We start from the raw sequence: 57,241 nt of genomic DNA on the forward strand, positions 1-57,241 counted from the left end.
ATGCCGGGGGACTTCACGCTCTCGAAGATCCTCACGATCACCGTCCCGGCCTCGATCGTGGCATGCCTCGCGACGTCGCTCGTACAGAACCGGATCGGCAAGAACCTCGCGGACGACGAGGAGTACCAGGCCCGGCTTCGGGCGGGCCAGGTCCCGGAGCCGGCCGACGTGGGCGACGACCAGCATGCAGCACTTCCGAAGACTGCCGCCCGCAGCGCGTACGTCTTCCTCGCCGCGGTTGTGGTGATCGTCGTTCTCGGTCTGTTCGACGAGCTCCGGCCGACCGTGACCGTGAACAAGGTGTCCGGACCGCTCAGCATGACCACCGTGATCGAGCTGGTCATGTTCACCACGGCCCTGGTGAACCTGCTGTGGAACCGGGTCAAGCCGGCCGACGTGGTCAACGAACCGCTGATGGGATCCGGTCTCGTCGCGGCGATTGCACTGTTCGGCATCGCCTGGATGGCCGACACGTTCCTGGTGAACAACCAGGCCACCGTGGTCGATCCGCTCGCCGACGTCGTCAAGCATCACTCCTGGTTCCTGGCGGTGGCGCTGTTCCTGGTCGCGGGGTTGACCACGAGTCAGTCGGCCGCGACCCGGACGATCGTCCCGATCGCGCTCGCCTCGTTGTCACCGGCAACAATCACCGCGATGTGGCCGTCGCTGATCGGTGTCTGGCTGTTCCCCGCGAACGGTTCCCAGATCGCCGCGGTGAACATCGACAAGACCGGTACGACGAGGTTGTCCAAGGTCCCGATCTGGCACTCCTTCACGATTCCGATGCTGGTCTCGTGGCTCGCCGTCGTACTCGTCGGCCTGCTGATCGCAAGCCTTGCGTACTAAGGAGAATCACTCATGAATCGCGACGAAGCGCGGGCCAAGGTCGCCAAGCTGATGCCGGACCTGCTCGCCGAGCTCGAGGAACTCACCAAGCTGCCGTCGATCGCGTTCCCCGGCTACCCGCCGGAGCCGGTCCACCAGATGGCGGAGAAGACGCGCAGCGTGTTGCGCGAGGCCGGGTTCGAGAACGCGGAACTGCAGGACGTTCCCGACGGCTACCCGCCGATCTATGCGACGGTGCCCGGTCCCGAAGGCTCACCAACGGTGCTGCTGTACGCGCATTACGACGTACAGCCTGCTCCGCCCGAACAGAACTGGGCCTCGGACCCGTGGACTCCGACGCGCAAGGCCGACGGACGGATCTACGGGCGGGGGATCGCCGACGACAAGTCCGGCCTGGTGATCCATGCCGGCACGATGAGGGCCTTCGACGGTACGCCGCCCTGTCACGTCAAGCTGATCGTGGAGGGGATGGAGGAGACGAACTCGAATCTCGAGGCCTTCGTCGAGGCACACCCCGAGCTGTTCCAGTGCGATGTCTTCGTGGTGGCCGACATGGGCAACCTGAAGGTGGGGGAGCCGACCCTGACCACCACCCTGCGCGGCGACGTGGCCTGTGTGGTGACGGTCCGGACCCTCGAGCACTCCCTCCACTCGGGCGTCTTCGGCGGACCCGTCCCGGACGCCATGATGGCGCTGGCCCAACTGCTGGCCAGCCTCCACGACGCCGACGGGAACGTCGCGATCGAAGGGGTGTCCCGGTTCGATTGGGAGGGCCTGGACTTCTCCGAGGCGGACCTGCGCGCCGGTGCCGACCTCGTCGACGGGGTCGGTGTGATCGGGACGGGGACGATCGGTTCGCGGTTGTGGTCGAAGCCGTCGATCAACGCGATCGGCGTCGACATGACCTCGGTCGACGGGTCGTCCAACGTCCTGATCCCCGAAGTCAGAGCCAAACTGTCGATGCGGATCGTGCCTGGGTCCGACCCGAACGCCGAGCTGGACGCCCTGGTACGACATCTCGAATCGCATGCGCCGTGGGGCGCCAGGGTCACGGTGGAACGCACCAAGGCGGCTGCAGCCTTCCGCGCCGCGACCGACGGACCGGGGTACGCCGCAGCTCGCCGGGCACTGGCCGACGCCTACGGATCGCCGGCAGGGGAGGCCGGATCGGGCGGCTCGATCCCGCTCCTGAGTTCTTTGCACCAGGCTGCTCCGCAGGCCGAGTTCATCCTCTGGGGCGCCGAAGACACCGCCAAGGCTCGTATCCACGCCTCCGACGAGAGCGTCGACCCGGCCGAGATCGAAGCCATGACCCTGGCCCAGGTCCTGCTCGTCCAGGACCTGGCCGAACCGATACCGCAGAACCATCTGGAACAGGGAGGTCAAGCATGAACACGAACGACGCAACGAAGGGCAGTCTGATCGGAACCTTCTCCAAGACGTTCACGGGAGCGCTCATCTGGCGCGGTCTGCTGGCGATCGCAGTCGGCCTCGTCTCCGTCATCTGGCCCGATATCACCGTCGGCGCCTTCGTCATCGTCTTCGCGGTCTACGCCTTCATTGCGGCGGCTCTCGATGCGGTCCGCGCCTTCAGCGGCGCTCGGGCCGGCTCGGTCGTCGGGTTTCTGCTGCTCTCGGTGCTGTCGCTGGCGGCCGGAGTCGTTGCCCTGGTCTGGCCAGGGCCGACGGCAACGGTCCTGACCCTGATCGTGGGCTGGTGGGCGCTGTTCACCGGGCTGGTCGAGATCGCGATGGTGTTCACCAGCGGCCGTCGGGCCGGCGACCGTGCCTGGCTGATCCTGAGCGGCCTGGTCTCGATCGCCCTCGCCGCTGCGTTGTTCGTCCGGCCCGATCTCGGCGCGCTGTCCCTGGCGACCGTCTTCGGCCTCTACAGCATCTTCTACGGCGTCAGCATGCTCGTCGTCGCCCGCGAGGGTCGCCAGCTGCAACACACGACCCGGCACGCCGCCGAGGCCGTTTCCTGATCCACACCCATCCCCAGCAAGGAGCAAACCGATGAACTACACCCAGCAGCTCGAAGAACTCCAGAAGCGCGTCGACGAGACCGTCGCGGAGGTCCGTCAGGCCGCGACCGAGGACCACGAACAACTCGAGGCCCGCATCGACAAGAACCAGCTGAACCTGCAGTCAGCGGCCCAGAAGGGCCAGCAGCGGTTGGACCAGGCCGCGAAGAAGGTCGACAGCAAGTGGACCGAGGTCAAGTCCGATGCGTCCGGAAAGGTCGCCGACCTGAAGGCCAAGATGGCGCAACGCCGTCGGGAGCGGGATGCCGACGCAGCCACGACCGACGCCGACTGGGCCGAGTCGGATGCCGAGGCAGCCATCGACCTGGCCTCCTGGGCCGCGGACAACGCCCGGCTCGCGGTCCTCGACGCCCTCGACGCCCGCGGGTACGCCGACGACCTCACCAAGGCGGCCGCCGAACACCGATAATCACAACCTATGAGCCAGCAGCCCCACCGCGGAGGCCGTCGTGCGTGACGACGGCCTCCTGCGTGGGCGTGCGCGCGAGCGCGAACAGATCGACCGTGCGCTCGGTGCTGTGCGCAGTGGCGAAAGCGCGGTGCTGGTTCTCAGGGGTGAGGCCGGGATCGGGAAGACCGCGCTGCTGCGGTACTGCATGAGCCAAGCCTCGGATTGCCAGGTCGCGCAGCTCGCCGGTGTCGAGTCCGAGGTCGAGTTGCCGTTCGCGGCCCTGCATCAGCTGTGTGCCCCGCTGCTGGAGGAGATTCCGCCGCTGCCCGAGCCGCAGGAGCGGGCGCTCAAGGTCGCCCTCGGCCTTGCCGACGGCAGCACTCCCGGTCTCTTCCTGGTGGGTCTCGCCGTCCTGAGTTCACTGGCCGAGGTTGCCGCCAAGCGGCCGTTGGTCTGTCTGATCGACGATGCCCAGTGGCTTGACGAAGCCAGCTCCCAGGTGCTCTCGTTCGTCGGCCGGCGGCTGATGGCCGAGTCGGTGCTGCTGGTGTTCGCGGTCCGCGAGGGCCCCGGCGTACGGCTGTTCGAGGGGATGCCGACCCTGGCGCTCGAAGGGCTGAACGACGACGACGCCGGCGAGCTCCTCGCGTCGACCGTTGCCGGTCACCTGGACGAGCAGGTCCGGGACCGCATCATCGCCGACACCGGCGGAAACCCATTGGGCCTGCTGGAGCTGCCGAGAGCGATGAGCGCCGCCGAGCTGGCCGGCGGTTTCGCCGCCGCACCAACGGCCATGCCTCCAGGGCAGGCGCAAGATCTCTACGTACGACGGGTGCTCGCCCTGCCGGAGTCGACCCGGCAACTGATGCTCCTGGCGGCCACCGATCCCACCGGAGACGCGACGTTGTTGTGGCGAGCGGCGCAAACGCTCGGAATCACCCGTGATGCTGCGGTGGCAGCCGAGGCGGAGCAGTTGCTGGACATCAGGTCCCGGGTGAGGTTCCGGCATCCGTTGGTGCGGTCCGCCGTCCAAGTGGTCGCCTCGCCGGCGGAGCGACGCGCGGCGCACTTGGCGATCGCCTCGGTGATCGATGCCGCGCAGGATCCGGACCGTCGGGTGTGGCATCTGGCGGCCGCGGCGACGGGTCCGGACGAGGACTTGGCCGCCGAGCTCGAACGTTCGGCGGCGCGAGCCCAGGATCGTGCTGGGCTTGCGGCTGCGGCCGTGTTCCTGCAGCGGTCAGCCGTGTTGACCCCGAGTTCGAAGCTTCGCGCAGATCGGATCATCGCAGCCGCCCATGCACACCTGCACGCCGGCGCAATCGACCAGTCGCTCGGCCTGCTGGCCGAAGCCGAGGCATCCGTGGTCGATGAGCTGCAGAGCGCCCAGGTGGACTTGCTGCGCGGTCAGGTCGACCGCGTCGCGAATACCGGCCGGGACGCTCCGGCGCGACTGGTCCAGGCTGCCAAGAAGCTCGTGCCACTCGATCTCCGGCTGGCGCTGAACACTTACCTCGATGCCGCAGGCGCTTCGGTGGCGGCGGGCGCGTTGGCGGGCCCCGGCGGAATGCTGATCGATGTCGTGACGGCCGCGCGGGCGGCACCTCCGCCACCCTCGGGTTTGCAGGCGGGTGACTACCTCCTCGAAGGCCTGGCGGAGTCCATCACCACCGGCCCTGCGGCTGCGGCACCCGCGTTGCGTCGGGCCGTGGACGGATTCGTGCGCGATCCACTGTCGGCGGACCAGTGGTTCCACTGGGGGATTCTCGCCTCGATGGCCGCGCTGACTTTGTGGGACTACGAGGCCTGGACCAAGTTGAGCGCCCGGCAGACCGAGGCAGCCAGGTCGTCCGGTGCACTGCCGCCGTTGGCGACCGCGCTGAGTCTCCAACGGCTGATGGCGGCCCTGTCCGGCGACTTGGCGCTGGCCGCCTCCCTCGGGATCGAGGAGGAGGCGCTGAGGAAGGCGACCGGGACCAGCAGGACGTCGTACGGCGCTGTCGTTCTGGCCGCCTACCGTGGGCGTCCCGAGGAGGCGACCCGGTTCCTCACCGCGATCGGCGAGGACGCGGTCGCGCGTGGCGAAGGGCTCGGCGAACAGGGCACCTTCTACGGGACCGCGCTCCTCAACAACGGGCTCGGCCGGTACACGGCGGCCTTGCACGCGGCGCAGCGCAGTGTGCAGGAGCACTACGTTCCGTTCACGATGTGGGGCTTCGCGGAGGTGGTCGAGTCCGCGGTGCGCTGTGGCAAACCCGAGCTCGCGGCCGACGCGCTCGAACGGCTGACGGCGGTCACCGTGGACGGTTCCGATTGGGCGGCGGGTCTTGAGGCGCGTTCGCGGGCGCTGCTCAGCAACGCGATGACGGCGGACGGCTACTACCGGGAGGCAGTCGAGAGGTTTGCTCGTACGCCGCTGCGCCCGGACCTCGCCCGATCACACCTGCTGTACGGCGAGTGGCTGCGTCGCGTGGAAAGACGCTTGGACGCGCGAGCACAACTGCGAACCGCACACAGCATGTTCACCGAGATGGGCGCCGAGGCCTTCGCCGAACGTGCGCGCAGGGAACTGCTCGCCGTCGGCGACTCGGTCCGCCGACGCAAACCCGACGCACCGGACGACCTCACCGCACAGGAGCTCCACATCGCCCGTCTAGCCCGCGACGGACGCACCAACGGCGAGATCGGCGAAGAGCTCTTCATCAGCGCCCGAACCGTCGAATGGCACCTGCGCAAGGTCTTCGCCAAGCTACAGATCACCTCCCGCCGAGGCCTCCAAACAGCCCTACCGGCCCGCGGTCACTACACCGCGCAGGGCGTCTAGGAACGCTGGTTAATCGGTTGACGGTAGGGGAGGTGGGTTGGTTTGCTCGGGGTGGTGCGCCGGAGGAGCTGGTGCGGAGCGGAAGGAGAGTCTGATGTTTGTTCTGTCCAGCTGCTTTGTACTGAAAGGTTCTTTGGTTTGGCATTCGCACGTTCGTTCAGCTGTGAGCATTGCGGCGTAGAGGTCTCCCTCGACGCCCCTGGAACTACCCATCGCAACCACTGCCCTGGTTGTCTGTGGTCGCGTCATCTCGACCGCAACGTCCCCGGCGATCGCAAGGCCGACTGCGCCGGCGGCATGGAGCCGATCGCGGTCACCGTTCGCGGTGAGGGCCGGTGGGTCCTCATCCATCGGTGCACCAACTGCGGTCGCCTGCGACTCAACAAGACGGCCGGTGACGACAACGTCCTCCTCCTGATGCGGCTGGCGGCGCTCCCGCTCACCATGCCGTTCATCCCGTTCGCGGCCGAGCCTGAGCCCGAGAGCAACGGCACCCAGCCGGTCGCCCGCAAGCCGAGAGCACGCAAGGCCAAGGCAGCTATTCGCCCGGCGGGCGAATAGCTGCCCTGCAATGTGCAGTCGGTCAGGAGAGGGTGATCAGGCGCGAGCCGTGGGCTGGGACGGACTTGGCGGTCCAGGACTTGTTGGTGTGGCCGAGGTTCTGGCGGGCCGCCAGGTCACGGACCCAGTGGTTGCCGTGCAGGCCCAGCTGCTGCCAGGTGGCGGTGATGTCGGCCGGGGTGTCGCCGAGGTTGTACACGGCGACGGCGAGCCGGCCACCGGGCAGCCGCTTCTTCCAGATCTGCAGCGTTCCGCCGGCCACCTGCGCCGGGATCACCCCGGCCTGGTCGACGGCCACGACCTCGGGATTGGTGAGGATCGAGATCGCCTTCTTGTCGATGTTCGCCAGGTCACCACCGACGTAGAGAGGCGACGACGCCATCGACCAGAACGTCATCACGCTCTGCCGTTCGGTGTCGTTGATCCCGTCCTGGATGCCGACACCGGTGTTGTTGTTGATCGGCATCGAGTCCAGGTCCGGCCAGTAGTTCGGGCGGACGACCTTCAGCCAGTTCGGCAGGTCCTCCCACCTGTTGTCGACCGAGCTCGTCCAGGTGGAGACGGTGTCGCAGTAGCACTCCACGTCGGTGTCGACGCGGACGCTGTTCGCCCACGGTTGCAGGCCTTCGCCGGCGTCGCGCGGGATCGGCCAGGCGCTGGCCGTCAACCACATCTTGCGGCCGCTCTGGTCGATCGCCTGCGACCACGCCTTGACGTCCGGGATGTTGTCGGTCGTGACGCCGTCGACCTTGACGAAGTCGACGCCCCAGGACGCGAACCGGTTGGCGATCGAGTTGAAGTACGCCTGCGCGCAGGGCTTGGTGAAGTCGATCTTCCAGTCGCCGCCCCACATGTTCGTCTTGGTCAGCGGGTAGACCGTGATGTCCTGCGTCGTGCAGTTGGTCCCGAGGATCGGGGCCTTCTTGTCGTAGATCGCCGTCTGCAGGCCGGCACCGCCGTACACGCCGATCTTGAGGCCCTTGCTGTGGACGTAGCGGGCCAGGCTGGCGATCCCGTTCGGGAAGCGTTCCGGGTCGGGCTCGGGGATGCCGTTGGCGTCGGTGCGGAACTCCCAGTTCCAGTTCGCGTTCCAGCCGGCGTCGAGGTTGGTGTTGACGTACCCGGAGTGGCGCAGGTTCTTGGCCATCGAGTCGGCGGCGGACTTCACGTTCGCCTCGGTCAACCACTTGGTGCCGTACGCGGGGTTGCTGGACGACTGCACACTCCAGCTGCTCCAGCCCATGAACGGCTTGATGCTGAAGTCGCTCTTGGCCTGGGCGGAGCCGGTCGACACGAGCGTCGACGCCAGGACGACGGGGACGGCGGTCGCGATCGCGAGGACGCGACGAAGGATGCGGGCGGGGTCGGTGGCCATGGGCAGGCCGCCTTTCGGTGGGGGACCACGGGCGCCCGGTACGCTACGTCGAGTTAATTCACTTCGTCAAGAATCAAGGTGCCGCCGCCACGATCGCCCGAATTACGTGAGGATGGGTGCGTGGATGCGATCGCGATGACGTCAGGCGGACAGGTCAGGGGACGCACGGACGGCGGGGTGACCGCCTATCTCGGCATTCCGTACGCGGCGGCGTCGATAGGGGAGCTGGCGTTCCAAGCGCCCGCACCGATCAGCTGGGACGGCGTGCGCGACGCGACCGAGCTCGGACCCACTGCGCCGCAGCCACCGTACGAGCCGCCGTACGACGGACTCCTCACGAACCCGTTGATCCCCGGCGACGACTTCCTGAACGTGAACGTTTGGACCCCGGGCGGCAGCGGGTTGCCCGTGCTCGTGTGGTTCCACGGCGGTTCGTTCCGCAACGGATCGAACGCGGTCCCGGAGTACGACGGTACGGCGTTCGCCCGCGACGGAGTCGTGGTCGTCGGCGTGAACTACCGGCTCGGGATCCAGGGGTTCGGCGTGATCCCCGGCGGACCGAACAACCGCGGTCTGCTCGATCAGGTCGCGGCCCTGCAGTGGGTTCGGTCGAACATCGCCGCGTTCGGCGGCGACCCGGATCAGGTGACCATCGCCGGTGAGTCGGCCGGTGGGATGAGCGTCGCGACATTGATGTCGGTGCCGGCGACGAAAGGCCTGTTCCGGCGGGTGATCATGCAGAGCGGGTCGCCGTTGGTGGCCGCCTTGGCCGAGGATGCCGGGTCGGTGTCCGCCGAGGTCGCGCGGCGACTCGACGTCGAATGGTCGGCCGCGGGCCTGGCCTCCGTGTCGATCGAAGAGCTGCTCGCTGCGCAGCGGGCGGTCGCGATGGAGTTGCGGGCCAACCCCGACCCGGCTCGATGGGGTGTGACCACGATCGGTGTGGGCGGCGGCATCATGCCGTTCGTGCCGGTGATCGACAACGAGCTGATCTTCGAGATCCCGGTCGACGCGGTCGCTGCCGGCGCCGCCGCGGGCGTGGAATTGTTGGCCGGGGCAACGAGTGAGGAGTTCCGGTTCTTCACCGTTCCGTCCGGTCTCGCGGCCGCGCTGACCGACGACTCGTTGCCGAGGGCACTCGTCGGGATGGGGATCCCGGTGCGTCTCGGCGCCGCGTACGGCGCGAACCGGCCCGGCCAGTCGGCCGGCGACGTCCTCGCGGCGGTGCTGACCGACGCGACCTTCACGATCCCGACGATTCGGCTGGCGAATGCTCAGCGCGAGCATGGGACGGTGTACCTGTACGAGTTCGCGTGGCAGTCGCCGCTCCCGGGGCTCGGCGCGTGTCACTCGCTCGAGCTCGGGTTCATGTTCGACACGCTCGCCGCCGCCAGTCGCCCTTGTACGGCGGCGCTGCGCCGCAGGAGCTGGCTGATCGCATGCACGCCGCGTGGGTTGCGTTTGCCACGACCGGCGATCCGGGGTGGCCGGCGTACGACGCAGTGGACCGGCCGGTGATGACGTTCGACCATCCGGCTTCCGGCGTACGGAATGCTCCTCGAGCCGCTGAGTTGGCCCTGTGGGGCGTCTAGACGCGGAGATCGACTTTCGGCAGATTCGGGCCTACGGGTCGCCGGCGGCTCGGTCTGCTGGGTTCGAGGAGCTTGCCTCGCTCATCGTGAAGGACGGTATTCCTGGGCTGATCGATTGGCCTGACGGCGTTACGTTTCAGCGGTTCGGGAATCCTGACGGTGGGCGCGAGGGTAGTGGGATCCTGCCGGGTGGTGACGTGTGGGCTTGGCAGGCGAAGTACCTGTTCGCGTTGGGGGACAGCGAGCTTGCGCAGGTGGACGGCTCGGTTCGTCGTGCGCTGGCAACCGAACCTCGATTGACGCGGTACTTCGTCGTGCTTCCGTACGACCGGCCGGCCGGCGACACCCGGCGTCGTGGCCGTCCGGTGAAGTCGGCGTACACGAAATGGCTTGAGAAGAAGGCCGTCTGGGAGGCCGATCGGAACGTCGAGATCGTCTACGTCGGCGCGAGCGAGCTGCTGACCGAGCTGACCAGGGTGGCGAACGCCGGGCGGATTCGGTACTGGTTCGGCGCCTCGGTGCTCGCACTGAACGAGCAGCGGGATCGGCTCGCGGATGTCGTGAACAAGGTCGGTCGCCGGTACACGCCGCAGCTGCATGTCGAGGTGGAGGCGGTCCGGGCCCTGGACGCGCTGGGCCGATCCGAGTCGTATGTGCGCCGCATCCAGGTCGTGCTGGCGGCGCTCCGGCGTACCCGCGGGGCGCCGCGGGATGATTGCCGCAGGCAACTGATCGCGGCCGAGGTCGCGCTCGACGGCTTCCTGGCCGCAGCGCGAGGAGTCGGGCGGTTGCCGCGGATCTCGGATGAGCTCGAGGGCGCGGAGGCGGCGCTCGAGGTCGCCTTGCCGACCTCGGTGAGTCTGGTCAGGTCAGACGCGATCCGGAGTGCGCTGACGCTGGTCCGCAGTACGGATACGGCCGCCGCCGATCGGGGTCTGCTCCTGATGACCGGACGGGCCGGGGTCGGGAAGACCCACCTCTTCTGCGACGTCGCAGTACGCCGGATCGAGGCCGGTCGTCCGACGATCGTGCTTCTGGGACAGGACTTCGACGACACGACGCTGCTCCCGCAGGTCGGGAGACTCGCGGGCATCGGCGGCTCGCTCGACGACGTACTCGGCGTTCTGGATGCTGCCGGCGAAGCTGCTGGATATCCGGCCATGCTGCTGATCGACGCGATCAACGAAAGTGCTCGGGCCGATCGATGGGCCGATGAGCTGCGCGTCCTGGCGGGTGCGGTCGATCGGCATCCGAACGTCGTACTCGCGGTCTCGTGCCGGACCGAGTTCGTCGCGGCGGTGGTGGGGGAGACCGAGCTGCCGCAGGTCGAGCACGTGGGCTTCGCGGAGTCGACTGCCGAGGCGGTCGACCGGTACACGACCGAGTACGGGCTCCAACGGGTCACCCTCCCGGTCCTGGATCCTGAGTTCGGCAATCCGCTGTTTCTGAAGCTGGCCTGCGAGGGGCTGAGCACGCTCGGACCCGACCGCTACAGCTTGGGTAAGGCCGGGCTCACGACGGTTTGCGATGCGTTCCTCGAGGCAGTGAACGAACGGCTGGCCCGACCGGGGCGCTGCGACTACGACAAGGCGTCGCGCTTGGTGCAATCCGTCGTACGCCGGCTTGCGCAGCTCGGTCCTGGACCGTACGAACGGGCGGACGTTGTCGAGATAACCTCCACCGCGTTACCGAATCGCCCGTGGTCGCAGAGTTTGTTCGTCGGTTTGCTGCGTGAAGGCGTGCTGCTCGAGACGCATGCGGACAAGGTCGTCTTCAGCTACCAACGGCTGGGCGATGTGCAGCGGGCGATGTTGTTGGCGGAGTCGACCGACCTGGCGGGCTGGTATCGAGCGCTGGATTCCACGACCAGTTGGCGGGAGAACGGCGTACTCGGGGCGCTTGGCGTGATTCTGCCGGAAACGCGCGGCATCGAGATTGTCGACCTGTTCGGGGACGGGTCGGTTGATCGGCAGATCGTCGACGCGTTCCTCGAGAGCCTGACGCTGCGGTCGGCGGAGCACACGACCGCCAGGACTGCATCGCTGGTCGAGGAGTTGCTGGGCTCGGCAGACGTGTGGCTTGCGCTGGTTCGGGTTGCCTGTGTTCCCGGTCATGCGGTGAACGCCGAGTTTCTCCATCGGGTCCTGTCGGATCTAGCACTTCCGGATCGCGATCGGTCCTGGTCCGAGTGGCTTGTGGACGACGGCTCGGACCAGGTCGTCAGGGTGTTGCTCGACTGGGCCTGGCCCGACGTACGGGAGTCTGAGCACAGGCCCGACGACGTGGCCGGGCTGGCCGCGCTGGTGATCGGATGGTTGCTCACGTCAACGGTCCGCGGGCTCCGCGACCGGGCTACCAAGGCGCTTGTGTCTCTGGGCGAACGGAATCCCCGCGCGGTGGCCGATGCGGTCCGGAGGTTCCGCGGGTGCAACGATCCGTACGTCGTCGAGCGGCTGGCCGGTGCTGTTTGTGCGATCGCGCTGCGAGCTGAGTCGGCCGAGGTGATCACGACAGTTGCTGACAGCGCGGCGGAGCTGGTCGCGGACGGGGTGCCGGTGCACCTGATGACCCGCGACTATTTGTGGCGTACCGCCGGCGCTGCTCGGCTGCGTGGATGGTCCGGCCCGGACTGGCAACCGCCGTACGGCGCTGTATGGCCAGTCGATGAGCTCGGTGAGCCGCCGGGCGATCCCTACTCGTCGGTCGGGGATTCGTTGGAATCGGGCGACTTCGGCCGTCACATCCTGGAACCGGCCTTGGACGAGTTTGCGGTCGACGATCCGGCGAGTCTGGTCGGCGAGGCCGAGCGGTTCATCCTCGCCCGGGTTCTCCAGCTGGGGTGGACACCTGAGCTGTTCGCCGAGCTGGACGGTCATCGGCGCGGCGGAGTCGAGCGGTACGGCAAGAAGTATCAGTGGATCGGCCTGTACGACGTCCTGGCCCGGCTCGCCGACAACCTTCGGCTTCAGGTCCGGTGGGACAACCAAGCGGTTCCGTTCCACTCCGCTGTCGAGGTCATCGGCCGGGACATCGATCCGACCGTGCTGGTCCGTGAGGGTCGGGACGCGCTCGACCAGCCGACCTGGTTCGCGCCAGTCGCGGCCGTCATGGACGGTCTGCCGGATCCGCTGGAGCTGATCAGCCTGACCGGTCCCGATGGGGATCGCTGGCTCTCGCTCGTTCGGTATGACAACTGGACCCAAGAACTGCCGCCTGAGGTCGCCGCGTCCGGCGTACCGGCGGTCAACGTGACGATGCAACTCCGCTCGTATCTCGTCGCCGTCGGGGACATTCCCGCCGTTCGCGCGTGGGCCGAGGGGCAGGACTATGACGGCGGCCGGATGCCTGAGCACACCACCATCGTCAACCGCCTCCTCGCGACCCACCCGGCTTCGCCGGACTGGGACCTCGCCAGCGGCCAGTCCAACGAGCCCTACGAGCTCCCGTTCACCGTCGAACTCCCTTACAGCCACTACACCGGCACCGGAACAACCCGAGACAACACCGACAACGTCTCCGGCTACGTTCCCACTCAACTCCTCTTCAATGTGCTGAACCTGAACCGCGGTCAGGACTTCACCTGGACAGACCCTTCAGGCCCAGCCGTGCTGGACCCAACCGCCGGCATCACCACCGTCGGCGCTCTGGTCATGCGCAGAGAGCTGGCCCAGACCCTGTCCGACGCCGGCTACGCACTCTTGTGGACCGCCCAAGTCACCAGGCGAAACCTCACCGACGACTTCGAGGCCGACAACGCTTCACTGACTACGAGCGCCTCGTACCTCCTCGTCGACGACACCCTCGAAGCGCTTTCCTGAGCTATGCCTTGACCTCGTCGAGGGCTCCGGTGGTGACGTCGTAGATGAAGCCTCGGACCGAGGACTTGTTGGGGATGAACGGGTCGGTCGTGATCCGGCGGATGGACTGGCGGACGTCGGCTTCCAGGTCGGGGAAGGCTTCGGCGGCCCAGTCCGGCTTCTGCCCGACCTCGGATTCGATCGACGCCTTGAACTCGTCGTCGGTGAACGTGAGCATCCCGCAGTCGGTGTGGTGGATCAGGATGATCTCCTGGGTGCCCAGCAGGCGCTGGCTGATGGCCAGGCTGCGGCGTTCGTCGGCGGTGACGACGCCACCGGCGTTCCGGATGACGTGGGCGTCGCCCTCGGACAGGCCCAGGAGACCGTAGGGGTTGAGGCGCGCATCCATGCACGCGAGGACGGCCACGTGCTTGGCCGGGGGGAGTGGCAGGGATCCCTTGTCGAAGCTCTCGGCGTACCGTGCGGCGTTCTCGAGCAACTCGTCTGTGACGCTCATCGGGTCCTCCTGATAGAGAAGTAAGTCGATCAACACGGTAGCTTTTCCGCGCGATGTCGCGGCGGAGTCTCACTGAGTGATCACCTGGAGGTGTGACGCGGTCCGGCGTGTCGCCTGATTGACGTGTCCGGACCGCTTCCGTACTCTCCGGAGGTAGTGACGGCGTGAGGAAGCCGATGAGAATTCGGCACGGTCGCGCCACTGTGTGCCGGTCGCAGCATGCTGCCGGTGAGTCAGATACTTGGCCGTCACGACGCTCCATTGGTTGCGGGACGCACGATCCCCTAGAAGGAGGCTCTGCTCGTGAGCAATCTGTCTGCTCCCACCACGGTGTCGACCCCGGTCGTCGTACCGATCTCGAAGGCTGTGGTGTGGCTGGTCAGCACCGCGGTCCTGGCGCTGCTCGTCTACTACTTCATCGGTGTGGACCAGGGCGCGTACTCGATCTTCGGCAAGGACATGCACATCCACGAGTTCGTCCACGACGGTCGGCACTTCCTCGGCTTCCCCTGCCACTGATGGAAAAGAAACTGATCCTGCGCGGCGTGATCGCCGGCGCAGTGGGCGGGCTGCTCGCGTTCGTGTTCGCGCGGATCTTCGCTGAGCCGCAGATCCAGGCCGCGATCGACTACGAGAGCGGGCGCGACGCTGCCCAAGAGGCACTGGACAAGGCGGCCGGGCTCCCGGTCGAGGCCGCCGGTCCGGAGATCTTCAGCCGTACCCTCCAGGCGAACATCGGCATCGGCGTGGGCATCGTGCTGTTCGGTATCGCCATGGGTGCGCTGTTCGCGGTGGCGTACGCCATTTGCCTGGGCCGGGTCGGGAACCTCCGGCCGCGCACGCTCGCGATGCTGGTCGCGCTGGCCGGGTTCCTCGGGATCTACTTCGTGCCGTTCCTGAAGTATCCGGCCAATCCGCCCTCGATCGGCCACGAGGACACGATCCACGACCGCGGCAACCTGTACCTGGCGATGGTCGCGTGCTCGATTGTGCTGCTGGTCGGCGCGGTGATCCTCGGCAAGTACCTGAAGCCGCGGTTCGGGAACTGGAACGCGACACTCCTCGCCATCGCGGCCTACGCGGTGATCATCGGCGTTCTGATGGCGGTGCTGCCCTCGGTCGGGCACTTGGCCGCGAACGTCGAGGAGTACGGCAAGCACGCCACCGAGACTCCGCTGCCGCTGACCGACCCCAAGGGCACGATCGTCTACCCGGGATTCGATGCGGACAGCCTGTACTCGTTCCGCTTGTACTCGGTCGGCGCCCAGCTCATCCTGTGGGCGGCCATCGGCCTGGTCTTCGGCCCGCTGGCCGACCGCCTGCTCCACCCGGGCTCGCAGCGCTCTGCTGATGAGGCGCAGCCCGTCAGTACCGTATGACCAACACGCCACCGAAGGCCGCGCTGCTGAACCAGCTCGCGGCCCTCGGTCCGTTCTTCGCGATCGAAGAACACGCACCCGGATCGGCGCCGGTCCCGCCTTGGCGAAGCATGATCGAGCTGGTCGACGATCCCGCCGTACTGCAGGACCGCGTCACGGCCACCCGCGAGTACCTCGCTGCCGTGAGCGGTCAGTTGCCTGCGGCAATCGAAGTACGCGTGGCCGCGTCGATCACGCACCTGGGCCTGGTCGCGCGCCTCATCTCACCGGCGTTTGGCACCGCGGTCCTCGACGGGGGAGTCCGATCCGTCACCTTGGAAACGGCGTGGTGGCAACCCGTCCTCGGAGGAGCGTTTCCCCTGTCACTGCCAAGTCTGACGAGCGATCGCGACCTCAGCAGCGAGCTGATCGACGGCCCGATCCCGGCCTTGGCCGAGGCGACCAAGCCGTACGGCGTCTCCGAACCCATCCTGTGGGGGAACGTCGCCTCGGCCATCAACGGCGCCGCGACAGCGCTCACGAATGCGGCGCCTCACCTCTCCGAACGAGCCCACACCCTCGCCGCCCAGCTCCTGACCCACCCCGCTCTGCGCGAGGCCTACACCGCCGAAGCCGGTCACTTCCGCCGCCGCAGCTGCTGCCTGATCTACCGAGCCGCGCCCGACCACGCCGGCCCGGTCTGCGGCGACTGCGTCCTGGACCGCGCCGGCTGACTAGTCGGAATCGAGATCGGCGCCGAACTCGCGCAGCCGGAGGCTGTTGAACGTGACGAACAGCGATGAGAGCGACATCGCCGCGGCCGCGATCAATGGGTTGAGCAGACCCGCGGCGGCGATCGGAACGGCGGCGAGGTTGTAAGCGAAGGCCCAGATCAGATTGCGGTGGATCGTACGACGGGTGCGGCGGGCCAACCCGATTGCGGTGGGAACCACGCGGAGATCCTCGCGGACCAAGATGATGTCGGCGGACTTGAGCGCGATGTCCGTACCGGTCACGACCGCCAGGCCGAGGTCGGCCGTGGCCAACGCGGCCGCATCGTTGATACCGTCACCGACCATCGCAACGCGATGCCCATCGGCCTGCAGTTTCGCGATCACGGCCGCCTTGTCCGCAGGCAGGACACCAGCACGGACATCGGCGATACCGAGCGATTCGGCGATCTCCCGCGCGACCTGCTCGCCGTCTCCGGTGAGCAAAATCGTGCGCAACCCCTGCTGGTGCAGGGATTCCACTGCGGCCATCGCACTCGGCCGCAGGGTGTCGGCCACCGTCAACGTCCCAACCAGTCGGCCGTCGACAGCCACCTGAATCCCGGAACCGCTGACCGTCACACCCAGGGACTCGAGCAGCGCCGCGTTACCAACGACGACCTCATGACCGTCGACGCAGCCAGTCGCGCCGAGACCCGGCCGGACCTGGAACGACGTGACCGGCAAAGCCTCGACACCGTCGGCCTCCGCCCGTCGTTCCACCCCGCGCGCGATCGGATGCTCCGATCCCTGCTCGACCGACAGCGCATACCGAAGTACGTCGGGAGCCGTGAGCGACCCGGTCGTCGCTACGTGAGCGATCGTCAGTTCGCCGGTGGTCAGCGTGCCGGTCTTGTCCAGGACGATCGTGTCGATCACGCCGCTGGCCTCGAGCGCATCCTGACCTTTGATCAGGATCCCGAGCGAAGCGCCACGGCCGATCCCAACCATCAGGGCCGTCGGGGTGGCCAGTCCGAGTGCGCACGGGCACGCGATGACGAGTACGGAGATGCCGGTGCCGACAGCTTGCTGGAGCGGTGCGCCGGACAAGTACCAGCCGACCGTGACGACAACCGCGAGGGCGATCACCGCCGGGACGAACCAGACGATGATTCTGTCCACCGTGTGCTGGATCCGCGCCTTCCGTTCCTGCGCCTGCTCGGCGACAGCAGCCATCTGGGCGAGCTGGGTGTTGGCCCCCACGGCAGTCGCAGTCAGAACCAACCGTCCATCGGTACTGATCGTGCCCGCCACCACGGGGTCGCCGGCGCCCACACTGCGCGGCAGCGGCTCGCCCGTGACCACGCTGGTGTCGACCGCCGCCGTTCCTTCGGTCACAGTCCCGTCGACCGGGACGATCTCACCGGCCCGCACGATGACGACCTCGCCCTTGACCACCTGCCCGGTCGGTACGTCGATCTCCGCGCCGCCACGTCGGACCCGCGCGATCGGCGTCGCCAGCCGACTGAGCGCGCCGAAGACATCCGCCGCGCGACGGCGTGACCGGGTCTCGAAGTATCGGCCGGCCAGCTGGAAGACCGTCATACCGGCTGCGACGTCGAGATACAGGCCACCGGTGTCGAGACGTAGCCAGTGCTGGCTGGACGTACTCGGCCAGATGACCGAAACCATCGCCCAACCGAACGACACCGCGATGCCGAGGGAGACCAGCGTGTCCATGCTCACCGCGCCATGCCTCAGGTTGCGGAGCGTCGCCCGGTGGAACGGGTACGCAGCCCAGGTCACGATCGGCAGCGCGACGAGCAGACAGGCCAGACTCCAGCCGGGGAAGCGCAACGACGGAACCGCGGCCAGGATGATGGTCGCGTCCATCAACGGAATCGCCAGCAGCGTCGCGACGACCAGCCGCCGACGCAGACCAGTGATGCGCCGAGCCGACATCTGATCCGCGAGGTCGTCACCGGATTCTGGATCGCGGATGGTCGCCTCGTACCCGGCCTTGTCGACCGAGGCCGTGGCCCGCTCGGCGAGATCGGCTCCGGACCCGGTGACGATGGCCCGCTCGGTCGCGTAGTTCACGCTGGCCGTGACGCCGTCGAGCTTGTTCAGCGCGCGCTCGACCCGGTTGGCGCAGGCGGCACATGTCATCCCGCCGATGATCAGCTCAACGCTGTCCGGACGCTCCACCGGCGCGGTCACCGTCATCGGCGGACCTGCGATTCATCCGTACGCCGGGAGAGCCGCTCGAGCATCTCGTTGTAGGCGTCGTACGAATCATCCAGGCCGGCATCGAGATGACGATCGATCCGGCGGGCGTCCTTGCCGTCCTGGATCGCCCACTGCAACGCGAGCACCACCACGACGATCACGAGCGGGATCTCGCCGCCGGCCCAGGCGATACCGCCGGCGGTGTGCTGGATGTCGGCGAGATCGCGCGGCCAGGCGAGCTCGAGGTGCTGGTAGAACGAGTTGCCGATGACATCGCCACCGGACATCAGAATCACGCCGAAGAACGCGTGGAACGGCATCGCCGCCATCAGGAAGCCGAACTTGGCCAGCGACGGCAGTTTGCGCGGCGTCGGATCGACCCCGATCACCAGGCCGAAGTACAGGCACCCGATCAGCAGGAAATGCACGTTCATCAGCTGATGCGCCCAGTGGAACCTCATCAAGGTCCCGAAGGCGCCCGTCAGGTACAAGGCGTAGTACGAACCGATGTAGACGCCGAACACGAACAGCGGGTGGTACAGCGCCCGGAGCGGACGTGAATGCAGCGCCGCCACGATCCACTCGTGCGGCCCTGGCTGCGCGTCCTTCGCGGCCGACGGCAGCGCCTTGAGTGCAAGTGTCAGCGGACCGCCCAGGACCAGCGGGAGCGGAATCAGCATGCTCAACGCCATATGCACAGCCATATGTACGGCGAAGTCCGCACCCGAATACTTGCCGAGCCCCGAGCTGGTCACCACGACGATCAGCAGCCACCCGAGCGACCACGCGATCGTCCGACCGACCGGCCACTCCTCGCCGCGCCGCCGGATCCGTCGTACCCCGGCCAGATAGGCGGCGACGGCGACCACGGCAGCGGTGACGAACAACAGGTTCGGACGCCATTGGCCGACCAGCGACGCGAACGACGGGGGATCGGCGAGGTCGAATCCGAAGAAGGTCTGGCTGATCGACGTCGGCACGAAGAACTGTGGCGGCGGGATCCGCGTCATCGCGGTACCGCTGGCAACAAACACCGCGACGCCGCCGACCAACGGGAGGGCGGCCATTGTGCGCCGGCCATGCGCGGCCAGCAAAAGCCCGAGCCCGATGACGACCAACGCCGCAAGCCGCACCAACTCGAACCAACCGGTGGCCGACGCGAACGGCGACGACCCAGCCAGCTTGAACCACACCAGAACGCCCTCGGTCACCACGAGAACGCCCAGCAGCAGTACGGCGGTCGCCCGCCAGTGCACCCGATCGAGCGCGCGAAGCCGGCGATCCGTCCCGATCCGCAGCACCTGGATGACGATCACACCGAGCAGCACCTGCGAGGCCACCGTCTGGTAGATGGCGGCATCACTGCCGAAGTCGTGCCTCGGACCGACCAGCACCTGGCCGACCACGACCGGGGCCAGCGACCCGACCAGGGCAGCGCCGAGCGCGATCAGGTAGGTGACCCACCGCACGGCGGCCAGGCTCGTGACGAAGGCGACGAGCGCGCAGAGCAGGGTCACCATCCAGGCCCAGCCGAAGTCGCCGGAGAACATCGCGAACCAGAGCGCCCGCGGATCCGCGATCCGGCCGAGCGAGAGCCCGTTCGAGTTGGCCGAGTCGACCGCGATCAGCAGCCCGGAGCTCACCGCCCACACCCCGGCGGCTCGCCGCAGGACGGCCGGTTCGAACCACTCGGCGATCTCCAGTTGACGCTTGGCGCCGGCCTCCCGCACCGGCCGCAGCTTGCCCGCGACGAGCGCCGCAGCCAGCGCGCCGACCGTCACCATCGACGAGAGATCGGCCACCGCGCGGATCAGGGTCGCGACGAATCCGGTCAGCCGGCCCGGATCGTCGCGGGCGATCCGCAGGTAGCTATCGGGTCCCATCGCCCCGGTGGCGACGAGGGGAACGGCGATCGCGAGTGCGCCGAGCAGAACGACGTACCCGATCAGCCACCGCCGGTGGCGCGTCGAACTCACAGCACTCCTGACCGATTGGTTGCCACGTACCCCCAACCGGTGACTACGAACGAGTGCCGACACCAGTTCCCGGTTGGCGGAACTTCGCGAACCCGGTCAGAGTTAGACCGACGGCACGGTCGGTATGCCTCATCTCTGCAGGTCGTCAGGAAGGATCTTCGCTGCGATGTCCGTTGCGCTGACTGTGGTCTTCTCGGCAACGGGACTGTATTGCCTGTGGCGGCTGATGACGGTACGGCGGCCGCCCATGGAGACCCTGGTCGACGTGAGCCACGTCGTGATGGGCCCGGCGATGGTCGTGATGCTGTGGTGGCCGTCGGCCGGTCAGGCGCGCTGGATCCAGATGGCGATCTTCGGTGGGTTCGCGGTGGTTTTCCTCTACCACCTGGCCGGTTCGGTCACCGTGACGGCCCGCGCGGGAGCGCTCGTGCATGGCGCGATGAACCTGGGCATGGTGTGGATGCTCGCCGCGATGCCGATCCTGATGTCGTCCGGCGGGGGGATGGCGGGCATGGAGATGGATATGGCGGGCATGGACCACGGCGCTGTGTCGCTCAGCGATCTGGTCGGCATCCAGGCGTGGACCGCGATGCTGAGCTGGGTGGCGGTCGGCCTGCTGATCATCTCGGCCGGGTGGTGGCTGGTCCGACTGATCCAGACCCCCGGCCACCGAATCCTCGGCGGCTGCCACTGCCTGACCTGCGCCGGGATGGCCACGATGCTCGCCCTTATGACCCCAGCCCTCTGATCGCCCGGCCGGCCAGCTGCTCCAGCTGGGCGATCGCGAGGAGTTCGCCGTTCGCGGGGCCGAAGTGGGCGAGGGCGGCCCGGTGCTGGGCAGTCACTTGGGCGATCAGGTCCGCCGGCGTGTGCTGATGGCGGGCAAAGGACTCCATTGATTCGAGTTCCTCGACGATGCGATCCAGGCCGAACGTCGGCAGGTAGTCGCCGGCCAGCAGGCTCGGAACGGTGTCGGCGATGAAGGCCGATGCCGCCGGACCGTCCAGCAGGACTTCGCGCAGGTACGATGGATCCAGGCCGGCGGACTGCCCGAGCAACAGGGCCTCGCCCACCGCGGTCGCCTGCGTGAACCACAGCAGGTTGACGAGCAGCTTGGTCAGATAGCCAGTCCCGGACGGACCGGTGCGATGGAGCTTCGCGGTGAACGCCTCGAGCACGGGTTGGACTCGTTCGATCGCGGCCGGCTCGCCGCCGACGTACAGCGTGAGCTGGCCCGCCTCAGCGGCCGGCACCCCGCCGCCGACTGGTGCTTCGACGTACGCGACTTGGCTGCGACGTGCTGCCTCCGCGAGCTCTTCGCCAAGTGCAGGCGAGGCGCTGGTCAGATCGACCCAGGTGGTCCCGGATTCGAGCCGTTCGAGCAGGCCGTCCGGCGACAGCATCACCGACCGCAACTCCGGACTTCCGGGCAGGACGGTGAAGACCACCTCGGCGCTACCCGGCTTGTCGGTCCAGGTCGCACCGGTAGCGAGGACGGCGGCCTGGAGCTCGGGGCGAGCGTCGTACACGCGGACTGTGTGCCCGGCGCGGACGAGACGCCGAACGATCGGCATGCCGATCCGCCCGGCCCCGATCAGGAGGATGTCAGTCACTCTGCAGGTCCAGGCGCATCAGGATCCGGGGGAGGTTGGCGAGCCTGGAGGTGGTGTCGGCGGCCTTGGTGAAGCCGGCGCGCTCGAAGTTCTTGCGGATCCCGGCGTACGCCATGGTGAGATCGACCTTCGTGTCACCGTTGTCGATCGGATAGGCCTCGACGACCGGGGCGCCGTTCACGCGGGCGAACTCGACGGCACCGGTGATGAGCGTCTGCGAAATCCCCTGACCGCGGTGGCCCGGCCGCACCCGGATGCACCACAGGGACCACACCGGCAGGTCGTCGAGGTGTGGGATCTGCCGGCTGCGCTCGTACGTCGTCGCCGATCGTGGCGCGATCCCCGCCCACCCAACCGGTGTGTCGCCGTCGTACGCGAGGACCCCGGGCGCCGGGACACCACGACACAACTCGGCCACGTACTCACCCCGAGCGGTTCCGTGCAGGGCGTTGTTCTCCTTCGACGGAATCCGGTGACTCAGGCACCAGCACACCGTCGCCGTCGGCGCCTTCGGCCCGATCACCGCCCGAACATCCTCAAACACCGCCGCCGGACGAACGTCGATGGTCATGGCCTCAACATCTCACACCGAGACGACCCGAACCCCCCGAAGCCGCAGCCCGTCGCGATGCAACCGCGAGCGTGCATAGGTCCGCTGAAAGACGACGAGCGCCACGAGCGTGACAACGAGCAGAACGTCATCGAGAAGCGGTACGACGTCGATCGGCAGGGTTGCGGCCATCACCACCCGGACCGCCGCGTCGACGAGGAACGCAACGCCCCAGACCGCGGTGCAGGTCCGGAGAACGTTGCGGAAGACCTCGTGGGATTCCCAGTTCTGCGCCCACTGCTCTGCCTTCTCCGGCGGGAGGATCAACCGGCCGCCCTCGTAAAGGAACGGCCTGCGGGCCGCGAGACTGAGCAGACACCAGATGCCCAGCGCGGCCGTTCCCCAGCCGTTGCGGATCAGCAGCACGCGAGGGTTGCCGCTGATGAACGAGACGGCGACCGTCACGACCATCGTGCCGAGGACGAACAACTGGATGCCGCCGACGCGGCGCTCGCGGATCACGTGAACCACAGTGGCTGCGGCGGTCACGAGCGCGCCCGCGAGGAGAGCCACGAACTGGCTGGTGCCGGCCAGGCGCAGGCCGTAGAAGACGATCAGGGGGAGTAGGAGCTCGAGGAACAGCGGGCGGCGCGTCATCTCTCCTCCGTGCAGATTCGGGTTGTGAACAGGGCAACGAGTTCTTGCGTGTAGGTGTCGAGGCCCAGGGGTGATGAGCCGTGGAACTGGGCGGGCGCGGCGTCGACCGCACCACGGATGGCGATGGCCATCGAGCGGACGTCGAAGTCGCGGAAGTCACCGGATTCCTGGCCCGCGGCCAGGGTGCGCTCGAGGTCGCTCACGCTGACTTCGCGCGACGATTGCTGGTCGTACTGCTCACCGGTCGGTCTCCGCATGTACGGCCCGATCGCCGTCAGGGCCGCGACCTCCTGGGGATGGTCGTACAGGAAGCGCAGGTTGGCCTCGAGGTAACCGACGAGCTTGCCGCGGGGTGTGGTCTCCTGGTCGAGCCGTGACTGGATCGCCTGCGCACCAGCGGTGAACACCTCGATCAGCACCTGCTGGAAGAGTTCGTCCTTGTCCCGGAAGTGGTACGACACCATCCGCGGACTGCTCAGCCCGGCGTGCTGCGTGATCCGAGCGAACGACGCCCCGGCGTACCCGGACTCCGCCAGCACCTCGATCGCGGCCCGCACGATCTGCGCCCGCCGAGCCAGGTTGGTCACGGTTCGTTGCTCGGTCATCCGATCCTCCGCCACAGGTCGCAATGATGTTCGGCCGAGGTGTCGGCAGGTCCGACCCGACCAGGTGCCAGCACCTGCGGCGTCGAGCCCCTCGGCCAGTACGGCGTCGTGAAGCCATTCGGATCGCCCGTCGCGGCGAATCGAGCCAGGTAGTCGATCATCGTGTCGGACAACTCCTGCTGTGGTCGGGACAGGTCGAACGCAGGCGAACCCTTCGGGTCGTCCCACAGATACGGGACGTCCGACGCGTGGTAAGCGCCCAGTGGGAAGGCCGACCTGACGTTGAAGATCAGCGGCGCCTGCTCGTCGGCGAACTCATAGGCGTACGTCGGAACCCGGCGATCCAGTGCCCGCTCAGTCTCCTGATTCGGGCACACGTACCCACGATCGCCAACCACGGCTGCCCACGTCGCGGCCGGATCGACGCCCGGATACGCCCGCGCCACTTCGCCGGCACGTTCCCCGAAGGCTCGCTCGAGCAACGCCCGGTACGCCGCCAGGTCCTGAGGCCCACCGGCGAGCGCGACCAGCAGAGTGCCCTCGTCCTTCGTGGTGCCGATCAGCACCGGAATCCGTGGATAGTGGCCGGCGGCAACGGCCGCGGCGGGATGCTCGGGCAGCGTGGCCGTCTGGTACGCCGGACTCCAGTAGACCGACGCCACCGCCGGATCGGACAGCAGCGTGGCCACCGGGAGCTTGCGCAGACAGTCCATCGCCGCGGCCGGGCAGCCGAGCTTGGCGCCGACCATGGCACCGGATGCCTCGACAGTGCGGACCGGTTGCCAGGAGGCGACCTTGGCTCCGGCGCCCGGGAACAGCGCATCGACGGGATTCGCCGTACTGCAGGTACCGGTCTGGATCATCACGCGGCTGAACAGACCCCGCGCGGTCGGCGACACGAGCTGACCGCAGACGCTGTCACCGCCACCGGATTCTCCGAAGAGCGTCGTACGACGTGGATCGCCGCCGAAGGCGCGGATGTTGCGCTGGACCCAACGCAGCGCGGCCTGCTGGTCCTGCAACCCGAAGGTCCCCGATCCGGCCAGTCCGGGTGCGCCGAAGTAGCCGAAGACACCGAGCCGATAGTTCAGCGTCACCACGACCGCGTGACCCTCGACGGCGAGGCGGCGGGCGGACAGGTCGCTGCCGGCTCCGGTGGTCAGACCACCGCCGTGGACGTAGACGAGGACGGGGAGGTCTCGGCCAGTCGGCGCTGTCACGTTCAGAAACAGGCAGTCCTCGCTGGCCGATCCCGCCGTACCGCTTGATGGGCTGGCGTTTTGAGCACATCGGGCGCCCGGCTTGGTCGCATCCCGGACGCCCTGCCACGGCCGCGCCGGTTGCGGTGCCTTCCAGCGCAGCTCACCGACGGGTGCTGCGGCGTACGGAATGCCTTGGTACGAGCGGTATCCGTGCAGTGCTTGGCCACGGACGCTTCCCGATTCCGTGTGCACCACAGGATCGGCTGACGGGACCGCGGGCACGCCGGTCAGCGCGGTGAGCATCGCGACAGCGAGAGTTCCGGAGAGACTCACGGTCAGGTCCTTTATCTGAGCGGATCAATTTTTATCTGGATAGATAAAAGATAGCACGGTCCTGGATCGGTGTTAGGGTTAACCCGGAATGGTTTTCATTATCGATTTGCCGTGAGGGCTAGGGACGGGTGTGTTGTGAGGCTGCGTGGAGTGGTTGGGACGGTGGCCGGTGCGGTCGTGTTGGTGCTGGTGGCCGCCTGCGGATCGTCCTCTGACGGTGCGAATTCCGGGGACAATTCCGGCACGTCGCCGGTGTCGGCGAACCGGGTCCAGGTGGTGGCGTCGACCAATGTGTACGGCGACATCGTGAAGCAGATCGCGGGGGAGCGGGTCGACGTGACGTCGATCATCTCGGACCCCGATCAGGACCCGCACTCGTACGAGGCGAACACCCAGACGCAACTGTCGTTGTCGAAGGCCCAGGTCGTGATCGAGAACGGCGGCGGCTATGACGACTTCATGGACAAGATGCTGAAGTCGGCCGGCAACACGTCGGCCAAGGTGCTGAACGTGGTCGACATCTCCGGCCATACGGCTCCGGTGGGCGGTGAGCTCAACGAGCACGTCTGGTACGACTTCCCGTCCGTGCAGAAGCTGGTCACCCAGCTCGCGACCACGCTGTCCGGAGTCGACGCGGCCAATGCCTCGACGTACATGGCGAACGCGACGGCGTTCAACGCGAAGGTGAAGCAACTGGAGGCCACTGAGGCTTCGATCAAGGCGTCCGCCAACGGCGCCGGTGCCGCGATCACCGAGCCGGTCCCCGTGTATCTGCTCACGGCCTGCGGACTGGTGAACAAGACGCCGGCGGAGTTCAGCGAGGCGATCGAAGAGGGCACCGACGTCCCGGCGGCCGTGTTGCAGCAGACGCTCGGGTTGTTCAGCGGGAAGCAGGTCAAGCTCCTCGCCTACAACGAGCAGACCTCCGGCCCGGAGACCGAGAAGGTCTTGGCCGCGGCCAAGGCGAACAGCATCGCCGTCGTCCCTGTCACCGAGACGCTACCGGCCGGCAAGGACTACCTGAGCTGGATGACCGGCAACCTCGATGCGATCCGTTCGGCGCTGTCCTGAGGTCACCATGCTGAATCAGATGAAGAGGCCAGAGTCGGTGCTGCGGTTCGATGACGCAGCATTCGGCTACGGGAAGCACCGGTTGTGGGGCGGCCTGACGATGGACCTGCGGGCCGGCGAGTTCCTCGCGGTCCTCGGCGCCAACGGTTCGGGTAAGACCAGTCTGCTGAAGGCGGTCCTCGGCCTGCATCCGTTGATGTCGGGCAGCGCGCGGGTCGTCGGCGAGCCTCCACACCGCGGGAGTACGGAGATCGGATACGTCCCGCAGCACCGGCGGATCGACAGCCAGACCCCACTGCGGGCTCGGGACGTCGTGGGGCAAGGGCTGGACGGCCATCGCTGGGGGATCGGGCGACCGGACCGGGCTCGACGTCGCCAGATCGACGAGGTGCTCGACTCGGTCGGTGCACTGGAGTACGCCGACCGGCCGATCGGACTGTTGTCCGGCGGCGAGCAGCAGCGGGTTCGCATCGCGCAGGCGCTGGTGTCGGACCCGAGGCTGCTGCTGTGCGACGAGCCGCTCTTGTCGCTCGACCTCAACAGCCAGCGCACGATCTCCGGTCTCGTCGACCAGCGTCGCCGTACGCATGCCACGGCGGTCGTCTTCGTCACGCACGACATCAATCCCGTCCTGCCGTACGTCGATCGCGTGCTCTACCTGGCCGGCGGGCACTTCCGGATCGGCACGGTCGACGAGGTGATGACCTCGTCGATGTTGAGCGAGCTCTACCAGTCCCCGGTCGAGGTCATCCACTCCGGCGGCCGGGTCCTGGTGGCAGGCGTCCCTGATTGGTCGGATGCGCATCACGCGCCGGCGCTGCGAGCGGGGTGACGATGGATACCTGGCACGAGATCTTCAACTTCGCCAACTACGGCGAACTGGTGGCGCTCGTCCACAACTCGATCATCGCCGGCGTCGTACTCGGCGTCGTCGGCGGTCTGATCGGGGTGTTCGTGATGATGCGGGACCTGCCGTTCGCCGTCCACGGCATCAGCGAGCTCTCGTTCGCGGGCGCGTCGGGCGCGTTGCTGCTCGGCGTCAACGTGGTCGCCGGCTCGTTGCTCGGCTCGATCCTTGCCGCGATGCTGATCGGCGTCCTGGGCAGCCGGGCGCGCGACCGGAACTCGATCATCGGGGTGCTGATGCCGTTCGGGCTCGGCCTCGGCGTGCTGTTCCTGGCCCTGTACAAGGGCCGCGCGGCGAACAAGTTCGGCCTGCTGACCGGGCAGATCGTTGCCGTGGACACCCCGCAACTGTCGTGGCTGATCGGCACCGGCATCGTCGTGCTGATCGGTTTGCTGATCGTCTGGCGGCCGCTCATGTTCGCAAGCTCTGACCCGGATCAGGCTGCCGCCCGCGGTGTGCCGGTTCGGCTGCTGTCCCTGGTGTTCATGGTGTTGCTCGGCCTGGCCGTCGCCATCTCAGTCCAGATCGTCGGTGCGTTGCTGGTGCTCAGCATCGTGGTCACCCCCGCGGCCGCCGCCCTCCGGGTCGCGACCTCGCCCTGGCTCGTGCCGGTGCTGAGCGTCCTCTTCGCCACTGTTTCGCTGGTCGGAGGGATCCTGCTGGCGCTCGGCGGCAGCTTGCCGATCAGCCCGTACGTGACCACGATCTCGTTCACCATCTACGTCGTCTGCCGGATCATCGACGCCCGCCACGACTGGAGCCTGCTTCGCCTGACCCCACGCGCGAGCTAGCGGCGGCGTGCCGCTGTCGTTTGCCGGCTGGGGTGGTGGGAAACTGCGGGTCTAGGGCGCCTGACTGGTTGTGGGTCCGACGTGCGTCCGGGAGGCGGTGCGGTCGTGAGCTTCGGAGATGGCATCAGTCGGCTGGCCGCGGTACCGGCGGCCGCCACTGCGGATGATGTGAACGCGCCCTGGAACGGGCATGACACGCGCGTACTGATCGTCGCCGTGATCGGGATCGCGGTGATCGTCGCGCTGATCGTGGCGTTCAAGGTGCACGCGTTCCTCGCGCTGACGATCGGCGCGCTGTTCGTCGGCCTCGCGTCCGGGATCGACGCCGGCGGCGTCACCAAGTCGTACGAGAACGGCGTCGGCAGCGTGCTCGGGTACGTCGGCGTCCTGATCGCGCTCGGGGCGATGATCGGGAAGCTGCTGGCCGACTCCGGCGGCGCCGACCAGGTGGTCGAGACGCTGCTGAAGGGCAGGAGCGTCACGCTCCCGTGGAAGATGGCGTTGGTTGCCTTCATCATCGGTATCCCGATGTTCTTCGAGATCGGGCTGGTGCTGCTGATCCCGGTCGTCGTGCTCGCCGTCCGGCGATCCGGCGCGAAGGCGATGCTGCTCGGCATCCCCGCCCTCGCGGGCCTTTCGGTACTCCACGGTTTCGTGCCACCGCACCCGGGTCCGCTCGCGGCGATCGGCGTACTGCACGGCAACGTGGGCATCACGCTCGCGCTGGGTCTGCTCGTGGCGGTCCCGACCGTCATCGTTGCCGGTCCGCTGTTCGGGAGGCTGGCCGCGAAGTGGGTCCCGATCGGCGCATCCGGGACGGCGCTGCAGGTCACGGGCGGGGCCGACGACGAGGCACCCGAGGACGGCGACGCACAGCGGACGCGGACGCCTAGCTTCGCCTGGACTCTCATCACCGTGCTGAGTCCCGTGGTGCTGATGCTGATCAAGGCCGCCGCGGACGTCTGGATGAGCAAGGACGCGGCGCTGTACCCGGTGCTGGCGTTCATCGGTGACCCGGTGGTCGCGCTGCTGCTCGCGGTACTCCTCGCGATGTACACCTTCGGTACGGCGGTCGGCTTCACGGTTCCCGTGCTCAGCAAGAAGATCGGCGCGAGCCTGCTGCCGATCTCGGGCGTGATGATGATCGTCGGCGCCGGTGGTGGGTTCAAGCAGATCCTGGTCGACGGCGGAACGGGCACGGCGATCGCGAAGATCGCCATCGCCGCGAACCTCTCGGCTCTCATGCTCGGCTGGATCGTTGCGGTGCTGATCCGCCTGGCCACGGGCTCGGCGACCGTCGCGACCGTGACTGCGGCGGGCATCGTGGCGCCGCTGGCCGTCGGTGAGAACACCACCCAGGTCGCACTGATCGTGCTGGCCATCGGTGCCGGGTCGCTCTTCTTCTCGCACGTCAACGACGCCGGGTTCTGGCTGGTCAAGGAGTACTTCGGCATGACCGTCGGCGAGACCATCAAGACCTGGTCGGTGATGGAAACCGTCATCTCGATCATGGGCCTGGCGATGACCTTGTTGCTCTCAGCAATATTCTGACCGAGAGTATCGTTGCGTGGAGCATCATCAGTTTCTCGTCGTGGCCGGTGCGGGACTCGCGATCATGATCGCGGCCTCGGTCTTCGCCCGCCGGACCGGGGTCGCGGCACCGTTGCTCTTGGTTGCCCTGGGCATCGGTGCGAGCTACCTGCCGAGTACGCCGGCGATCCACATCGAGCCCGAGATCATCCTCGCGGGCGTGCTGCCGCCGCTGCTGTACTCGTCCGCGGTCCAGCTACCCGTTCTCGACGTACGACGGAACTTCGCGCTGATCTCGTGGTTGTCGTTCGTGATGGTCATCGTCTCGGCGCTGGCGATCGGGGCGATCGTGCATGCGGCGTTCCCGAGTATCTCGTTCGCCCTGGCCGTGGCGCTCGGGGCGGTGGTGAGTCCGACCGACGCCGTCGCGGCGACCGCGATCGGTCACCGCGTCGGGCTGCCACCTCGCTTGATGACGGTGCTCGAAGGGGAGAGCCTCATCAACGACGCGTCCGCGCTCGTTGTGCTCCGGACCGCTGTCGCCGCCGTCGCTCTCACGGCCGACTTCAGCCTCGTCGGCACGATCCTCGACTTCCTCTGGGCGGTCGTCGGCGCCGGCGTCATCGGGGCCGTCGTGGGGTGGTTGACGGCAGTGCTGCGGCAGCGGCTGGACGATCCGGTGTTGAACACGACGATCTCGTTCGCGGTGCCGTTCCTCGCCTACTTCCCGGCCGAGGAGGCGGGTGCTTCCGGCGTTCTCGCCGTGGTCATCGCCGGGCTCCTGACCGGTGCGCTGGGCAGCCGGAAGTTCAGCGCGCGGGATCGACAGACCCAGGCCACGACCTGGACGACGATCAGTTTCATCCTCGAGAGCGGCGTCTTCCTGGCGATGGGGTATCAGCTGCCGGAGCTCGTCAACGATGCGCGAGCGGAGACGACGATCGGGGAGATCACGCTCCTGGTGCTGTTGGTCGTAGGGCTGCTGATTGCCCTGCGGTTCCTCGGGTTCGCCTGGACCGCGCTGCAGGCTCGTTTCGGTCCGAGCGATCGCGGTGACCAGGTCAGGGCCAAGCTGAGTCAGTACGAGGAGAAGCTGGACGCGATCACGCCGGACGGCGCGCGCGAGGAGAGTCGGCTGAGTTGGGCCCGGAAGCGGCTCGCGCGCGGCAAGGCTGACGTGGACTTCGAGGAACGCGAGCCGATCACCGGGCGGGGCATCCTGGTGCTGGCCTGGGCCGGCATGCGCGGGGTTGTCACGGTCGCGGCCGCTCAGACCATCCCGGCCGGCACGCCACACCGCGACACCGTGGTGCTCGCGGCGTTCCTCGTCGCGCTGGTCACTCTGGTGATGTTCGGATTGAGTCTGCCCGCAGTGATCGCCCGGATGAACTTCAGCTCGGAGGACGCGAGCGAGCGCCGGGACTCCGTTCAGGCGCTGCTGCGGGAGGTTGGCAAGACGGCGATCGACACGCTCGGGCCGTTGGAGGAGCAGACCGTCGACGGCGTACCGCTTGATCCGGAGGTCGTCAGCACGATGAAGCAGATCGTGCCGAGGATCGTCTCCGGGAGTCAGCAGGTGAGCCAGGCGAAACCGGACGTGATCGAACAGTCGATCGTCGTCCAGCGCCGCTATGTCGACGCGATGCGCGACGCTCTGGTGGCCGAGCGAAGTGTCGGTGCCTACACCTCCGCCACCTACCGCAGCGTCGAGCGCTTCCTCGACTCCATGGAGCAGCGGTTCCGGCCGGCCTGACGGCGCGCCTTCATGGCGATCCTGAAGGAGTACGCACCGGCTTAGGTCGGCACCACCGTATAGCCGCGGTCGCGGATCGCGGTGAAGCAGCGGTCGCGGACGGCGGTGGTCGGGAACGCGGCGACGACCTTCTTGGTGGTCAGGTCGATCTCGGACACCGCCACGCCCTCGGACGCCAGCACCGAGGTGATCGTGTCGGTGCAGTGCGAGCAGGTCATATCCGGCACTTCGAACACTTCACTCATCGTGGTCTCCATTCCAACGGGTACGACGTCGAGCAGGCGAACAAACGTTTCGACAAAGGCGTCGACCAGGCGGGGAAGCACGGTCACGCCTTGAACGGACATATTGGCCAAACAGCGAGGCAGCTCGGCGATTGCGGCGTACCGGACCGGGATGCCGCTCGTGTGGGCCCGAGCGATCGTGGCGTCCTTCATCGCGCGCAGCATCGCGGAGGACTCGCTGGTGTAGCGCAGTGTGCCGTCGGGTCGTCCTTCCAGCACGACTGGAAGCATCCCGCGCCGGAATGTCGACGATTGCAGACCCCAGAACCACGTGTTCGCCACCACCGCGAAGACACCGGAGTCACGTAGCCCGCGGGCAAACTCCGCAGGCGTCGCGTACGGCGTGGCCACGTACGCGTGTTGCACCAAGGCCCGCGCGGTCGTCTCGAACCCGACGTTCAGGATCTCGATCGGATCGCGATCAGTGGTCGTCGCCGCCATCGTGGCCCGGTCCTGATCGGACAGTGCGGCAACAGCTGTGTGTACGGCGGTGTCCGCGGCGAGAGCTCGGCGAAGCACCAGCGTCACCTCACGCGCAACCACGGGTATGACTGCGCCGGATGGTCCACAGTGCGCGACGTTGAGAACGTCGTCGCTGTCGTGCCACATCACCTTCTCAGTTGCACTCGCCACCAGCTCCGGACCGCAGGGCCGCATTTCCGACCGGAGGTAGTCGAGTTGCGCGACGGTCAGGTGGCTACCGGGTGCAGGGATCATCGGAGTCGGTTCGGGCACAATTCGCCGTACCGGCGGGAAAAAGGGTGTGAGATCCGCAACGCGAAATGCGGTTGCGACCTCGGCCAGGATGCGTGCCGCCGCGGGCCGATCAGAGGTCGTGCTGTCCGGGATCACGGGCATCCTCCGCTCAGAACCCAACTCTCAGCTCAATTTTGGCCGGATTCGTCACGCGGGGTGTTCGGTCCTGCGTGTCGCGCGAGTTGGGCCACCACGGGCCGTCGGCAGATCGGACCAATCTGTCCATTGGCAGGCCATTACATCGTTAATCGCTGCCGGTAAGGTGGACCTTACTTGGAATCGATTGCTGTGCCTGTACGTCGATGGGCTGATGGGGGTGTGGGAGCGTGACTGCTGTAGGTGAGTGGTTGCGGCGGCGGGCCGCGCGCGTTCGGCGGGGAGCGACTGTCGAGGGCCGGCTGGCCGACCACGTGGACAAGTTGGCGGAGGAGCATCCGCCGATTCCGTTGGGCAGCGCCGACTACACGATGACCCGTCCCAAGCTGCTGGCCGAGAAGTTCGGGCCGGTGCTCGCGTACATGTCGCGGGTCGAGCTCGAGGTCGAGCGGAACGTGCTCGAGTTGAACCTGCTGCTGCCCGATCCGCCGCCCGTCGACAAGCACTTCTACGCCGATGTGTGGCTGCCGCAGGAGACCCATCACGGCCTGATCCTGGACAAGCTGCAGTCGCTGATCGGCTTGCCGTCGTCGACGCTGAACCTCACCCACATCGATGTCCGGATGCGGATTCTCGGCGCGCTGGGGAAGTCGGCCGCGGTGCAGGACGTGACCCGGATGCTCTACTACCTGACCGGGGTCGCGACCGAGCAGTCGGCCATCCTCGCCTACAACAAGCTGCACAAGGGTCTGCTGCAACTCGGGGAGAAGGCGGTGGCGGCGACGATCGTCGGGCCGATCCGCCGGCAGGAGCCGGGACATTTCGCGTATTACAAGATCGCTGCCCAGGGCCTGTGGGAAGAGCTGGCGGCGTGGCAGAAGTGGCTGACCAGGACGATCCGCCGGTTCTCGTTCGAGCCGGTCGGTGCGTACAACGAGCAGCAGCGCGGTGACTTCGGTGTCGTGATGGAGCGTCTCGGGATCACTGGTCAGGACGGGGAAGGCGACGCCGGGTTGCTGCACTACGCCGAGCAGATCGGACGCGTCGAAGGCGAGTTGCTCTGGGCCCAACGACAGGGTCTGAAGGTTCCGGCGTACGTCGTGGACGCGATCCGCCATGCCGCCTACCTGGGCGCCGGCCGGAGCTCGGTCGCCGCGATCTAGAGCTGTGCGAACGTCTGTCGAGCGGCCGCTGGCTGCGTTACAACGGCCGGTCCGCACTCGCGCGACGACTGCCGCCGTACTGCAGACGCTGGCGACCGTGCTGTCGATCACGCCGGCGGTGGCGGTGGTCGAGATCGCGCGCCGACTGTTGGTGGACCCGACCGCGTCAGTCTGGCCGTTGGCCTGGCTCGCGGTCGGTCTCGTCGCCGCCAGAGTCATCCTGTACGCCGCGGCCGGCGCCATCAGCCACCTCGCCGACGCCGACCTCGCGCTGGCGTTGCGTCGTCGGCTGGCCGACCATCTGGCGGCGCTGCCGCTGCGCTGGTTCTCCGGTGGTGCCTCCGGCCGGGTGACAAGCCTCGTCCAGGACGATGTGGCCTCGCTGCATCACGCGGTCGCGCACGCTCGCGGAGACCTCGCCTCTGCGGTCGCCGGCCCGGCGGTGATCGTGGTGTATCTGTTCTGGATCGACTGGCGGCTGGCGTTGTTGACGGTTGCCGTGACGGGAGCGGCCCAGGCGATCCGGATGCGGCTGGCAGCACGCAGTTCGAGCCCGATGGCGCGCGTCGCGGCCGCGAACCGTGAGCTGTCCGCGGCGACGGTCGAGCTGACCCAGGCGATCGATGTCGTCAAGGCGTACCGCCAGGTCGGACAGTCATCACGCTTCTCCCGCGCGGCGACGGCGTACATCGAGGCAGACGAAGAAGCGCAGGCCATCTTCGTCCGGGGGCGCAGCCTGACTCGCGCCACGGTCGCACCGGCGACGGTGGTCCTAGTGCTGGCCGCCGCTGGTACGGCGTTCGTGGCGGCGGGCTGGACGCGGCCGCCGGACGTGATCGCCTTTGTTTTGCTGGGGATTGGGCTGTTCGAGCAACTGAGCCCGATCTATGCGGCCCGCGATCAACGCCGGCGGGCCACGGCCGCGGCGGAACGCCTCGACGAACTGCTCACCGAACCCACCGAACCGCGAGTCACCGATGCGGAATCCGAGACCCCGCAGGACCCCCTGGTGGTCTCCTTCGACCAGGTGTCCTTCGGCTACACCTCCGAACGCCAGGTACTGCACGACATCGACGCCACTCTGCAGCCCGGCACTGTGACTGCCTTGGTCGGCCCGTCAGGAGCTGGCAAATCGACCCTCGCGACCCTGCTCGCCCGCTTCGACGATCCGACCTCCGGGGCGATCAGGCTGGGCGAGACCGACCTTCGCCGAATCAGTCCGGGCGATCTGTATCGCACGGTGGGCTTCCTGTTCCAGGAGACGACGTTGCTGCGGACAACGATCCGGGAGACGATCGCGATGGCCGCACCGGATGCGACCGACGACCAGATTCGCGCCGCGGCCCAGGCAGCCTCGATCCATGACCGGATTCTCCGGCTACCGCGCGGCTACGACTCCGTGATCGGGGACGACGCGGTGCTGTCGGGCGGTGAGCAGCAGCGGCTCTCGATCGCCAGGACCTTGCTGGCCGATACTCCTGTCGTCGTACTGGACGAGGCGACGGCGTACGCGGATCCCGAGTCCGAGGCCGCCGTCCAGGATGCGCTCGCGCGGCTGGCCGCTGGGCGTACGTTGCTCGTGGTCGCCCATCGCCTGAACACGGTGACGCGGGCCGACCAGATCCTGGTGCTGGACGACGGCCACATCGTCGAACGCGGCACGCATCCGGACCTGCTCGCCACCAACGGCCGGTACGCCGCTCTGTGGCGTGCTCAGCAAGGAGATGCCGTCGCATGATCACCGGACTCCTCGGGCTGGTCGACCGTGGTCAACGACCGCTGGTCCTGCGGTACCTGATCTCCACCACGATCTACGCGATCAGTGAGGGCGCGGTCTTCGGACTCTTTGCTCGCCTGTTGATCGAGCTCCTGAGTGGAGACACGCGGGCGGCTGCCTGGTGGTTGATCCCGCTCGCCGGTGTCGTCGTGATCGGCTGGATCGCCCAGTACGACATGGGAATGCGCGCGTTGCGGCTCGCCTCCGAGTGGCGGCGCAGTCTTTACCAGCGGTTGGAGGACCATCTGGTCCAGTTGCCGTTGGGCTGGTTCGACACAGACCGGTCGGGCAGTGTGCCGCGGCTGATCAGTGGGGATGTCGGTCGGGTCGTCGGCAGCGTGTTCCTGGCGCAGGCCTTGCTCGGTGCTGTTCTCACGCCGGTGACGGTCCTGGTCTTCCTCGTGATCGCCGATTGGCGCATCGCCTTGGCCGCGGGTGTCTGCGCTCCACTGGTGCTCCTGGTCTTCGCGGTTGCGCGACGACTCACCGATCGCGCGGACGCAGCCGATGCTGTTGCCTCGGCCGAGGCTGGTGCCCGCTTGGTCGAGTTCGCGGCGGCACAGCCGGTGCTGAGGTCCGCCGGGCGACTGAACACCGGCAAGCAACTCCTCGATGACGCGCTGACGGATCAGCACACGGCAGCGCGGCGTGGAGTTCTGGCCGCGCTACCCAGTCAGTACTTGGGTCAGCTGTCGATCCAGCTCGCGTTCACCTGCGTACTGTTGAGTGGTTTGCTGTTGCTCGGCCATGGTGGCCTGACCGTCCCGCGGATGATCGCACTCGTTGTCCTGGGCATCAGTCTGCTCCGGCCGTTCGACATTGTGGCCGGGGTCGCGACCGCGCTGCGAGCCGGTCGGGGTTCTGCCCAGCGGATCAGCGACGTACTCGAGACCGCGCCCCTGGCCGAGCCGAGCTCGCCGGTGGATCCGGACGGATCGTCGATCGAGCTGGCTGAAGTGGCCTTCGGTTACCCGTCCGGCCGTCGCGTGCTCGACGGTGTGAGCCTGCAGATCCCAGCGGGTACGACGACCGCACTCGTCGGCAGCTCCGGTGCCGGCAAGACCACGGCGGCCAAGCTCATCGGCCGGTTCTTCGACGTGGAGTCGGGCGCGATCCGGATCGGCGGTGTCGACGTGCGCGAACTCGGCAGCGCCAACCTGAGTGCGAACGTCGCGATGGTGTTCCAGAACGTGTATCTGATGGACGCGACGATCGAGGAGAACATCCGGTTCGGGAACCCGGACGCGACGCCCGAGCAGGTACACGACGCCGCCCGGCGCGCCCAAGTGGACTCGATCATCGAGCGTCTGCCCGACGGCTGGCAGACCCGGGTGGGGGAGGGCGGTCGGCTGCTGTCCGGTGGCGAAAGGCAACGAGTCGCGATTGCTCGCGCACTCTGCAAGGCCGCGCCGATCGCCTTGCTCGACGAGGCGACCTCGTCGCTCGACGCGGAGAACGAGGCCGCGGTGACTGCGGCGCTGGCCGAGCTCCGCGCCGACCGGACCGTCCTTGTGATCGCGCACCGCCTGACCACTCTCACCGGCGCCGACCAGATCGCGGTCCTTGACCAGGGCCGGATCGTAGAGCTCGGCCGCCACGACGAGCTGCTGGCAGCGAACGGACGCTATGCCACCTTCTGGCATGAGCAGCAGCGCGCGACCGGCTGGTACCTGGAATCCACCGGCCACCACCCAGCCACTTCCTGAGAACCGGCCGGGTTCACCGCTGACCCTTGATTCTTGTGCACTGACCAAGTTTACTGGACTCAGGACTTGGTCACTGTACAAGAAGGAGAAACTGATGTCCGAGAAGATCTGGTTCATCACCGGTGCTTCCAAAGGGTTCGGTCGGGAGTGGACCGAGGCCGCGCTCGAGCGGGGCGATCGAGTCGCGGCGGTGAGCCGCTCGGCGGGGGCGTTCGACGACCTGGTCACCAAGTACGGCGATGCCGTGCTGCCGCTACAGGTCGACGTCACGGATCGGGCCGCGGTCGCGGCCGCTGTCGACCGGACCGTCGAGCACTTCGGCCGGCTCGACGTCGTGGTGAACAATGCGGGGTACGGACTCTTCGGCATGGTCGAGGAGGTGACCGAGCAACAGGCCAAGGACCAGCTCGACGTCAACCTCCTCGGGCCGCTGTGGGTCACCCAGGCCGCCGTACCGCACCTGCGGGCCCAGGGCAACGGTCACATCATCCAGGTGTCGTCGATCGCCGGGGTGTACGCGCTGCCCGGGCTTGGGCTCTACCACGCGTCGAAGTTCGGCCTGGAGGGATTCACCGCGAGCCTGGCCGCTGAGGTGAAGGGCTTCGGGATCAAGGTCACCCTCGTCGAGCCCGCCGGGTACGCGACCGACTGGGCCGGACCGTCCGCGGTGCATGCCGAGCAGCTCCCGCCGTACGACGACTTCCGCGCCGCGATGAGCCGGCCGTCGGGCAAGCGCGGCGACCCGAGTGCCACCTGCGACGCGATCCTCGCGGTGGTCGACGCCGACGAGCCGCCGCTGCGGATCTTCTTCGGTGCGCTGCCGTTGACCGTGATCAAGGCCGAGTACGCCGCCCGGATCGCGGAGTGGGAAGCCTGGGACGAGGTGTCGCAGGCTGCGTTCGGCGACTGATTCGTACGATGAGGCGAAACCACGTCGCCGAAAGGGGCAACGATCCGATGCGCTGGACTCAGGACGACGTGATCGCCGCCGCGTTCACCACGCTGGAGCAGGAGGGCTTGGAGAAGCTCTCCCTCCGCGGGGTGGCGCGGACGCTCGGCGCTCATCTCAACTCGGTGAGCTGGCAGGTCAAGACGAAGCAGGCGCTGATCGACACGATGGCCGACACCATCATCGGCGAGGTCGGCGTCGACGAGCTGCCGCCGGATCCGGTCGAGCGGGTGCAGGTCGTGGCGACCCGCTATCGCGCCGCGATGCTCGCGCACCGCGACGGCGGGCGGTTGGTGGCCGGCACCTTCACGGGCACCGGGAAGACCTTGCGCGTGGCCGAGGCCATGGTCGGGAGTCTGCTGGAGGCCGGCTACTCGGCGCCGGATGCGGCCCGGCTGTGCTGGTCGATCGTGTACTTCACCATCGGCCTGACCCAGGAGGAGCAGACGCCGACCGACAACCGGCACGGCAACGCGCCCGACCTGCTCGAGACCGGCGCGTATCCGGCGTTGGCAAAGGTCGGCCTCGAGACCATGCTCGACGACTCGTTCGACCACCGCTTCGACTACGGTGTCAGGCGCCTGCTCCAGATCCCCTGACAACAAGCCCGGAGGACGCGGTGAACCCCGAAGAACTGTCGACACTGGTCGAGCAGACCGAGGCCGAGTTCTGGCACGCCTACGAAACCGCAGGCTCCGACGCGGTGAAGGCGAAGCTCGGCATCGCGTCCGAGCGAGTCGCCGGCGGGATCGCGATCTCGATGTTGAACGACCCGACCGGTGGCTTCTGGTGCAAGGCGTTGGGCTTTCCGGCAGACACGCAGCTGACGAGTGAGCTGGTCGGCGACGTCCTCGACTTCTACCGTCGCCAGGGCACGCCGAGCGCCAGTGTGCAGCCCGCGCCGTCGATCCTTCCCGACGATTGGGCGACGATCGCCGCGGAGCACGGCCTGACGCCGGGCGGCACGATCGTGAAGCTGACCTGTGCGGTGGACGACCTGATCGAGACACCTGCGAAGACCGACCTCCGGGTCGGTCCGGTCGGTCCGGACGAGGCGACCGAGTTCGCTACCGCGACCCTGCTCGGGTTCGGCATGCCGGACGCCCTGGCCGACATGGTCGCGGCGACCGTCGAGCACCCGGCGTTCCGGCCCTTCGCCGCCTGGGACGGCGACCAGATCGTTGCCGCGGGCACCTTGTTCGTCCACGGCACCGTCGGGTCCGTCAACGCCGGCGCCACGGTGGCGAGCCACCGCAACCGCGGAGCCCAGAGCGCGATCATCGCGGCCCGCATCGCCGCGGCCCGCGAGCTCGGCTGTACCCGCCTGATCGCGGAATCCGGCCAACCCGCTCCTGGTACGACGAATCCCTCGCTGGACAACCTGATCCGTGCGGGACTCAAACCGCTCTACTCTCGGCAGAACTGGAACTGGACCGCCTAACCCACCTTCTGGTGGAGGTGGGATTTGAGGAAGGCGACGATCAGGTCGATCAGTTCTGTGCTGGTCCAGGGCTCTGGGTTCTCGGAGAGCTCGCCGTGGCCGGCGCCCTTGAGTACATAGCGGGTGGTGTCGACGCCGGCAGCCCGGAGGGCCTGGTGGAGGTGGGCGGTCTGGCTGGGTGCGATCAGTCGGTCGTCGTCGCCGTGGAACAGCAGGAACGGCGGAGTCTGGTCGGTGACTCGTGCGGCTGGGTCGGCCTGGTGGACCTCCTCGGGATGATCGGCGAACGACCGATCGGGCCCGAGGGCGTACGCCGGAATCGCCGACCCGGGTCCGATGATCGCGGCAGCCATCTCCGGATCGAATCCCACGGCGAGCTGGGACAGGTCCGAGGCCCCGAACTCGACGACGGCGGCATCAAGGCGGTTGTCCGGTTCGGTCGCGGCCATCGCGGTCAGATATCCACCGGCCGACTCACCCCACACCGCCGCTCGGTCCGGATCGATCCCGTACTCGGCGGCGTGCGTCCGCAGGAAGGTGAGGGCGGTCGCGACGTCCATCAACCCGTCACGGTAGGTCGCACCGGCGGTCGTCGTACGGTAATTGATGCTCGCGACCACGAATCCGGCATTCGACACGTAGCGCCGGGCCTTGGCTGCCATCTGCCGGCGCGCGGTCACGAAACCGCCGCCCGGCAGGTAGAGCACCACCGGATGCGGACCTGGTCCGGCGGGGGTGAGGATGTCCATCCGGAGTTTGCTCGAGTGCTCGGCGTACGCGATGCCGCGGTACGACTTGCCGCCGCGCTCCGGGCGGATCTGCAGGAGCGGATTAGGCTCGATCACGATGCTGTCCGGGTCGTGGTCCGGTGCCGCGACGGTGGAGAAGCGCAGCGGATGACCGCTGAGCTTCGCCAGCGTCAGCACCACCTTCATGGTGAACCTCACTGGAGTGTCCTTTCGACGACTGGTTGCCAGGGGCGTGCGAAGAGCAGGGCGACGGCGGCGAGTCCCATCGCTGCCAGCATGTAGAGGGCCATCGTTCCCACAGTGCCACCGCCGAGCGGGCTGGTCAGCGCCCCGAAGAAGTACGCGCCGCCACCGGACAGGGCACCCGCGGCGCCGGCCCGGGCTCGCCCGATGGTCTGCGTGATCGTGGTGACCGAGGGGAAGGAGCCGCCCACACCGAACATGACGATCGCCAGGCAGACCCAGGTGCCGGCGAAGGTCGGTGCGGTCGTGGCCTGCACAGCCAGCGCGACCGCGCCGATCAGGCCGACCGTGATGTACCCGGCCAGCAGTCTGGACGGCGGGACCCGTTTGGAGGCGATGCCGAAGATGACGTTCGCGACCAGCATGACCGCGGCGTTCGAGGCGAACACCATTCCGTACTGCGCGGCCGACAGCCCGAAGCCGTCCTGGAACACGTAGCTGGATCCGCCGATGTAGATGAACATCGCGGCCGCTGCGAACCCGAGCGTCAGGATGTAGCCGGCGAACGACGGCCCGCGCAGCAGCGAGCCCATCGCGCGGAACGTCTGCCCGATGCCCTGGGTCGCCCGTCGTTCGGGCGGCAGCGACTCGGGTACGCCGAAGAACACGGCGATGAGCAGTACACACCCGAGCCCGGCGAGCACCCAGAACACCGCGCGCCAGCCGCCCGCGGTCACGATCAACCCACCGAGCAACGGTCCAAGCACCGGTGCGACTCCGAGAATCATCGACTGGATCGAGAAGTAGAACGGCAGCCTCGGCCCGGCGAAACGATCAGTCAGTACGGCGCGCGCCAGGACCAGCCCACCGGCGCCGGCGCATCCCTGCAGGAACCGGCCGGCGATCAGCAGCGGCATCGAGGGTGCGAGCGCGACGGCCACGGACAGGACCGCGAAGCTCGTCGTACCGGCCAGCAACAACCCGCGCCGGCCGAGCCGGTCGCTGATCGGGCCGATCACCAGCTGACCGATGACCAGGCCGATCAGGAAGACGCTGATCGACACCTGCACGGTCGACTCGGCCGCGCCGAGCTCCTGGCCCAGCTCGGGAAAGCCGGGCACGTACATGTCGATCGCGAACGGCGCGACCGCGGTCAGAACGCTCAGGATCACGATCAGCACGAGCGGCCGGCGTACGGCGGTAACAGTCTCTGCCATGAGAACAAGGTAACCGATAGTCAACCAGTTAACAATGATGGTAGGATCACACTGTGAGTACAAGGAGGAGCGATCACGTCCAGAATCTCTGGTCCGCCGCACGACCCGACCTCGATACGTCGCCGATGGCGGTGATCGGGCCGCTGAAGCAGATCGCGGCGCTCCTCGACGAGGCTCTGGAGCCGCTGTACGTCGACGCCCCGCTGACCAGCGCGGAGCTGGACATCTGCATCCGGCTCCGGCACGACGCGAGCCCGACGATCGCGCGCCAGCTCGCCGATCAAATGCGGCACTCACGGGCTGCGGTGAGCAAGACCCTGACCCGGCTCGAGACGCGCGGTCTGGTACGACGGGAGCCCAGTCCGAACGATCGCCGAGCTGCCCTGGTCCGCCTCACGCCTCAGGGTGAAGCCATCGTCGACAAGCTCTTCCCGCTACAGCTCGCCCGCGAGGCCGAGCTCCTCGATGAGCTAGGTCCAGATCGCGAACGCGTGGTCGTAGCGCTGAACCTACTGGCCGACGTACTCAGGCGGCAGCTCTGAACGACACCCGGTTGCCGTCCGGGTCGTGCTTGTCCGGCAGGGGAGTGGCGGCACCGAGGCCGAGGTGGTTGATCGGTGTGATTGCCTCGGGCAACGAGCTGGAAAGCAGGATCGCGTCGTTGCCGAGCCGGAACCTCACCGCGTCGTCCGACGGTACGCGTTCCATGCCCAGGTGGGTGCCGTAGAACTCGACGGCCGCATCGAGGTCGGGTGCATCGAGTGCGACGAAGGACAGTGCATGAGCCGAGGCGATGGGCGGGACGCGGAACTCCTCCGAGCGTTGCAGGAGCTCGATGCGGACGCCGTTCGGATCAGCGAGGAACGCGAGCCGGCCTTGGCCGCTGCCGGCGACCTTCGGCGGTGACAACTCGCCGTACCCGAGTGAGATCAGCCGGGCGTAGTCCCCATCCAGGTCGTCGGTCATGAAGCCGACGTGGTTGAGCCCGTACCCGGCGTCCGGATCGGGCACCTCGTGGTGGAGTAGTTCCACCAAGCCGTTCCCGAGCTGGATGTGCACCCGGTTGACCCGGCTGCCGGCCATGAACAACCGGTCGACCACCTCGGCCCCGAGTCCGCCGTAGAACGCCAGGCTCGCGTCCAGCTCCCGCACCCGCCCACCGACATGATTCAGCTCGTAGATCACCCTCCAACCCTAGCAAGCGCTTTCCGATCCCGCTCTGCCTACGACCCAGCGTCGAGGTGGTCTCTGAGGAAGGTCGTGATCTGGGCTCGGGCGGCCCGGGCCTGGCGCCGTACCAGCCCTGGCATGCTCAGGAAGGCGTGACCCGCGCCGGGGTGTTCGGCCACCTCGGCGGGAGTTCCGGCGTCAAGCAGGCGGGCGGCGTACGCCCGGCCTTGGTCCGCGATCGGGTCGAGCGCAGGGATCACGATGAGCGCCGGTGCCAGCCCACTCAAGTCGCGGGCACACAGCGGCGACACCGCACGGGCATCGGCACATCCTGTCGAGCCAGCTGCAGGCGCCGTACCTGGATCAGCTGCAGAAGGCTCTGGGGGAGTCGGAGCAGCGCGTGCTGTTCTTCATCGACGTCGCCATCGGCACGCTGCTGCACCGGATGGGCATGACCGGTGAGCCGATGGTCGCGGAGGACGTCGATGCGCTGGTGGCGATGTTCCTCCGCGAACTCGGCTGACCAGGCGGTCGGCTAGCTGGACAGGGCGTTGGTGAGCAGGGTGACGAGGGCTTCGAGCTGGATGTCGGCCGAGGACGAGGCGTCGTCGTCGGAGCCGTCCAGGGCTACGGCGGCGAGGCTGGCCTTGGAGTCGATCAGCTCGGCGATCTTGGTGTCGATCGTCTGGGCCGCGATGATCCGCCAGGCCGTCACCGGGTCGTCCTGACCGATGCGGTGGACCCGGTCGATCGCCTGCGTCTGCTCGGCGTTCGTCCAGGAGAGCTCGGCGAGGACGACGTTCGAGCTGACCTGGAGGTTGAGGCCGACACCGGCGGTCAGCAGCGAGCAGACCGCGATCGAAACCTCAGGATCGTTGACGAAGGCATCGATGTTCTGCTGCCGCTTCCGGGCGGTCTGGTCGCCCCGGATCGAGGAGAACTTGATGCCGCGTTCGGTGAAGAGCTCCTCGGCGGTGTCCATCACCTCGATGTGCCGGGCGAAGAACACGACCTTGCCGACGCTGTGCGCGAGCTGGGCCGCGTAGTCGGCGGCCAGCCCGGCCTTCGCCTTGCCGATCCGCCGGACCAGGCTGAACACGTTCTCGCCGGTCTTGGTGTTCTCCCGCTCGGAGCGCTCCCAGCCGGCCACCCGCCGGACGAGCTCGTGGTCGATGCCCTCCACGGTGGTGCCGGAAGTCCTGGTCTCGAGAGCCGTCCGGTACCGCTCGACGAGACGGTCGGCGAGCTCGCGCTCGGCGGCACGGATCGAACGGCCGACGGCGCCGTCGAGCTCGACCGGCAGATCGGCGATCCGGCGGGCCGGAATGTCGGCGGCCACGTCGACCTTGCGGCGACGGACGATGCCGAGGTCGATCACACAGGCGCGTGCCGCCGCCGAGAAGCCGGGATCGGCCGGCGTCAGGTCGGTCTCCTCGAGCGACTCCATCAGCTCCGCGCGCGGACCGGTCTCGTCGATCCAGCCGAGGAACTCCCAGATCGCGGTGAAGTCCTCGATGTCGTTGATCAGCGGCGTCCCGGTGAGCGCCATCAGCAGCGGACGCGGAGTCCGGGTCCGGATCCGGTCGGACAGCTGCAGGACGTTGCGCGAGCGCTGGGACTTCTTGTTCTTGATGAAGTGCGCCTCGTCGACCACCATGCCGCGGAAGCCGAGGTCACCCAGCCAGCCCACGTGGCGGTCGAGCACCTCGTAGTTCACGATGACGATGTCGGCGAAACCGTCGACCGTCTCGCCGTCGCCCTGAACGACCGTGGCGTTCTTGCGCGGCGTCCACAGTCCGGCCTCGCGAGCCCAGTTCGTCTTCACGACATTCGGTACGACGACGAGCAGCGGGTAGGCGTCCGCAGCCCGAGCGGCCAGCAACGCCTGAGCCGTCTTGCCCAGTCCGGGCTCGTCGGCCAGCAGGAACGTGCGATGCCCGGCCGCGGCCGAGGCGACGAGCCGGGCCTGGTGTGGCATCAGCTCCAGATTGCCTGCGGCTTGCAGCGAGGTCGGCGCAGGCAAGGTCATGGTCGCCGAGGCGGAGGCTCGCTCGAACGAGCGCAGCAGCGGCTGGATCAGCTCCCAGCCGGCCAGGCGGCCCGGGCGCGGCGGCCGCGACGGAGCGGCGCTGAAGTCAGGCGCGAGGAAGGGGTTGGCCAACTGTCGCTGCACGACCGTCTGCGGCACGACCCGGCGCGCGGCCGGCTCCGAGGCAGTGGTCGGCTCGACCGGCTTGGGCTCCTCCGGCGGCGGCTCCATGCCCGCGGCGAGCACCATCTCGCGCTTGAGCGTTGCGGCCGCCTCGGAGATGACGGCGTCCTCGGCCAGCAACCCGAGCAGGGAGGTCTCCCGAGCGGCGGACTTCGCCAGAATGGTCGCGATCCCGTCCAGCCGTCGCAGCTGCTCGGCGCGGTACGCGTCGCTGGCGCCGGCGTCGTGGTTGACCCGGGCGCGCTCCTCGCGGACCAGTAGCGCGACCACCTGGAACTTCGTCCGGACCGATGGCCGGACCGCGCCCCGCTCGACCGCGCCCTCGACCTCACGCACGGCGCGGGCGAGCACCTGGATGAGGCCGTCGGCGTCGTCGGCGGGACGCCGGCGCCGTGCGGCCGGTCGGGTAGCGCTGGGCTGGCGCTGGCCTCGTCGGGCCAAGGAATCCTCCTGTGAACGAACATGCTGCGGCGTCACCTCGACGGCCGCACCGTGCGGGCGTCGCGCCGTCGAAGAGACGCCGTACCGACACCTGACACCGCACCGAATCACGCCGTACCGGATGACGGCGTAGCTGAGATCCGGTGGGCCAGTGGCTCGGTCTGATCGGGCCCGGTCTCATCGCGAGCGAGCGCTAGCGACGACCGGCCAGGTCGATGCACCCCAATACTAACCTCAGTCCGGGCCGCGGACAGCCCATTACCCACTGTTGGCATCCGCGCGGCGCGGGGTGGTGTCATCTGTTGGTCGCTTCCTGGTCACCTGCTGTGCGGAGTCCACGCTTACGTTCCGGGTGTTCCAGTCGACCAGAAAGGCCCGAAATGATCAGGAAAAATGCCATCGTGGCCGCCCTCGCGGCGACCACGGTGATCGCCGCGGCGGGGATGGCCTCGGCGGCCGCCGGCGGTGCGTTCACGTCTGCGCAGGGGGCGGACGAGTCCGCGGCACATCAGTCGCCGCGCGGCCCGAAGAACGTGATCTTCCTGTTGGGTGACGGCATGGGCACGCAGGAGATCACTGCCGCCCGCTACTACCAGGGTGTCCAGAACAAGCTGAACGTCGACCGGGCCAAGTACACCGGTTTCGACACGACGTGGTCGGTGAAGCCGGCCGCCAAGGCGCCGTACAAGCCGGACTACGACCCCGACTCGGCCTCGACCGGCTCGAGTTGGGCGACCGGCAAGAAGACCATCGACGAGCGGATCTCGCAGGGTCCGAGCAGCGCCGACAACGTGCCGGGGACGAACTACGCCACGGTGCTGGAGCAGGCGCAGAAGCGCGGCCTCAAGGTGGGCAACGTCTCCACCGCCGAGATCACCGACGCGACGCCGGCCGTGCTGGCCTCGCACATCTCGCTGCGTGGCTGCCAGGGCCCGGCCGACATGGCCAACTGCCCGACCGAGACCAAGGCCGCGGGTGGCCTGGGCTCGATCGCGGAGCAGGAGGTCGACCACAAGATCGACGTACTCCTCGGTGGTGGCCGTGGCCGCTTCGAGCAGAAGCTGACCAGCGGGCCGGACGCGGGGAAGACCGTCGTCGACCAGGCCAAGGCCAAGGGCATCCAGTACGTCACCGACGCCGACGGGCTGAAGTCCGTCAAGGACGGGAAGCCGGTGCTGGGCCTGTTCAACAGCAGCAACATGTCGCTGGAGTGGTCCGGCCCGGGCGCGTCGCTCGGCAAGGGCAACGCTCCGGCCGCCTGCAAGGAGAACCAGCGTCCGTCGAACGAGCCGAGCCTCGCCGACATGACCACCCAGGCGATCAAGCTGCTGGAGAACCGCAAGGGCTTCTTCCTGCAGGTCGAGGGTGCCTCGATCGACAAGCAGGACCACGCCACCAACGCCTGCGGCCAGATCGGTGAGACGGTCGCGTTCGACAAGGCGATCGGTGTCGCGCTCGACTACCAGCGATCGCACCCGGACACCCTGGTCGTCGTGACCGCGGACCACGGTCACACCAGCCAGATCGTCGGTGAGGACGCCTCCGGCACCGGCCTGCCGACCGGCTTCTCGACCAACCTCACCACCAAGGACGGCCAGACGCTGACGCTGACCTACGGCACCGCCGGCTACGGCGGCGAGGGCAAGGCTCCGGTCGCCACGCCCCCGAGCCAGCAGCACACCGGCACCGTCGTCCCGGTCTGGGCCCAAGGCCCCGGCGCAGACGCGGTTCTCGGCACCAACGACCACACCCACCTGTTCAAGGTCCTAGGCGGTCACTGAAGGCCCTGATCGCACTCTGATCCGCGCCTGATCCCGGCTGGTGGTCCCCGACCACCAGCCGGTCTCGTCCCCCCGGTCCGCCCCACCTCCACCGGCTCCGCCCCGCCACGGCCCTCCGACCCGCCGTCTTCTTTCCTTCCTTCCTTTCCTTCGATAACATCGCCGGGTGGCGATGACAGCGGAGATTGTTGATGAGTCGGCGGCTCTGTCCGTGGCGGCCTGTTTGTTTCATGGGTTCAGTGACTCGTCGCGGTTGGCGATCGTGCGGCATCTGGCGCTGGGGGAGCATCGGGTCGTCGACCTGACCGAGCACCTCGGCCTGGCGCAGTCGACCGTCTCGAAGCATCTCGCGTGTCTGCGCGACTGCGGTCTGGTCGAGTCCCGACCGCAAGGACGCGCATCGCTCTTCAGCCTCACCCATCCCGAGGCGACCCTCGAGCTCCTGACCGCGGCCGAGCGACTCCTCGGCCTGACCGGCGATGCCGTCGCACTGTGCCCGAACTACGGCGAGTCGGTCACCCCGTGACCGTAATTCCACTGGGCTCGTGGGCCTCGGATCCGGCGGAACGGCGACGGCTCGGGCGGCGGGCTCAACTACTCGCGGGTGCGTCGGTCGTCTACAACCTGATCGAAGCCGGTGTTGCCGTCAGCGCCGGTGTCGTCGCGGGGTCGGTTGCGTTGGTGGGGTTCGGGCTCGACTCGGTGGTCGAGGTGTCCAGTGGGCTGATCATCCTGTGGCAGTTCCGCCACCGGCTGCCCGAGACCCGTGAGCGCCAGGCGCTTCGCCTGCTCGCGTTCTCGTTCTTCGCACTGGCTGCCTACGTCTCGTTCGAGTCGGTACGGGCGTTCGTCGTCGGAGCTCACCCGGCGACCTCGCGGGTCGGCATCGGGCTCGCGATCGCCTCGCTTGTCGTGATGCCATTCCTCTCGTGGGCCCAGCGCCGTACCGGCAAGGCCCTTGGGTCGAACGCCGTCGTCGCCGACTCGACCCAGACGTTGCTGTGCACGTATCTGTCCGGCGTCCTGCTGATCGGCTTGGTGCTGAACGCGACGCTCGGATGGAGCTGGGCGGACCCTGTGGCCGGCCTGATCATCGCGGGGGTCGCCGTCCGCGAAGGTGTGGAGGCTTGGCAGGGCAAGGGGTGCTGTGCGCCGTCGTCGGGGTGTGCTGACGACTGCTGTTCAGTCGGGGAGTAGGCCGTTGACGAACGCTCGCAGGCCGCCCGCGTAGTTGGGGTGCTGGGCTAGTTGTGGCCACGCGTTGCCGATCTCGGCCAGGGTCGGAGTCTGCGCCGGATCCAGGTCGGTGAAGAACGGGTCGCGCTCGATCGCACGGCTGGGCGAGTGGGCTTGGACGAGGATCTCGCCGACGGTGTAGAACCAGATGTTGCGGAAGACGTCGACGGCCTGCTCGAGAGTGCGGCCGGTCTCGACAGTGGCGGCGACGATCGTCTCGACCGGCCACAGCGATGACGCTGCGAAGAGGCCGACGAAGCCGTTGGCGGTGAGGACTTCGGCGGCCCAGGGCCAGGCGGCCAGCGCGTCGTGAATCACGACGGTGGCGGCGACGATGCGCTCTTTCGGATCGGTGGGCAGGTCGTCGGGGCGCGGGATCTGGGACGCGTACTCGTTGAGGAGGAGCAGCAGGAGCGACTCCTTGTCCTGGACGTGGTGGTACATGGTCGTCGGGCCGATGCCGAGCTCGCCGGCCAGACCGCGGACGGTCAGTTTCTCCCAGCCGTCCCGATCGATCACCCGCCGGGCCCCGGCCAGGATCTCGGTGCGCGACGTCACCGGCGGCCGACCGGTCCGGCCGTTCACCACCCCGTTCTTCGCCGTGCTGCCTTTCGAGCCTTGAGCCACCACCCCATCATGCCGCCCGCCGCCCGGCGCGACGAACTCGACACTTGGCAGCGCTACCTTCGAATGCTACTTTCGGAACATGTTCGAAAAGTCCACTGATGTCCGGCCGGGCATTGTCCTGGCCGCGGTTGCCGTCGTGCAGTTCATGGTCTCCCTGGACCTCTCGGTCGTGAACGTAGGCCTCCCGCAGATCTCGGCCGGCCTCGGTTTCAGCGCGCTAGGCCTGACCTGGGTCATCCACGCGTACGCGCTCACCTTCGGTGGACTGCTGCTCCTGGGAGGGAAAGCGGCCGACCGGTACGGGCGTCGACGCGTACTCCTGCTCGGGCTCACGGTCTTCGGCGTGGCCTCGCTCGCGGGCGGGTTCGCCCAGGTCCCGGGGCAGTTGGTCGCGGCCCGAGCAGCCCAGGGGATCGGGGCCGCGATGCTGTCACCGGCCGCGCTGTCGTTGCTCACGACAACTTTCCCGTCCGGCAGGCCGCGGATCCGCGCCTTCGGGATCTGGAGCGCTGTCAATGCGGTGGGCGGAGCCTTCGGCGTCCTCGCCGGCGGGCTGCTCACCCAGTACGCCGGTTGGCGCTGGGTGATGTTCATCAGTGTCCCGATGGCTGCCGTCGCACTCGGACTCGCGTGGCGTGAGGTTCCCACCGACGTGCCTGCCGCGCGTAGTGGCCGCCCGGACGTGCTCGGTGCGGTCCTGGCGACAGGCGGAATGACGTTGCTCGTGTACGGCGTCGTGCGTACGGACAGGAACCCGTGGTCCTCGATGACCACAGTGACGACGCTGGCGATCGCGGTCGCACTGCTGATCGCCTTCATCCTGGTCGAGCGGGCGACGCGGCGGGAGCCGTTGATCAGGCTCGGTCTCTTCGCGAATCGATCGGTCGCCGGCGCGAACGCCTTCAACCTCCTGGTCGGCGCGGCGATGGCCTCCACCTTCTACTTCATGACCCTGTACCTGCAGAACGTCCTGGGAATCGGGCCCGCGAAGGCCGGGGTGATGTTCCTGCCGTTCGCGGTCGGCGTGGTCGGTGGCGCCGTACTCACCGTCAAGCTCGGCCATCGGTTCCCCGCCCGCACCCTGCTGGCTGCCGGTGGGTTGCTGACCGCGGCTGGGTTCGCCTGGTTCGGTCTGATCAGTGCCGACGGCAGTTACGTGACGGACATCTTGTTCCCGTCGATCATCGCGAGCGTGGGTTTCGGGTTCTGCCTCGGCCCGGTGGTCGCGACCGCGACGGCGGGCGTCGATCCGGGGGAGACCGGTACGGCGTCCGGCCTGCTCAACAGTTCGCGGCAGATCGGTGCGTCGTTCGGGCTGGCCGCGCTCGGTACTGCGGCCCATGACCGCACTGGACAAACCGTAACGCCGGAAACACTCAGTGCTGGATATGCCCTCGGTTTCACGCTCTGCGCCGCGCTGCTGGTGGTCGCGGTCGTTGTCGCTCTGACTGTTCTACGGCCTGTACGTTGGACGGGTGGCGAAGGGCTGGTGGTGGGTAGCGCTGGGGGTAGTCGTCGTGGGGTTGGTCGCCGCACGAACTGACAGCAAGCCGAAGGCTCTCGAAGCGACGCATCCCACCACAGCAGCCAAATCCACCCCTTCGGCGACGCCCAAGGCAACGACGACGCCGAGCGCGAAGCCCTGGTACGACGACTACGACCCGGCCCACTTCGCCGCGCAGGTACGCCGGTCCGCGCAGCAGGCCGGGGTGAATCCACAGTTGCTGATGGCAATCTTGTACAACGAGGCCTACAAACCGCACGACCCCGAGTTCGAGCGGTCGTGGGCGAGCGTCGACTCCAACCCGGCGTTCGGGATCGCCAACATGCACAAGCCTGCCTTCGACGACACGAAACGCGGGAGGTCCTTCGCCAACCGCAAGTGGGAGCAGTTGCCGGACGATCCGGCGCTGGCGATCCAGGCCGCGGCCTGGCACTTGCACGACCTGGCCCGGCGGATCCCTGACAAGCGCAGCAACCTCTACACCAAGGACGAATTGCTTGCCCTCGGCTACAACGCCGGCGGCGGGAACATGCGGAAGTTCGCGACGGGAACGAAGGCCGGGTCGCAAGCCCAGTCGTACCTGGACCGACTGCACGACAACTGGGACAAATCCGGTCAGGCCGTTCGTGGCTGACCGGCAACTGGAGGAGAGAGCGTGACGGAGTTCGGCGGAGTGCCAGAGCTGGCCGTGGCCGACTGGCGGCGGCGGGTGTTCGCGCTCTACCAAGCCGTCCGGGGCGAACGCGATCCGGCTGCGGGCCACGCGCTGTGGCGCGAAGGCCGCGACAAGCTGCTGACCACGCATCCCGCCTCACCGGTGCCTGTCGTCGAGCGCTCGACCTACGGCGGCGCCCAGCTCGGCGAGTACCAGCCTGACCTCCGCTTCGAGGTCACCATCGATGCCGACGTCGAGCCGGTGCGCTGGGAAGTGCCGTCGGCCACGGATGGCGTCATCCCCTTCAGCCGCATCGGCGTCCTGCACCTGCCGGCGGTCGGCGATCTCGACGTCTGGTGGCTCGAGTCGTACGGCGGGGGCCTGTTCGTCCCGGTCAAGGACGCCCTCGCCGGCCAACGCACGTACGGCGGCGGCCGCTACCTCATCGACACCGTCAAGGGCGCTGACCTCGGCGGCGACATTCGTACCGGCGAACTGATCGTCGACCTCAACTTCGCCTACAACCCGTCCTGCGCCTACAGCCCCGACTGGACCTGCCCCCTGGCACCGGCCACCAACACCGTCAAGGCTCCTCTGCCGGTGGGCGAGCTGACGATTTCGTAAGCCGCGACCGTTTGTGGTCCGGCGGCCCGGGCACCGGATGTGCGGCACGGGGAAATCAGCCGCCGGACGTCGTGCGTCCGGCTCGTCAGATGGGAAGGACCATGGGTCTCATTCTGTGGATCATCGCGGCGATCCTCGTCATTTCGGGGATCGTCTCACTCGTTCGCGGCCAGGTGTTGTGGGGCGCCGCACTGATCGTCATCGGACTGCTCGTCGGTCCTGGTGGCGTCAGCATCTTCACCTGATCCTCTACCGGTATCCGGTCGCCCCCACGCCACCTCGACCTCGAGGCGGCGTGGGGGCGACGCTTTGCCGGCTGTTGTCACCCCGTTGTGACGGTGTTTGCCGGTACGACGACGGGTACCGGGCGAATGGATGAAGGGAGCAAGGACATGCCTGCTGGGTCGAACCCGAAACGCGAACGCCAGTACGAGCACATCAAGGCCGGCCTGAAGGACCGCGGCCGGAGCGAGGCCGTCGCCGAGGAGATCGCGGCGCGTACCGTGAACAAGGAACGAGCCCGCGCGGGCGAGTCCAAGCAGAAGAGCCGTACGTCGACCGACGACATCTCGTCGGGTCGCCGCGGCGGCCTCCGCTCGCACAGTGGCTCCAAGGGCCGCACCAAGGCCCAGCTCTACAACGAAGCCAAGGACAAGAACATCAAGGGTCGCTCCACGATGAACAAGTCCGAACTCGAAAAGGCCGTCGGCCGGTAGGGACACCCGTGCAGCAGATCGATGCCAAGCCACTGAACGACGACGAGTTGCAAGGAATCGACGCGTACTGGCGCGCCGCCAACTACTTGTCCGTCGGTCAGATCTATCTGCTGGCGAACCCGCTCCTCCGGCAGCCGCTCCGGCCTGAGCACATCAAGCCACGGCTGCTCGGCCACTGGGGTACGACGCCCGCCCTCAACCTCCTGTACGCGCACTGGAATCGTGCGATCCGGCAGCGCGACAGCCAGGTGCTCTTCGTCACCGGTCCCGGCCACGGCGGTCCCGCGCTGGTGGCCAATACCTGGCTCGAGGGCAGCTGGACCGCCGCGTACCCGAACACGACGCGCGACGAGCGCGGCATGGCCCGGCTGTTCAAGCAGTTCTCGTTCCCGGGCGGCGTCCCCAGCCACGTGGCCGCGGACGTCCCGGGATCGATCAACGAGGGCGGCGAGCTCGGCTACTCGCTGAGTCACGCGTACGGCGCTGCCGCGGACAATCCGGAGCTGATCGTGTCCTGTGTGATCGGCGACGGTGAGGCCGAGACCGGTCCGCTGGCCGCGGCCTGGCATTCGAACAAGTTCCTCGACCCGGTCCGCGACGGCGCCGTGCTGCCGATCCTGCAGCTGAACGGCTACAAGATCGCCAACCCGACGGTGCTCGCGCGGATCGGCGACGAGGAGCTCACCTCGCTGCTGCGCGGCTACGGCCATGAGCCGTTCCTGGTCGAGGGTTCGGATCCGGCGACCGTGCACCAGGCCTTGGCAGCGACCCTCGACACGTGTCTGGACCGGATCGCCGAGATCCAGTTGGAAGCGCGGTCCAGTCAGCAGCAACCGGCCAGGGCGGCTTGGCCGATGATCGTGCTGCGGACGCCGAAGGGGTGGACCGGTCCGCACACCGTCGACGGCGTGCTGGTCGAGGGCACCTGGCGCGCCCATCAGGTGCCGCTCGCGGAAGTACGAACGAACGACGAGCATCTGCACCAACTCGAGGCCTGGCTGCGCAGCTACCGGCCGGACGAGTTGTTCGACGAGGCCGGCCAACCGGTTGAGTCCCTGCTAGAGCTCGCCCCGAGTTCAGCGCGGCGGATGGGCTCGTCGCCGCATGCGAACGGCGGGGTGCTGAGCCGCGATCTGGAGTTGCCGAACGTCGAGGAGTACGCCGTACCCGTGAAGACGCCCGGGGCCGAGGACGGCGAACCGACCAAGGTCTTCGCGGGCTTCCTCCGGGATGCCTTCACGCTGAACGCCGACAACCTGCGGCTGTTCGGGCCGGACGAGACCGAGTCCAACCGGCTGAACGCGGTCTACGAGGTGACGGACAAGGCGTGGCTCGCGGAACGGCTCGACACCGACGAGCACCTCGCGCCGGACGGGCGGGTGTTCGAGATCCTCAGCGAGCACACCTGTCAGGGCTGGTTGGAGGGGTATCTGCTCACCGGCCGGCACGGGGTGTTCTCGTCGTACGAGGCGTTCGTCCACATCGTCGACTCGATGGTGAACCAGCATGCGAAGTGGCTGAAGACGATCAACCGACTGGAGTGGCGTCAGCCGATCCCGTCGCTGAACTACCTGCTCACCTCGCACGTCTGGCGCCAGGACCACAACGGGTTCTCGCATCAGGATCCCGGGTTCATCGACCATGTGGTGAACAAGAAGGCCGAGGTCGTCCGGGTCTACCTGCCGCCGGACGCGAACACGCTGCTCTCCACGATGGACCATTGCCTGCGCACCCGGAACTACATCAACGTTGTTGTCGCAGGCAAGCAACCCCAGCCGAACTGGCTGGACTGGGAGGCGGCCGCCCTGCATTGCGCACGTGGCTTGGGCGTCTGGGACTTCGCCAGCAACGACGAGGGCGACCCGGACGTCGTGATGGCGTGTGCCGGCGACGTACCGACGATGGAGACGCTCGCCGCGGTCGACCTGCTCCGGGAGCATCTGCCCGAGCTCAAGATCCGCGTGATCAACATCGTCGACCTGATGCGCCTGCAAGACAGCTCCGAGCATCCGCACGGACTGCCGGACGCCGAGTTCGACGCGCTGTTCACCACGGACAAGCCGGTGATCTTCGCGTACCACGGCTACCCGTGGCTGATCCATCGTCTTGCCTACCGACGTCACGGACACGAGAACCTGCACGTCCGCGGCTACATCGAGGAGGGTACGACGACCACGCCGTTCGACATGGTGGTCCGCAACAACCTGGACCGGTATCACCTGGCGATGGACGTGATCGACCGCGTCCCGTCGTTGCGCAGCCGAGCGGTGTCGACCCGGCAGTACTTCGCCGACCAGCGGACGCGGCATCACGCGTACGTCGTCGAGCACGGCGAGGACCTGCCCGATGTGCGCGACTGGCGTTGGACCTCCTGATCCCTACAGCAGGGCAACCGCCGCGCGGAGGTCGTTGACGAAGGCCCCGAAGTCGCGGCGGAACTCCTCGGAGCGGACGACCGCGGACGGATGGATAGTGGCCAACGCGGTCCTGCCATCCGGGAGCTCGAGCGCTTCGCCGCGGCGCTCGGTCACCTTGAAGCCGGTGCCGAGCAGGGACCGGGCCGCGACCGCACCGAGGATCACCACCAGCTTGGGCTTCACCAGCTCGAGCTCACGCTCGATCCACGGGTGGCAGGCGAGGATGTGGCCGGCGGCCGGGGTCTTGTGAATCCGTCGCTTGCCCTGCCGTTCGAAGCGGAAGTGCTTGACCGCATTGGTCAGATACACATCCGATCGCTCGATCCCGGCCGCCTCGAGCGCCTTGTCCAGCAGCCGGCCGGCTGGTCCGACGAAGACATGCCCTTCCTTGTCCTCGACGTCGCCCGGAGTCTCGCCGACCAGCATCATCCGGGCGCGGAGCGGCCCCTCACCGGCCACTGCCTGCGTGGCCTCCTTGTACAGGTCGCAGCCGTGGCAGTCGGGCAGGGCGGCCCGCAGCTTCCGCACACCACCGTCGTGCGGCACCCACCGCCCTGCGCCCTCGAAGTCGTCCATGTCTGCCCAGTTCCCCGCGGAAAACCTACTTCGGCTTGTGGGTGGCGCAGACCGCGTCCCACTCGGTGACGCGGAGCAGGCCCGGATCCGGGCTCGAAGTGCTGGCAAAGGCCAGCCCGTCGATGCAGATCCGCGCAACGTTCGGGAACTTGTCCGCGTTGCGGTAGACCTCGACGTAGTCGACATCGAGGATCTTGTCCGGCGGCGCACCGTAGTCGCCGCCGCGGTCGCCCAACTGCTTGGAGCAGCCGGACAGGAGCAGGATCAGCACTACCGCGGAGACTCCGAGCCGGCGCCTCACTTCGACCCCTGGTGCTCGGCGCAGAAGCTGTCCCACTCCGGCACTCTGATCAGCGCGGGATCGGCGTCGTTGTTGTCGCCGCGGGCACCACTGGAGGTTGTCGCGAACGCCCGGCCCTGGACGCACGTGCGGGAGATGTTCGGAAAGTTGTCGGCATTGCGGTAGACCTCGACGTAGTCGACGTCTCCGATGTGGTCGGGTGTGGCGTTCTCGTTGCCACCACGATCGCGCAGTTGCGGGGAACACCCCGAGAGCAGCAGTGCAGCGGCGGCGGCAACTCCCCAGATCGCGACTCCGGAACGGGTCATCCGTTTCTCCTCACCCCATGAAGTTGTCTACCTCAATACTCCCAGCGAGCACCGACATTTTCGCTCGGGAAGAGGGTCGTCAACTGCCTGTTTCGGAGTGCGGGGCGTGGACCGGTTTCGACTGCGCGGAACGGCGCTGGCGCAGGTAGATCGAGCCACCGATGATGGCGGCGACGGCGAGGAACTCGCTCTGCCAGTTCTGGAACGACTCGTACCAGAACTGCGAGGTACCCAGGTACTGCCAGGTGGTGACGGTCTCACCGCCGTGCTGCAACTGCTCCTGGCTGTACGACGCGGCGCCGGTCGCGGCATGCAGCAGGAACGACAGCAGGAACACCAGCCCGAACGCGATCGCCAGTGAGTTCTCGTACAGGTGCAGGATCAGCGGGGATCCATGACGCACCGGCCAGGGCGCGTTGCGGTCGTTGCGATGGTCACGGGGATCCTCGTCCTGCGGCGTCGGCTCGTCGATCGGCCGCGACTCCGCCGATCCCTTCTGGACGAGGTACGCCGTCAGCAGCACGTACATGCCCATCTGCAGGAACTCGGACTCCCAGTTCTCGAACAACGCCTCGCCGAACGACGACGAACCGACGTACTGCGCCATCGTCTGCGTCGGCCGGCCGTGGTCCTGCAGTTCGGAGTTCTCCTGCGCGTGTCCGGTGAACAGCAAACCGATCAGGAACAGGACGAAGAGCGCCAGGTTGGCGAGCAGGAGTGCCCGGAGTCGAAGCCATTGCATGCCTCACCCGGTACCCCAGGAGTAATGCGTTTTAATCAGCGGCAGGTGGGGCCAGCGCCAAACGGATCACGACGAGGCCGAACAGGACCAGCGTGAGGACGTGGACGACGGTGCACCACAGGCAGATCGCGTCGATCTGGAAGAGCTCGGCCCAGATCAGGTAGCACACGAAGACCACGCCGACCAGGACGGCCGCCAGCCGCAGCCTGCCCGGCCAGGGCGACGTCGTACGCCAGAGGGGTGGCAGGGAGAGGACGGTCATGCCGACGAAGAAGAGCAGGCCCAGCAGGGCGACCGGGATGCCGAAGAGTTTGGAGTACTGACTCGAGGTGACCTTGAAGCAGTTGACGACACCGGTTTCCGGGCAGGCGAGCGTC

55 protein-coding genes and 1 riboswitch (2 of these 56 only partly in view) are annotated in these 57,241 nt (G+C 67.7%); of the genes, 34 read left to right on the forward strand and 21 right to left on the reverse strand.

Going from position 1 to position 57,241, the window contains the following annotated elements; genetic code table 11:
• The 6 genes from ACWF4Z_RS01890 to ACWF4Z_RS01915 form a co-directional block, all read left to right on the forward strand.
• A protein-coding gene (locus ACWF4Z_RS01890) for an anaerobic C4-dicarboxylate transporter family protein (protein ID WP_452241012.1) crosses the window boundary here: on the forward strand, nt 1–846 show its 3' portion. Its footprint begins 486 nt before the window's first position; only the last 846 of its 1,332 coding nucleotides appear in the window; its start codon lies off the left edge, out of view; its stop codon occupies nt 844–846.
• Between the two features lie 12 nt (nt 847–858).
• Nucleotides 859–2,238 (forward strand): M20/M25/M40 family metallo-hydrolase, encoded by a 1,380-nt coding sequence (locus ACWF4Z_RS01895; RefSeq protein WP_452241013.1) that lies wholly within the window; start codon nt 859–861, stop codon nt 2,236–2,238.
• The gene (locus tag ACWF4Z_RS01900; protein ID WP_452241014.1) at nt 2,235–2,831 is read left to right on the forward strand and encodes an HdeD family acid-resistance protein; all 597 of its coding nucleotides are present in this window, start codon (nt 2,235–2,237) and stop codon (nt 2,829–2,831) included. Before ACWF4Z_RS01895 ends, ACWF4Z_RS01900 begins: the two co-directional genes overlap by 4 nt.
• Before the next feature lie 31 nt (nt 2,832–2,862).
• Entirely contained in the window at nt 2,863–3,300 is a 438-nt protein-coding gene (locus ACWF4Z_RS01905) for a hypothetical protein (RefSeq protein WP_452241015.1), read from the forward strand.
• Between the two features lie 40 nt (nt 3,301–3,340).
• Nucleotides 3,341–6,106 carry a helix-turn-helix transcriptional regulator gene (locus tag ACWF4Z_RS01910; protein WP_452241016.1) on the forward strand — a complete coding sequence of 922 codons (2,766 nt, stop codon included), beginning with the start codon at nt 3,341–3,343 and terminating at the stop codon, nt 6,104–6,106.
• 138 nt (nt 6,107–6,244) lie between these two features.
• Nucleotides 6,245–6,667 carry an RNHCP domain-containing protein gene (locus ACWF4Z_RS01915; RefSeq protein WP_452241017.1) on the forward strand — a complete coding sequence of 141 codons (423 nt, stop codon included), beginning with the start codon at nt 6,245–6,247 and terminating at the stop codon, nt 6,665–6,667.
• 22 nt (nt 6,668–6,689) lie between these two features.
• On the opposite strand, the gene ACWF4Z_RS01920 is transcribed toward ACWF4Z_RS01915, so the two are convergent.
• Entirely contained in the window at nt 6,690–8,042 is a 1,353-nt protein-coding gene (locus tag ACWF4Z_RS01920; protein WP_452241018.1) for a glycoside hydrolase family 27 protein, read from the reverse strand.
• A gap of 120 nt (nt 8,043–8,162) precedes the next feature.
• Between ACWF4Z_RS01920 and ACWF4Z_RS01925 the strand changes: the two genes are divergently transcribed.
• Both ACWF4Z_RS01925 and ACWF4Z_RS01930 read left to right on the forward strand, forming a co-directional pair.
• Nucleotides 8,163–9,560: a carboxylesterase/lipase family protein gene (locus tag ACWF4Z_RS01925; RefSeq protein ID WP_452241019.1), complete on the forward strand. Its 1,398-nt coding sequence runs from the start codon at nt 8,163–8,165 to the stop codon at nt 9,558–9,560.
• Between the two features lie 61 nt (nt 9,561–9,621).
• Nucleotides 9,622–13,452 (forward strand): hypothetical protein, encoded by a 3,831-nt coding sequence (locus tag ACWF4Z_RS01930; RefSeq protein WP_452241020.1) that lies wholly within the window; start codon nt 9,622–9,624, stop codon nt 13,450–13,452.
• A gap of 1 nt (nt 13,453) precedes the next feature.
• Here the strand turns inward: ACWF4Z_RS01930 and ACWF4Z_RS01935 are convergent, their stop codons facing one another.
• Complete coding sequence (locus ACWF4Z_RS01935; RefSeq protein ID WP_452241021.1) at nt 13,454–13,948, reverse strand: beta-class carbonic anhydrase; 495 nt, start codon at nt 13,946–13,948, stop codon at nt 13,454–13,456.
• A gap of 116 nt (nt 13,949–14,064) precedes the next feature.
• Nucleotides 14,065–14,211: riboswitch (cobalamin riboswitch) on the forward strand.
• 40 nt (nt 14,212–14,251) lie between these two features.
• Here ACWF4Z_RS01935 and ACWF4Z_RS01940 point away from each other — a divergent pair.
• The 3 genes from ACWF4Z_RS01940 to ACWF4Z_RS01950 are packed head-to-tail and all read left to right on the forward strand — an operon-like array spanning nt 14,252 to nt 16,040.
• Nucleotides 14,252–14,467 (forward strand): CbtB domain-containing protein, encoded by a 216-nt coding sequence (locus ACWF4Z_RS01940; RefSeq protein WP_452241022.1) that lies wholly within the window; start codon nt 14,252–14,254, stop codon nt 14,465–14,467.
• On the forward strand, nt 14,467–15,327 hold the full coding sequence (locus ACWF4Z_RS01945; protein WP_452241023.1) for a CbtA family protein: 861 nt from the start codon (nt 14,467–14,469) through the stop codon (nt 15,325–15,327). The genes ACWF4Z_RS01940 and ACWF4Z_RS01945 overlap by 1 nt, the downstream gene beginning before the upstream one ends.
• On the forward strand, nt 15,324–16,040 hold the full coding sequence (locus ACWF4Z_RS01950; protein WP_452241024.1) for a (2Fe-2S)-binding protein: 717 nt from the start codon (nt 15,324–15,326) through the stop codon (nt 16,038–16,040). The genes ACWF4Z_RS01945 and ACWF4Z_RS01950 overlap by 4 nt, the downstream gene beginning before the upstream one ends.
• On the opposite strand, the gene ACWF4Z_RS01955 is transcribed toward ACWF4Z_RS01950, so the two are convergent.
• Entirely contained in the window at nt 16,041–18,242 is a 2,202-nt protein-coding gene (locus ACWF4Z_RS01955) for a heavy metal translocating P-type ATPase (RefSeq protein WP_452241025.1), read from the reverse strand.
• A complete protein-coding gene (locus tag ACWF4Z_RS01960) occupies nt 18,239–20,221 on the reverse strand; it encodes a cytochrome c oxidase assembly protein (RefSeq protein ID WP_452241026.1) in 1,983 nt (660 codons plus the stop codon). Before ACWF4Z_RS01960 ends, ACWF4Z_RS01955 begins: the two co-directional genes overlap by 4 nt.
• Nucleotides 20,222–20,387: 166 nt before the next feature.
• On the opposite strand from ACWF4Z_RS01960, the gene ACWF4Z_RS01965 reads away from it, so the two are divergent.
• Nucleotides 20,388–20,969 carry a DUF5134 domain-containing protein gene (locus ACWF4Z_RS01965; protein ID WP_452241027.1) on the forward strand — a complete coding sequence of 194 codons (582 nt, stop codon included), beginning with the start codon at nt 20,388–20,390 and terminating at the stop codon, nt 20,967–20,969.
• Here the strand turns inward: ACWF4Z_RS01965 and ACWF4Z_RS01970 are convergent.
• Genes ACWF4Z_RS01970 through ACWF4Z_RS01990 form a run of 5 tightly spaced genes read right to left on the reverse strand, consistent with a single transcriptional unit; the run spans nt 20,950 to nt 25,181 of the window.
• Nucleotides 20,950–21,834: an NAD(P)-dependent oxidoreductase gene (locus ACWF4Z_RS01970; protein WP_452241028.1), complete on the reverse strand. Its 885-nt coding sequence runs from the start codon at nt 21,832–21,834 to the stop codon at nt 20,950–20,952. The two genes, ACWF4Z_RS01965 and ACWF4Z_RS01970, sit on opposite strands and share 20 nt — an antisense overlap.
• Nucleotides 21,827–22,405: a GNAT family N-acetyltransferase gene (locus ACWF4Z_RS01975; RefSeq protein ID WP_452241029.1), complete on the reverse strand. Its 579-nt coding sequence runs from the start codon at nt 22,403–22,405 to the stop codon at nt 21,827–21,829. The genes ACWF4Z_RS01970 and ACWF4Z_RS01975 overlap by 8 nt, the downstream gene beginning before the upstream one ends.
• Nucleotides 22,406–22,417: 12 nt before the next feature.
• A complete protein-coding gene (locus ACWF4Z_RS01980; protein WP_452241030.1) occupies nt 22,418–23,041 on the reverse strand; it encodes a VC0807 family protein in 624 nt (207 codons plus the stop codon).
• The gene (locus ACWF4Z_RS01985) at nt 23,038–23,646 is read right to left on the reverse strand and encodes a TetR/AcrR family transcriptional regulator (RefSeq protein ID WP_452241031.1); all 609 of its coding nucleotides are present in this window, start codon (nt 23,644–23,646) and stop codon (nt 23,038–23,040) included. The genes ACWF4Z_RS01980 and ACWF4Z_RS01985 overlap by 4 nt, the downstream gene beginning before the upstream one ends.
• A complete protein-coding gene (locus ACWF4Z_RS01990) occupies nt 23,643–25,181 on the reverse strand; it encodes a carboxylesterase/lipase family protein (RefSeq protein WP_452241032.1) in 1,539 nt (512 codons plus the stop codon). Before ACWF4Z_RS01990 ends, ACWF4Z_RS01985 begins: the two co-directional genes overlap by 4 nt.
• Nucleotides 25,182–25,316: 135 nt before the next feature.
• On the opposite strand from ACWF4Z_RS01990, the gene ACWF4Z_RS01995 reads away from it, so the two are divergent.
• From ACWF4Z_RS01995 to ACWF4Z_RS02015, 5 genes are all read left to right on the forward strand, one after another.
• Nucleotides 25,317–26,252, forward strand: a complete 936-nt coding sequence (locus tag ACWF4Z_RS01995; protein ID WP_452241033.1) for a metal ABC transporter solute-binding protein, Zn/Mn family — start codon at nt 25,317–25,319, stop codon at nt 26,250–26,252.
• Between the two features lie 19 nt (nt 26,253–26,271).
• Nucleotides 26,272–27,084, forward strand: a complete 813-nt coding sequence (locus tag ACWF4Z_RS02000; RefSeq protein WP_452241034.1) for a metal ABC transporter ATP-binding protein — start codon at nt 26,272–26,274, stop codon at nt 27,082–27,084.
• Nucleotides 27,085–27,086: 2 nt separating this feature from the next.
• Nucleotides 27,087–27,950: a metal ABC transporter permease gene (locus ACWF4Z_RS02005; RefSeq protein ID WP_452241035.1), complete on the forward strand. Its 864-nt coding sequence runs from the start codon at nt 27,087–27,089 to the stop codon at nt 27,948–27,950.
• 168 nt (nt 27,951–28,118) lie between these two features.
• A complete protein-coding gene (locus ACWF4Z_RS02010; RefSeq protein ID WP_452241305.1) occupies nt 28,119–29,501 on the forward strand; it encodes a GntT/GntP/DsdX family permease in 1,383 nt (460 codons plus the stop codon).
• A gap of 16 nt (nt 29,502–29,517) precedes the next feature.
• Complete coding sequence (locus ACWF4Z_RS02015; RefSeq protein ID WP_452241036.1) at nt 29,518–31,233, forward strand: cation:proton antiporter; 1,716 nt, start codon at nt 29,518–29,520, stop codon at nt 31,231–31,233.
• Between the two features lie 41 nt (nt 31,234–31,274).
• Here ACWF4Z_RS02015 and ACWF4Z_RS02020 read toward each other — a convergent pair whose 3' ends face one another.
• A complete protein-coding gene (locus ACWF4Z_RS02020) occupies nt 31,275–32,234 on the reverse strand; it encodes a heavy-metal-associated domain-containing protein (protein WP_452241037.1) in 960 nt (319 codons plus the stop codon).
• Between the two features lie 365 nt (nt 32,235–32,599).
• Between ACWF4Z_RS02020 and ACWF4Z_RS02025 the strand changes: the two genes are divergently transcribed.
• The 6 genes from ACWF4Z_RS02025 (at nt 32,600) to ACWF4Z_RS02050 (ending at nt 39,405) form a co-directional block, all read left to right on the forward strand.
• Nucleotides 32,600–33,532: a GTP-binding protein LepA gene (locus ACWF4Z_RS02025; protein ID WP_452241038.1), complete on the forward strand. Its 933-nt coding sequence runs from the start codon at nt 32,600–32,602 to the stop codon at nt 33,530–33,532.
• Nucleotides 33,533–33,536: 4 nt separating this feature from the next.
• On the forward strand, nt 33,537–35,270 hold the full coding sequence (locus ACWF4Z_RS02030) for an ABC transporter ATP-binding protein (RefSeq protein ID WP_452241039.1): 1,734 nt from the start codon (nt 33,537–33,539) through the stop codon (nt 35,268–35,270).
• Nucleotides 35,267–37,015, forward strand: coding sequence for an ABC transporter ATP-binding protein (locus ACWF4Z_RS02035; RefSeq protein ID WP_452241040.1), 1,749 nt, complete (start codon nt 35,267–35,269; stop codon nt 37,013–37,015). Before ACWF4Z_RS02030 ends, ACWF4Z_RS02035 begins: the two co-directional genes overlap by 4 nt.
• Nucleotides 37,016–37,109: 94 nt before the next feature.
• Entirely contained in the window at nt 37,110–37,925 is an 816-nt protein-coding gene (locus ACWF4Z_RS02040; RefSeq protein ID WP_452241041.1) for an SDR family NAD(P)-dependent oxidoreductase, read from the forward strand.
• Nucleotides 37,926–37,972: 47 nt separating this feature from the next.
• Nucleotides 37,973–38,563 carry a TetR/AcrR family transcriptional regulator C-terminal domain-containing protein gene (locus ACWF4Z_RS02045; RefSeq protein WP_452241042.1) on the forward strand — a complete coding sequence of 197 codons (591 nt, stop codon included), beginning with the start codon at nt 37,973–37,975 and terminating at the stop codon, nt 38,561–38,563.
• A 20-nt stretch (nt 38,564–38,583) separates the two neighbouring features.
• Nucleotides 38,584–39,405, forward strand: a complete 822-nt coding sequence (locus ACWF4Z_RS02050) for a GNAT family N-acetyltransferase (RefSeq protein ID WP_452241043.1) — start codon at nt 38,584–38,586, stop codon at nt 39,403–39,405.
• Here ACWF4Z_RS02050 and ACWF4Z_RS02055 read toward each other — a convergent pair.
• Together ACWF4Z_RS02055 and ACWF4Z_RS02060 are read right to left on the reverse strand one after the other, a co-directional pair.
• Complete coding sequence (locus tag ACWF4Z_RS02055) at nt 39,402–40,352, reverse strand: alpha/beta hydrolase (RefSeq protein WP_452241044.1); 951 nt, start codon at nt 40,350–40,352, stop codon at nt 39,402–39,404. The two genes, ACWF4Z_RS02050 and ACWF4Z_RS02055, sit on opposite strands and share 4 nt — an antisense overlap.
• Nucleotides 40,349–41,554, reverse strand: a complete 1,206-nt coding sequence (locus tag ACWF4Z_RS02060) for a multidrug effflux MFS transporter (RefSeq protein WP_452241045.1) — start codon at nt 41,552–41,554, stop codon at nt 40,349–40,351. Before ACWF4Z_RS02060 ends, ACWF4Z_RS02055 begins: the two co-directional genes overlap by 4 nt.
• A gap of 53 nt (nt 41,555–41,607) precedes the next feature.
• On the opposite strand from ACWF4Z_RS02060, the gene ACWF4Z_RS02065 reads away from it, so the two are divergent.
• Nucleotides 41,608–42,096 carry a MarR family winged helix-turn-helix transcriptional regulator gene (locus ACWF4Z_RS02065; protein ID WP_452241046.1) on the forward strand — a complete coding sequence of 163 codons (489 nt, stop codon included), beginning with the start codon at nt 41,608–41,610 and terminating at the stop codon, nt 42,094–42,096.
• Here the strand turns inward: ACWF4Z_RS02065 and ACWF4Z_RS02070 are convergent.
• Nucleotides 42,080–42,739, reverse strand: a complete 660-nt coding sequence (locus tag ACWF4Z_RS02070) for a VOC family protein (RefSeq protein WP_452241047.1) — start codon at nt 42,737–42,739, stop codon at nt 42,080–42,082. The two genes, ACWF4Z_RS02065 and ACWF4Z_RS02070, sit on opposite strands and share 17 nt — an antisense overlap.
• Nucleotides 42,740–42,777: 38 nt before the next feature.
• Nucleotides 42,778–43,011, reverse strand: a complete 234-nt coding sequence (locus ACWF4Z_RS02075) for an alpha/beta hydrolase fold domain-containing protein (protein WP_452241048.1) — start codon at nt 43,009–43,011, stop codon at nt 42,778–42,780.
• Between ACWF4Z_RS02075 and ACWF4Z_RS02080 the strand changes: the two genes are divergently transcribed.
• Complete coding sequence (locus ACWF4Z_RS02080; protein ID WP_452241049.1) at nt 42,996–43,247, forward strand: hypothetical protein; 252 nt, start codon at nt 42,996–42,998, stop codon at nt 43,245–43,247. The two genes, ACWF4Z_RS02075 and ACWF4Z_RS02080, sit on opposite strands and share 16 nt — an antisense overlap.
• A 12-nt stretch (nt 43,248–43,259) precedes the next feature.
• Here ACWF4Z_RS02080 and ACWF4Z_RS02085 read toward each other — a convergent pair whose 3' ends face one another.
• On the reverse strand, nt 43,260–45,377 hold the full coding sequence (locus ACWF4Z_RS02085) for a DEAD/DEAH box helicase (RefSeq protein WP_452241050.1): 2,118 nt from the start codon (nt 45,375–45,377) through the stop codon (nt 43,260–43,262).
• Between the two features lie 380 nt (nt 45,378–45,757).
• On the opposite strand from ACWF4Z_RS02085, the gene ACWF4Z_RS02090 reads away from it, so the two are divergent.
• From ACWF4Z_RS02090 to ACWF4Z_RS02100, 3 genes are all read left to right on the forward strand, one after another.
• Nucleotides 45,758–47,158 carry an alkaline phosphatase gene (locus ACWF4Z_RS02090; RefSeq protein ID WP_452241051.1) on the forward strand — a complete coding sequence of 467 codons (1,401 nt, stop codon included), beginning with the start codon at nt 45,758–45,760 and terminating at the stop codon, nt 47,156–47,158.
• 172 nt (nt 47,159–47,330) lie between these two features.
• Nucleotides 47,331–47,684 carry an ArsR/SmtB family transcription factor gene (locus ACWF4Z_RS02095; protein WP_452241306.1) on the forward strand — a complete coding sequence of 118 codons (354 nt, stop codon included), beginning with the start codon at nt 47,331–47,333 and terminating at the stop codon, nt 47,682–47,684.
• On the forward strand, nt 47,681–48,355 hold the full coding sequence (locus ACWF4Z_RS02100; RefSeq protein ID WP_452241052.1) for a cation diffusion facilitator family transporter: 675 nt from the start codon (nt 47,681–47,683) through the stop codon (nt 48,353–48,355). Before ACWF4Z_RS02095 ends, ACWF4Z_RS02100 begins: the two co-directional genes overlap by 4 nt.
• Here the strand turns inward: ACWF4Z_RS02100 and ACWF4Z_RS02105 are convergent.
• Nucleotides 48,341–49,021, reverse strand: coding sequence for a TetR/AcrR family transcriptional regulator (locus tag ACWF4Z_RS02105; protein ID WP_452241053.1), 681 nt, complete (start codon nt 49,019–49,021; stop codon nt 48,341–48,343). The genes ACWF4Z_RS02100 and ACWF4Z_RS02105 overlap by 15 nt on opposite strands.
• A gap of 79 nt (nt 49,022–49,100) precedes the next feature.
• Between ACWF4Z_RS02105 and ACWF4Z_RS02110 the strand changes: the two genes are divergently transcribed.
• The 6 genes from ACWF4Z_RS02110 to ACWF4Z_RS02135 all read left to right on the forward strand — a co-directional run bounded on the left by ACWF4Z_RS02110 (nt 49,101) and on the right by ACWF4Z_RS02135 (nt 54,895).
• Nucleotides 49,101–50,564, forward strand: a complete 1,464-nt coding sequence (locus tag ACWF4Z_RS02110; protein ID WP_452241054.1) for an MFS transporter — start codon at nt 49,101–49,103, stop codon at nt 50,562–50,564.
• On the forward strand, nt 50,497–51,159 hold the full coding sequence (locus tag ACWF4Z_RS02115; protein WP_452241055.1) for a transglycosylase SLT domain-containing protein: 663 nt from the start codon (nt 50,497–50,499) through the stop codon (nt 51,157–51,159). Before ACWF4Z_RS02110 ends, ACWF4Z_RS02115 begins: the two co-directional genes overlap by 68 nt.
• A gap of 21 nt (nt 51,160–51,180) precedes the next feature.
• The gene (locus tag ACWF4Z_RS02120) at nt 51,181–51,804 is read left to right on the forward strand and encodes a DUF1684 domain-containing protein (protein WP_452241056.1); all 624 of its coding nucleotides are present in this window, start codon (nt 51,181–51,183) and stop codon (nt 51,802–51,804) included.
• A 101-nt stretch (nt 51,805–51,905) separates the two neighbouring features.
• Nucleotides 51,906–52,049: a GPGG-motif small membrane protein gene (locus tag ACWF4Z_RS02125; RefSeq protein ID WP_452241057.1), complete on the forward strand. Its 144-nt coding sequence runs from the start codon at nt 51,906–51,908 to the stop codon at nt 52,047–52,049.
• 147 nt (nt 52,050–52,196) lie between these two features.
• Entirely contained in the window at nt 52,197–52,520 is a 324-nt protein-coding gene (locus ACWF4Z_RS02130; RefSeq protein WP_452241058.1) for a plasmid stabilization protein, read from the forward strand.
• A gap of 8 nt (nt 52,521–52,528) precedes the next feature.
• Nucleotides 52,529–54,895, forward strand: coding sequence for a phosphoketolase family protein (locus ACWF4Z_RS02135; protein WP_452241059.1), 2,367 nt, complete (start codon nt 52,529–52,531; stop codon nt 54,893–54,895).
• A gap of 3 nt (nt 54,896–54,898) precedes the next feature.
• Here ACWF4Z_RS02135 and ACWF4Z_RS02140 read toward each other — a convergent pair whose 3' ends face one another.
• The 5 genes from ACWF4Z_RS02140 to ACWF4Z_RS02160 all read right to left on the reverse strand — a co-directional run.
• Nucleotides 54,899–55,513, reverse strand: coding sequence for a UdgX family uracil-DNA binding protein (locus tag ACWF4Z_RS02140; RefSeq protein ID WP_452241060.1), 615 nt, complete (start codon nt 55,511–55,513; stop codon nt 54,899–54,901).
• 25 nt (nt 55,514–55,538) lie between these two features.
• On the reverse strand, nt 55,539–55,814 hold the full coding sequence (locus ACWF4Z_RS02145) for a hypothetical protein (RefSeq protein WP_452241061.1): 276 nt from the start codon (nt 55,812–55,814) through the stop codon (nt 55,539–55,541).
• Entirely contained in the window at nt 55,811–56,122 is a 312-nt protein-coding gene (locus tag ACWF4Z_RS02150; protein ID WP_452241062.1) for a hypothetical protein, read from the reverse strand. Before ACWF4Z_RS02150 ends, ACWF4Z_RS02145 begins: the two co-directional genes overlap by 4 nt.
• Before the next feature lie 79 nt (nt 56,123–56,201).
• The gene (locus ACWF4Z_RS02155) at nt 56,202–56,864 is read right to left on the reverse strand and encodes a DUF6766 family protein (RefSeq protein WP_452241063.1); all 663 of its coding nucleotides are present in this window, start codon (nt 56,862–56,864) and stop codon (nt 56,202–56,204) included.
• Between the two features lie 31 nt (nt 56,865–56,895).
• On the reverse strand, nt 56,896–57,241 hold the 3' portion of the coding sequence (locus tag ACWF4Z_RS02160; protein ID WP_452241064.1) for a vitamin K epoxide reductase family protein. 131 nt of this gene lie beyond the right edge of the window; 346 of the gene's 477 nt are visible here — the last part of the coding sequence; the start codon falls outside the window, past its right edge — the gene reads right to left on this strand; it ends in the stop codon at nt 56,896–56,898.

The sequence above is a fragment of the Kribbella sp. NPDC055071 genome (genome assembly GCF_053608045.1).

Coding starts and splice junctions, on each gene's coding strand:
- ACWF4Z_RS01895 (WP_452241013.1), top strand. CDS start 859: ATGAATCGCGACGAAGCGCGGGCCAAGGTCGCCAAGCTGATGCCGGAC.
- ACWF4Z_RS01900 (WP_452241014.1), top strand. CDS start 2,235: ATGAACACGAACGACGCAACGAAGGGCAGTCTGATCGGAACCTTCTCC.
- ACWF4Z_RS01905 (WP_452241015.1), top strand. CDS start 2,863: ATGAACTACACCCAGCAGCTCGAAGAACTCCAGAAGCGCGTCGACGAG.
- ACWF4Z_RS01920 (WP_452241018.1), bottom strand. CDS start 8,042: ATGGCCACCGACCCCGCCCGCATCCTTCGTCGCGTCCTCGCGATCGCG.
- ACWF4Z_RS01935 (WP_452241021.1), bottom strand. CDS start 13,948: ATGAGCGTCACAGACGAGTTGCTCGAGAACGCCGCACGGTACGCCGAG.
- ACWF4Z_RS01945 (WP_452241023.1), top strand. CDS start 14,467: ATGGAAAAGAAACTGATCCTGCGCGGCGTGATCGCCGGCGCAGTGGGC.
- ACWF4Z_RS01950 (WP_452241024.1), top strand. CDS start 15,324: ATGACCAACACGCCACCGAAGGCCGCGCTGCTGAACCAGCTCGCGGCC.
- ACWF4Z_RS01955 (WP_452241025.1), bottom strand. CDS start 18,242: ATGACGGTGACCGCGCCGGTGGAGCGTCCGGACAGCGTTGAGCTGATC.
- ACWF4Z_RS01965 (WP_452241027.1), top strand. CDS start 20,388: ATGTCCGTTGCGCTGACTGTGGTCTTCTCGGCAACGGGACTGTATTGC.
- ACWF4Z_RS01975 (WP_452241029.1), bottom strand. CDS start 22,405: ATGACCATCGACGTTCGTCCGGCGGCGGTGTTTGAGGATGTTCGGGCG.
- ACWF4Z_RS01980 (WP_452241030.1), bottom strand. CDS start 23,041: ATGACGCGCCGCCCGCTGTTCCTCGAGCTCCTACTCCCCCTGATCGTC.
- ACWF4Z_RS01985 (WP_452241031.1), bottom strand. CDS start 23,646: ATGACCGAGCAACGAACCGTGACCAACCTGGCTCGGCGGGCGCAGATC.
- ACWF4Z_RS02000 (WP_452241034.1), top strand. CDS start 26,272: ATGAAGAGGCCAGAGTCGGTGCTGCGGTTCGATGACGCAGCATTCGGC.
- ACWF4Z_RS02005 (WP_452241035.1), top strand. CDS start 27,087: ATGGATACCTGGCACGAGATCTTCAACTTCGCCAACTACGGCGAACTG.
- ACWF4Z_RS02020 (WP_452241037.1), bottom strand. CDS start 32,234: ATGATCCCTGCACCCGGTAGCCACCTGACCGTCGCGCAACTCGACTAC.
- ACWF4Z_RS02035 (WP_452241040.1), top strand. CDS start 35,267: ATGATCACCGGACTCCTCGGGCTGGTCGACCGTGGTCAACGACCGCTG.
- ACWF4Z_RS02040 (WP_452241041.1), top strand. CDS start 37,110: ATGTCCGAGAAGATCTGGTTCATCACCGGTGCTTCCAAAGGGTTCGGT.
- ACWF4Z_RS02045 (WP_452241042.1), top strand. CDS start 37,973: ATGCGCTGGACTCAGGACGACGTGATCGCCGCCGCGTTCACCACGCTG.
- ACWF4Z_RS02060 (WP_452241045.1), bottom strand. CDS start 41,554: ATGGCAGAGACTGTTACCGCCGTACGCCGGCCGCTCGTGCTGATCGTG.
- ACWF4Z_RS02090 (WP_452241051.1), top strand. CDS start 45,758: ATGATCAGGAAAAATGCCATCGTGGCCGCCCTCGCGGCGACCACGGTG.
- ACWF4Z_RS02095 (WP_452241306.1), top strand. CDS start 47,331: ATGACAGCGGAGATTGTTGATGAGTCGGCGGCTCTGTCCGTGGCGGCC.
- ACWF4Z_RS02110 (WP_452241054.1), top strand. CDS start 49,101: ATGTTCGAAAAGTCCACTGATGTCCGGCCGGGCATTGTCCTGGCCGCG.
- ACWF4Z_RS02125 (WP_452241057.1), top strand. CDS start 51,906: ATGGGTCTCATTCTGTGGATCATCGCGGCGATCCTCGTCATTTCGGGG.
- ACWF4Z_RS02130 (WP_452241058.1), top strand. CDS start 52,197: ATGCCTGCTGGGTCGAACCCGAAACGCGAACGCCAGTACGAGCACATC.
- ACWF4Z_RS02140 (WP_452241060.1), bottom strand. CDS start 55,513: ATGGACGACTTCGAGGGCGCAGGGCGGTGGGTGCCGCACGACGGTGGT.
- ACWF4Z_RS02150 (WP_452241062.1), bottom strand. CDS start 56,122: ATGACCCGTTCCGGAGTCGCGATCTGGGGAGTTGCCGCCGCCGCTGCA.
- ACWF4Z_RS02155 (WP_452241063.1), bottom strand. CDS start 56,864: ATGCAATGGCTTCGACTCCGGGCACTCCTGCTCGCCAACCTGGCGCTC.